This window comes from Cryobacterium sp. Y11 (assembly GCF_002929535.1).
Classification (GTDB): domain Bacteria; phylum Actinomycetota; class Actinomycetes; order Actinomycetales; family Microbacteriaceae; genus Cryobacterium.
In genome coordinates, this window is the sequence record NZ_PJJO01000043.1 from 1 (window position 1) to 45,299 (window position 45,299).

Genomic DNA, 45,299 nt, shown 5'->3' on the forward strand with positions numbered 1-45,299 from the left:
CGCACCTTTGGGGTACGTATAGATACATTACGGTCAGAACAACCACCCGTCAAAACGCCCCCCACCCGGGCGTGTCGCCAACCAGGGCTGAAGACGCGTGCCGATACTGGGCCCACCGTATGAACCGGGGCCAAGTTGAGAAACTGGGCCCATGGACGGGGCCCGGGCCCCGTCCATGGGCGATCGGTGGGATGGGCCCGGGCATCCGCTTGGAGGGGGTTAGAGGGTGGGGGCGAGGGCCACGAAGAGCTCGCTGACGGAGGTGTAGTACTGGTCGGTTCTACCCTTGTGCGTCATACCGATGCGCAGACAGACTCGTTGGGACGGGCGATTGCTCGGGGTCGTTACCGCCACGACTCGATCGAGTCCGGTCTTCCAACCCTCGGCCAGAACAGCGGATGCCGCTTCGGTCGCGTAGCCGTGGTTCCACGCGTTCGGGTGAAAGTGCCAGCCAATCTCGGTATCCCCCGATGGCACGAGCGGAGTGACCGGGCTCGACGCCGGAATCGACTTCAGCAGAAGATTGCCAAAGATTTCGCCGGTGTCGGCATCCGTTACCGCCCTGATGGCGTGAATGGGATGCTCCATGCCCTGCCAGCGCGTGATCACAGCGATCGCCTCGGCGCGGTCGGTCATCACCCGCGGATGCAGCCCGATGTGCTGTTGCACGGACCACAAGGAGTACAGCCCGAAGATAAAGTCGGTGTCATCAAGGGTCCAGGGGCGCAGCAGCAGGCGTTCGGTTCGAAGAGTTTCCACGAGGTCATCTTGCCACCCGCAGCTCACGACTCTCTGCACCGGAGCCGCAGTACCGAGTGAAGAGCGAACGACGCTTCCGCAGCAACACTGCGCAAAAACCGCTCCCGAACCACAAAGCTATTCGATGAAAATGCCGGCGAGCGTCTTCTTGCCGCGCCGCAGCACCGCTACTCCCCCGGGAAGCGCCGATCCTTCAATGGTCAAGTCAACACTGGTGACCTTCTCGTTGTTCAGATAGACCCCACCCTGCTGCACCGCCCGACGAGCCTCGCCAATGCTCTTCGACAGTTCGGTGTCGACGAGCAGCTGCAGCACGGTCGCGTGCGGCGCCGTCGTGGTGTGTGGAAGTTCGCGCAGCGCGGCCTCGAGGGTGTCCGGGTCGAGTTCGGCAAGGTCGCCCTGGCCGAACAATGCCTCGGCGGCCTGGATGGCAGCATCCGTCGCCGCTTGGCCGTGCACGAGCCTGGTCACCTCGAGCGCGAGTCGGCGCTGCGCTTCACGACGGAAGGGTTCGTTCTGCACGAGCTTGGCAAACCGCTCAATGTCGACGCGCGCGAGGAAGGTGAATACCTTGAGCCGAAAGATCACGTCGGCATCATCGGTGTTGAGCCAGAACTGGTAGAAGGCGTAGGGGCTCGTGAGATTCGGGTCGAGCCAGACCGCGTTTCCCTCGCTCTTGCCAAATTTGGTGCCGTCGCTGTTGGTGATCAACGGCGTACCGATGGCGTGCACCGTGCCACCTTCGGCACGACGGATGAGATCGGTTCCGCTCGTGAGATTGCCCCACTGATCGCTGCCGCCGGTTTGCAGCACACACCCGTAACTCCGGAACAGCTCGAGGTAATCCAGGCCCTGCAGAATTTGGTAGCTGAATTCGGTATAGCTGATACCGGCGTCGGAATTCAGGCGCGCACTGACGGCATCTTTTTTGAGCATGGTGCCCACGCGGTAGTACTTGCCGATTTCGCGCAAAAAGTCAATCGCGGTCAGCGGAGCGGTCCAGTCCAGGTTGTTCACCAGGGTGACGGCATTGTCTCCCTCAGAGCTGAGGAACCGCGAGACCTGCGCCTGCAGGTAACCCACCCACTCGGCGACAGTGTCGGTCGGGGTCAGGGTGCGCTCGGCGGTGGGGCGCGGGTCGCCGATAAGTCCGGTCGAACCGCCGACCAATCCCAGCGGATGATGCCCGGCCAGTTGCAAGCGCCGCATCAGCAGCAGCTGCACCAGGTTGCCGAGGTGCAGGCTCGGCGCGGTCGGATCGAAGCCGCAGTAGTAAGTGATCGGTCCGCCATCGAGCAGCGCCTTGAGGTCGGTCTCGTCGGTGGAGACGTGCACGAGGCCGCGCCAGTTGATCTCCTCCCAGACGGAGTCGAAGGCGGGATCATTGGTCTGCTGGGCGAGGATGGTGGGGTCTGACACGCGTTCAGATTACCAGCCGCGGGGTCTCGTCGAATTGCCGGCGGCATCCGCTTGTTTGCAATTCAGTCTTGAGACTATATTTGAATTGATTTAGCCTATGGGCTGAATTACAGTGAATGCAGGACGGAGCCTCAGACCATGTTTGTCATCACCGCTGACCAAATCGACAGCCGTAACGATCACGATCGAGCGCGCGACATGATCGCCCGGCTCCTGGCGCAGAGCCCGCACGCCTTCAGCCTGCCACCCGATCAGACCGCCGGCGATGAGATTCAGCTGCTCGTGCCTGCGGCTGAGCCCACCCTCGATGCCATTCTCACGCTGCATCGTTCGAGCCATTGGAGCGTTGGGCTCGGCGTGGGAACCGTGCGCACTCCCCTGCCGGAGTCGACCAGGCAAGCCACCGGCGGCGCGTTCATCGCGGCCCGCGACGCCGTGCTCCGGGCGAAAAAGACCGAGGCACACTTTGCGCTTGAGGCCGGTCAGACGGATGACACCGCCGGCATCGAGGCGCTCCTGACCATGCTGCTGCTGCTGCGTCAACGCCGCACCCCCCAGGGCTGGCAGGCCGGTGATCTGTTCGAAAGTGGACTGGCCCAGACCGACATCGCCGCCCGGCTCGGTATTACCACCGGGGCCGTGAGCCAACGCCTCAAGGCCGCGCAGTACCGCGTCGAACAGGCGGCGCGACCGGCGTTGGTTAGGCTGCTAGAGCAGCTCGATGTTGCCCCGAACGACGGCACGACCGAAAAGGCCAATACCGAAATGGACAGTGCATGACCTTCACAGTTCTCACGTTTTTGTACTGGGCTGCGTTGCTCCTGGTAACGCTCGCCACGCTCACCTGCGCCGCGATCGCCTTCAAACTTCACCGGCAGCTCTACGCCATGGCCGCAGCGACCGGTCTCATCGTGGCGCTCGTGCTCGCCGCTATACCCGTCGGCCCTGGCCCGAGCGCCTTCGGTATCGTGCTCGGCATGCTCGCGCTGGCCCTCGCCGTGATCGGCGGCGGACCGATCGCGGTACTCGCCCTCGACCTCGCCACCAACAACTCAGTGCCGCCCGGCCAGCATGGCGGAATCATGGTGCTGAACGCCGGAAAACCAGCCCCGACCATGGCCGGCGTCAATGACCCAGAAGCCCACGAAGTGCTGCGCGGTGGCGTGACCATCGGCGTCCTGGAACGTCTCGCCGTGGCCGGCGCGATCTTGGCCGGGTTTCCCGAGGCCATCGCCGTGGTCGTCGCCATCAAGGGTGTCGGCCGGTTCACCGAACTGGCAGCGGCCGAATCGCGCGAGCGGTTTATCATCGGCACGCTGACAAGCCTGATCTGGGCCTGTGCCTGCGCCGCCCTGGTGCCGATGGCCCTGGCCTAGGGCCTGTCTAACCGCGTGCCGGCTTCGCTGCGTGCCGCCGATGCGGTGAAACGGATGCTTCCCCCGACACCGACAATCGCTACGGGTACTCGGTTCCCCCGCCAACCTTGCTCACTCCAGTTCGTGGTCCGGCCCCGAAGTCGGCCCGATGCGCTGGCAGCTCAAGGTCGAACGAGAAGCGGCGCAAAATGACAGGCTCTACCGGCTGAGTGCGGCCGTCAGGTCGCGCACGCGGGCCACGAGCTGCGCGCGCTGTTCGGCGACGCGCACGGGGGCGGTTCCCCCGGCCCCGTCGCGACTGTCGACCGATCCGCGGATTGTGAGTACCTCGCGAACCTCGGGAACGAGGTGCGGAGAGAGGGTCTGCAAATCTTCGTCGCCGACCTCGTGCAGGTCCAGCCCGTTGGTCTCGGCGAACTTCACCAGCGAACCGGTAATTTCGTGCGCATCGCGGAATGAGACGTGGCGTTTGACCAGCCACTCCGCAACATCCGTGGCGAGGGAGAAGCCCTGCGGCGCCAACTCGGCCATGCGTTCGGTGTGAAAGGTGAGGGTCGCGACCATGCCAGTGAAGGCGGGCAGCAGCACTTCGAGGGTTTGGATCGAGTCGAAGACCGGCTCCTTGTCTTCCTGCAGGTCGCGGTTGTAGGCCAGCGGCAGCCCCTTGAGCGTGCTGAGCAGCCCGGTGAGGTTGCCGATCATGCGGCCGGACTTGCCGCGGGCGAGCTCGGCGATGTCGGGGTTTTTCTTCTGCGGCATGATCGATGAACCGGTGGAGTAGGCGTCGTCGAGGGTGACGAAACCAAATTCCCGGGTGTTCCAGAGAATGATTTCCTCGGCCAGCCGGGACATGTCGATGCCGATTTGCGCGGTGATGTAGGCGAATTCGGCGACCAGGTCGCGGCTCGCGGTGCCGTCGATGGAGTTCTCCACCACGGCGGCGAAGCCGAGATCTGCTGCCACGAGGTGTGCGTCGAGACCGAGGGTGTTGCCGGCGAGGGCGCCGGAACCATAAGGGGACGCATCCGCTCGCCGACCCCAGTCTGCGAAGCGGTCGAGGTCGCGCACGAGCGGCCAGCAGTGTGCCAGCAGGTGGTGCGCGAGCAGCACTGGCTGGGCGTGCTGCAGGTGGGTGCGGCCGGGCATGATGGCGTCTTCGTGTGCTTCGGCCTGGGCGGCGAGGGCGTCGATGAGTTCGATGACGAGTGAGGCGAGAACGGCGGCGTGGTCGCGCAGCCACAGGCGCACGAGCGTGGCGACCTGGTCGTTGCGGCTGCGACCAGCGCGGAGTTTGCCGCCCACTTCGACGCCGATGATGTCGATCAAGCCGCGCTCGAGGGCGGAGTGCACGTCTTCGTCGGCTTCGGCCGGCAAAAATTCGCCGGCCACGACGGCGCGCTCGAGTTGTTCGAGCGCGCCGACCATCTGCGTCAGTTCGGTGTCGGTGAGATATCCGGCGGCGGCGAGGGCCCGAGCATGCGCGCGGCTACCCTGCAGGTCGTATTCGGCCAGCATCCAGTCGAACTGGGTCGACTTGCTCAGCCGTGCCAGTTCCGGCGACGGTCCCCCGGCAAACCGGCCACCCCAGAGGGCGCCCGCCTTGCCGGCACGATTCGCGTTCTTCTCACTCGACACGCTCGCGCCCTACTTGCTGGTGGCGTCGCGGCGAGCCGCGATCTTGCTCGGCAGCGACCACAGCTCGATGAAGCCCTTGGCCATGGACTGGTCGAAGGAGTCGCCGGTGTCGTAGGTGGCGAGGTTGAAGTCGTAGAGGCTTGTCGTGCTGGAGCGACCGGTCACGACGGCGGTGCCGGCGTGCATTTTCAAGCGGATGTCGCCCGTCACGTGCTTCTGGGTGTCCTCGATGAACACGTCAAGGCTCTTCTTCAGGCCCGAGAACCACAGACCGTCATAGACGAGCTCGGCCCATTTGCTCTCAACGCCGCGCTTGTAACGGGCAACGTCACGCTCGACGGTCATGTTTTCGAGCTCTTCGTGCGCGGCAATCAGGGCGATGCCGGCCGGCGCTTCGTAGATCTCTCGGCTCTTGATGCCGATGAGACGGTCTTCGACGATGTCGATACGGCCGACACCCTGATCGCCAGCGAGACGGTTCATCAGCTGAACCATCTGCAGCGGCGTGACCTTCTTGCCGTCGATGGCGACGGGCACACCCTGCTCGAAGGAGATGACAACCTCGGTCGGGGCGCGGGTGACCGACGGGTCCTGCGTGTAGGTGTAGAGGTCTTCAATCGGCGCGTTCCACGGGTCTTCAAGGAATCCGGTCTCGACGGCGCGACCCCAGACGTTCTGGTCGACCGAGTACGGGCTCTTCTTGGATTGCGTGATGGGCAGGTCGTGCTTGGCGGCATACTCGATCGCCTTGTCGCGGGTGAGCGCGAAGTCGCGCACCGGGGCGAGCGAAGTCAGCTCGGGGGCGAGGGCCGCGACGGCAGCTTCGAACCGAACCTGGTCGTTGCCCTTACCGGTGCAGCCGTGGGCGACGCTGTCGGCGCCGAGTTCGCGGGCGGTGGAGGCGAGGTACTTGGCGATCAGCGGGCGGCTGATGGCTGAGACGAGCGGGTAGCGCTTCTGGTATAAAGCGTTTGCCTTGAGCGTTGGCACGATGTAGTCGTTGGCAAACTCGTCCTTGGCGTCGATGACGATGGATTCGACGGCGCCGCAGTCGAGGGCGCGCTGACGGATCACGTCCATGTCTTCACCCTCCTGTCCAACGTCGACGGCGAGGGCTACGACCTCTTTACCGGTGGCATCCTTGAGCCAGCCGATTCCGACCGAGGTATCCAGCCCGCCCGAGTATGCGAGTACAACGCGTTCCGCCATGGTTCTCCCTAAAATCTTGATCTGTCTAAAGTTTACGTGGTGGGGCCCGCGCCCCCGATCGCTCGCCCTCTACCGCGGACGGGGCCCGGGCCCCCTCCGCGGGCCCAGTTTATAAACTGAGCCCCGGGTCCGGGCCCAGGCCCCGTCCAGCCGGTGAGAGGCAGAGCGTCAGGCTGCGTTGTGGGCGAGCAGCCAGACCAGCAGAGCCTTCTGGGCGTGCAGGCGGTTCTCCGCCTCGTCCCAGATAATGCTTTGCAGGCCGTCGATGACCTCGGCGGTCACCTCGTAGCCGCGGTCGGCCGGCAGGCAGTGCATGAAGTGCGCGCCCGGCTTGGCCAGCGCCATCAGCTCAGCGTCGACCCGGTACTGGCCGAGGTCGCCGAGGCGGGTGGCCTTCTCCTCTTCCTTCCCCATCGATACCCAGGTGTCGGTGATGACCACGTCGACGCCGGCGACGGCTTCGCGCGGGTCGGTAAACAGCGCGACCGAGCCGCCGGTGCGGGCGGCGATGGCCGTCGCATCCGCTACGACCTGGTCGTTCGGCGTGTATCCGGCCGGGGAGGCGATGCGCACGTGCATGCCCGCGGTGGCGCCGGCGAGCAGGTAGGACTGGCCCATATTGCAGGCGCCATCCCCGAGAAAGGCGAGGGTCTGGCCGGCGAGGTCGCCGCGGTGTTCGCGGATGGTGAGCAGGTCGGCGAGCAGCTGGCAGGGGTGAAAGTCGTCGCTGAGCGCATTAATGACCGGAACCGTGGTTCCGAGCGCCATTTCTTCCAAGCCGGCCTGGCCGTAGGTGCGCCAGACGATCGCGGCGACCTGGCGTTCGAGTACGCGGGCGGTATCGGCGGCGGTTTCCTTGCCGCCGAGCTGGCTGTTCGCGGTGCTGATGATGAGCGGGCTGCCGCCGAGGTCGGCGATACCGACCGCGAATGAAACCCGGGTGCGGGTCGAGGACTTGTCGAAAATGACTGCGACGGTCTGCGGGCCAGCGAGCGGGCGCACCGCAAATCGGTCTCGCTTCAGCTCCAGGGCCAGATCGAGAATCTCGGCCTGTTCAGCCGGAGAGATGTCGTCGTCGCGCAGGAAATGGCGGGTCACGGTGTCACTTTCGTTGGTATTGCTACTGATTGGCAAACGGATGCCGCTCGCGCGGCCTCGCACAGTGGGATTCGTTCAGCCTAGAGGCTGGCCAGAGCTCGCCCGAACCGCTCTTGGAAGTCGGCAAGTTCGGCGTCGCCCACAAGGAGCGGCGGGGCGATGCGAATGCTCGTCTCATTGGCGGCGTTGATGATCAAGCCATTGGCGAGGGCGGCCGCGCCGAGCTTCAGGGCGACCGGCTCGGTCAGGCCGATACCGAGGAGCAGGCCGCGCCCACGTATCTCGTCGATTAACGGCGAATTGAAGGCGAGAATGATCTCGCGCAGTTGCTGGCCCCTGAACGTTGCGTTGGCGGCCAGGTCGTCGCGTTCGATCACCCCGAGCACCGCGTTCGCTGTCGCGGTGACGAGCGGGTTTCCGGCAAAGGTCGAGCCGTGCTGGCCACGGCGGAACAGCTCGGAGGCCCACCCGAAGGTGACCAGCGCGCCAATGGGAACGCCGCCGCCCATGCCTTTGGCGATGGTGACGGCATCCGGAAGAATGTCGGCGTGGTTGTAGGCGAACCACGCGCCGGTGCGGGCGATGCCGGTCTGGATTTCGTCGAGAATGAGCAGCACGCCGTGCTCGGTGCACAGCTCGCGGGCTCGCTTGAGATACCCGTCTGGCAGGTCGATCACGCCGGCCTCGCCCTTGACCGGTTCGAGAAACAGGGCGGCGACGGTGTTGTCGATGGTCGCTTCGAGCGCCGTGATTGTGCTGTCGATGTGTTCGACACCGCCGGGGACGGGTTCGAAGGGCTCGCGCATGCGGGGCTTGCCCGACAGTGCCAGCGCGCCCATCGTGCGGCCGTGGAAGGAGTCGTGCAGCGAAATGATGCGGGTGCGATGGCCCGTGTTGTTGAGTCTGGCCAGTTTGAACGCGGCCTCGTTGGCCTCCGCGCCGGAGTTGCAGAAGTACACGCGGCCCGCGTCTCCCGCGCCGGTGAGGCGCTTGAGGCGTTCGGCCAGTTCAATCTGCGGCGGCGTGGCGAAATAGTTGGAGACGTGGCTGATCGTGCCGATCTGCTTGGTCACGGCAGCAACGACCTCGGGATGCGCGTGCCCGAGCGAATTCACGGCGATGCCGGCGAGAAAGTCGAGATACTTCGTGCCCTTCTCGTCCCAGACGTAGCAGCCCTCGCCGCGCACGAGCATCGCCAGCGGTGGACTGAACGTGCGCATCATCGAATCGGCGAACCGATCCTGCCAGGGTTTTTCTTCGGGCGTGGTCATGCCGGTACTACCTCCGTGCCGATGCCGCTTCCAGTGAAAATTTCGAGCAGGATCGAGTGCGGCACTCGCCCGTCGATGATCGCGGCCTTCGCCACGCCGCCGTCGACGGCGTCGAGACAGGCCGTCATTTTGGGAATCATGCCGGACTCCAGCGCGGGCAGCAGGCCGCGCAGTTCGGTCACGTCGATGATCGACACGAGCGAATTCCGGTTCGGCCAGTCGCGGTAGAGCCCGGCGACGTCGGTGAGAATGACAAGTTTGGCTGCGCCCAGCGCGATTGCGAGTGCGGCAGCAGCAGCGTCGGCGTTGACATTCAGGGACTGGCCAGGGACATCCGTATCGGGTGCGATCGAGGAGACCACCGGAATACGGCCGGCCGCGAGCTGGGCGAGCACCGCTTCGGGGTCGACGCCGATGACGTCGCCAACGAGTCCGAGGTCAACCTCTTCGCCGTCGATGACCACGCCGCGGCGCCGCCCACGGAACAGGCCGGCGTCTTCACCGGAGAGCCCGGCGGCGAGCGGGCCGTGCTGGTTGATGTGGCTGACCAGGTCGCGGTTGATCTGGCCGGTGAGCACCATACGCACCACGTCCATTGCTTCGGGCGTTGTCACCCGGTAGCCGCCACGAAACTCGCTCTCGATGCCGAGGCGCGCCAGCATGGCGGAGATCTGCGGGCCGCCGCCGTGCACGACGACCGGGCGGATGCCGGCGTAGCGCAGGTAGACCATGTCTTCGGCGAATGAGCGTTGCAGCTCTTCGCTCACCATGGCGTTGCCGCCGAACTTGACGACGATGATCTGGTCGTGAAAGCGCTTGAGCCAGGGCAGTGCTTCGATCAGCGTCGCAGCCTTGACGGATGCTTCGGCCTGGCTGGTTTCGTCAGTTTCGGTGTTGGTATCGGTCATGATCAGCTCGAGTACGCGCTGTTCTCTTCGATGTAGTCGTGGGTGAGGTCGTTGGTCCACAGGGTTGCCGTTTCGCTGCCGGCGTGCAGGTCGATCAGCACAGTTACACCCCGGTGCGAGAGGTCGACGAGCTCGCGCGGCTGGTCGGGCTCCCCCGCCGTACACACCTGCACGCCGTTGATCGCGACATCAATGCCGTAGGGGTCGAACGCGGCGTCCTTGACCGGCACTGTTCCGACGGCGGCGAGCACGCGGCCCCAGTTCGGGTCGTTGCCGAAGATGGCCGACTTGAATAGGTTGCTGCGCGAGACGGCGCGCGCCACCGTGACGGCTTCGTCTTCGGAGACGGCGTTGGTGACCGTAATCGCCACGTCGTGGGCGGCGCCCTCGGCGTCGCCTTGCAACTGCAAGACGAGGTCGCGGCAGATCTCGACGAGCGCCTGCGTGAATTCGGCCAGGTCGGCCGCTACGCCGCTCGCACCGGAACCGAGCAGACTCACGGTGTCGTTGGTCGACATGCAGCCGTCGGAGTCGAGGCGGTCGAAGGTGACCCTGGTCGCCGCGCGGAGCGCCGTGTCGAGTTCGGCCGAGTCGAGCACGGCGTCGGTCGTGATGACGACGAGCATCGTGGCCAGGCCCGGCGCGAGCATACCGGCGCCCTTGGCCATGGCGCCAATGTTCCAGCCGGCGGCCGAGGTATGCGCGGCCTGCTTCGGGCGGGTGTCGGTGGTCATGATCGCCTGCGCAGCTAGGAGGCCGGCTGCTGGTGTGGTGGCGGCATCCGTTTCAATAGCGAGGGCGGCGTCCAAGACACCGGCCGTGACGCGGTCGAGGTCGAGCTGTTCACCGATCAGACCGGTAGAGCAAACCAGAACGTCGCCGGAGGAGATGTCGAGGCGGGTGGCGACGGCTTCGGCGGTGGCGTGGGTGGTCTGAAAGCCGATGCTGCCGGTGTAGCAGTTGGCGCCGCCAGAATTGAGCACGATCGCGCTGACCCGGCCGTCACTCATCACCTGGGTGCTCCAGATGACGGGGTTGGCCTGACAGCGGTTGCTGGTGAACACGGTGGCGGCGTTCTGCAGCGGGCCGAGGTTGTGCACGAGGGCAAGGTCCAGTCCGCCGGACTTTTTCAGGCCGGCGCTGACACCAGCAGCGGCGAAACCGGCGGGAAGGGTGACACTCACGGAGCTACTCCATTCAGGGTCAGACCGAGCGTTTCGGTCAGGCCCAGGGCAATGTTGGCGGATTGGATGGCGGCGCCGGCGGTGCCCTTGACAAGATTGTCGACGGCGGTGATCGTGACCACGCGGCCGGCTGCTTCGTCGACGGCCAGGCCGATCAGGGCGGTGTTGGCGCCGAGAACGTCGGCGGTGCGCGGAAAATGTCCCTCGGGGAGCAGGTGCACAAATGGTTCGTCGGCGTAGGCGCTCTGCCAGGCGGCCCGAACGGCGGCGGCGCTAGTTCCGGGCACGAGCCGGGCGGTCGCCGTCGAGAGAATGCCGCGCGACATGGGCACGATCACCGGGGTGAACGAGATGGTCGCATCGCTCGCCGGAGTGGCGGCTGCGCCGCTGGTGCCGGATCGACAGGTCGCGTCGACCGCGGCCGCGGCGGCCCAGCGCAGCGACTGTACGATCTCGGGAATGTGGCGGTGGGTGCCGCCAACGGCGTACGGATTGGCCGAACCGAGGATCTCAGCGGCGAGGTTCGGGAGTTTCAGGCTCTTACCCGCGCCACTCGGGCCGACGGCGAGCACAGCGACCAGGTCTTGCGCTTCGATCACGCCGGCGTGGATTCCAGGAGCCAGGGCGAGGGCAACCGTGCTGGCATTGCAACCGGGAGCTGCGATGCGGCGAGCGCCGACGATTCGCTCGCGCTGTTTGCCGTTGACGGTGGGGAGCTCGGGAACGCCGTAGGTCCACGCTCCGAAGTAGTCGCCGCCGTAAAACGCAGCCCAGTCATCTGGGTTCTCCAGGCGGTGGTCGGCGCCGCAGTCCACCACGAGGGTTTCGGCGGGCAGATGCGCGGTGAGCGCGCCGGATTTTCCGTGCGGCAGGGCCACGAAGACGACATCGTGGCCGCTGAGGTTCTCCGGCGTTGTGTCGACGAGAGTCAAGTCGGCGAGGGAACGCAGCGATGGTTGCACATCGATCAGGCGCTGCCCGGCGTTGCTGTGTGCGGTGACCGTGCGCACCTCAAATTCGGGATGACCGGCGAGCAGCCGCAGCAGTTCGCCGCCCGCATACCCGCTCGCGCCTGCCACTGCCACCGAAAACACCATGAGTTAAACCTAGCGCGGCCTCGGCGGCCTCGTTTCCGCGCCGGCGCGGGGCGTCACGCGCCGGGCATCCGCTGGCCGTCGCGGCGCCCGGCCACGCCCCCGCCGCCTCGCGGCACTCGTTTGGGAAGCCCGCACGTGTTCAAACCAGTGCCAACTTCCCAAACACGTGCCACGAGCAGCGGATGCCGCGCACACACGTGCCACGACAAGCGGATGCCCCTCCTCCACAGCGTCCGCCGGCGCCATTCCTCCACAGATCGCCTCCAGAGCGCCGCTCGAGGTTACTACCTGCAGCACACTGGCCACATGCGAGAGATCTTTGAGACATGTGAGGCCCGCTACGACGGCCTGATCCCGGCCGAGGCCCTGCGCGCCTCGGGCATGAACTCCCACGCCGTGGATTCACTCCTCAAGCGCGGTGAGCTCGCGCGGGTGCGACGTGGTTGGTACGCCCTCGGCCCACACTGGCAGAAGATCGGTGCCGATGGTCGATACCGCCTCTTCGTTCGGGCGACAGCGGCCCGAGCCGAGCGTGATGTGACCTATTCGCACCATTCCGCCGCGGTTCTCCACGGACTGCCGCTGATTGGCCCGTGGCCCCAGGCCGTGCATGCCGTTGATCCCGACACCGCCGGTGGCAGCAGCTCGAGGCTCCTCACAACTCATCGAGGCCCGGTAGACCCATCCGCCTCGGTCATCGACGGCGTTAGGGTGACGAGCCTGTCGCGCACCCTGATCGATATGGCTGCGACGACGAGCTTTCTAGTCGGGGTCACCATGGTCGACCACGTTCTGCATCGTGAAGCGGCCCGGATGGCCGCCGCCCGAAGGTCCGGGATCGACGGTGCACCCTGGATTACCACGGCGACTCTGCTAACCGAGTTGGACTCTGCTCGTCCGCGATATGGACATCGAGCGGCCGAGCGCGCCATCACGTTCGCGAATGGCCTGTCAGCTAACCCCGGCGAGTCACTCGGGCGAGTGCGGTTTGAGGAATTGGGCTTCGCAATTCCCGAATTGCAAGTGCGCTTCGACGTAGACGGGTGCACCTACTACGTGGACTATTTCTGGCGAGGGGTACGCAAGATCGGCGAGTTCGATGGCCACATAAAGTACACCCGGGCAGCAGTGATGGACGGTCGAGACATCGTGCAGGTGGTCGTCGATGAAAAGAACCGGGAGAGCCTTCTGCGGCCGCAGGTCAACAGTTTCAACCGCTGGGAATGGAAACTGGCGCTGTCCCCAATCGCGTTCTGCCGCTTCCTGACGGACACAGGTGTGCCGCGAGCGCCAACGAGACGCCACAGTTGACGGAGGCACACTCTGCTCACGCTCGCGGCACTCTGCTCACACTCGCGGCACTCGTTTGGGAAGCCCGCACGTGTTCAAACCAGTGCCGACTTCCCAAACACGTGCCACGACGAGCGGATGCCGCGGGCTGCCCGCCGGGCCGCGCCGCGGCATCCGGCTACCCCGCTCCAGCTCGCGTCACACGATTGAGAAGCCCGCGCGTGATGAGGCCTCGCCGCACGCGTTTAGGAAGCTCGCGCGTGTTCAAACCAGTGCCAAGCTCCCAAACACGTGCCACGACGAGCGGATGCCGCGGGCCGACCCGCCGGGGCGACTCACGACATCCGCTGCCCGAACCAGCGCGCCCCCGGGTCACACTCGCGGCACTCGTTTGGGAAGCCCGCACGTGTTCAAACCAGTGCCGACTTCCCAAACACGTGCCACGACGAGCGGATGCCGCGGGCCGACCCCGCAGAGTCAGGCCGCGGCATCCGCTTCAGGCCGGCGCTATTCGCGCAGGGTCGCTCCGAAGCGGGCTGCGGCGAGCGCTACGCCGGATAGGCGGGCAGCGCTCGCCTCGGCTGCGGTCAACGTGCGCTCCTCGCCGCGAAAACGCAGCGCGAAGGTGAGCGACTTATGCCCGGGGTCGACACCGGCACCGCGGTAGTCGTCGACCAGCTCGATGCTCTCGAGCAGGTCACCGGCGCCCTCGGCGATGGCCGCTCGCAGGGTGGCAGCTGGCACGGAGGCCGCGACAACCAGCGAGAGGTCCTGTGTGGCGGCCGGCATCGTGCGAATCGGCGTGACCGTTCGCGCGCCGTCGGCCAGCGCGAAGACGACCGCGAGGTTGATTTCGGCGACCGCAACGACGGCGGGCAGGTCGTAGTCGTCGGCGACCGCTGGCAGCAGCTCGCCCGCGAATCCGACCGACACCGTGAAGGCAGACACCGTAGACGCAGGCACCATCGAGGCAGACACCACAGAAGCCGGCACCGTGGACGCCGGCACCGTGGAGGCGGACACCGTGGACGCCGGCACCGTGGAGGCAGCATCCGACGTCGCGGCGCCCGGCACGGTAACGAACAACTCGGCGGTGCGCCCCGGGTGCATCGCCGGGTGCAGGCCCTGGCGAACGTCGATGCGCACGCCGGCGGCCAGCGCCACCTGCTGCACGGCGGCCAGCGCCGACTGCCAGCCGGCGGCGACCGCTGGCAGGCCCGGCTGATGCCGCACGTCGTTGCCGACGAGAACGACGCCGACCAGCAGCGGCTGGGGCACAATGCCCGCATTCAGTGCAGCCTCGGCCTCGACGCTTGGCCGCGCGGCTCCGGTGGGAAGCACGGACGTGCCGTAGGTTACGCCGGCCTCGGGCCGAAAGACCAGGCCCTGCTCGTAGATGGCGACGTCCACGAGTCCCCGTGAGCGGTTGCGGTGCGCGATGTGCAACAGGCCCGGCAGCATCGACGTGCGTAGGAACGGTGCCTCTCCGTCGAGCGGGTTCGCGACCTTCATCTGCGGCACCGAAACCGGCACGATGACAGGCACCGAAACCGGCCCGACGACAGGCCCAGAAACCGGCACAGCGGATGCCGCACCCTCCTCTGCAACGCTCGCGTCAGCATCCGTTTCGCCAGCCAAGACGACACCCGTAACGGCCACACCAAACAAGTTGTTCGCCCGCTCGGACACGAACGGGTAGGTCAGCACCTCGGTGTGTCCGGTGGAAGCGAGAGTCTGAGCGACCGTGCGGCGCAGCGTTTGGGTGCGGGTCAGGCCGCGGCCGGGCGGCGCGACGGGCAGCACCGAGGGAATGCGGTCATAGCCGAGGATGCGGGCGACCTCCTCGGCGAGGGTCCACTTGTCGGTCAGGTCGGGGCGCCAGGTTGGCGGGGTGACCTGCAGGTCGCCATCGGCTTCCTCCAGCGCGGCACCGATGTCGACGAGGGCTTTGCGCACCTCGTCGCCGGTGTAGGCCAAGCCAATGAGGCCAGACACGAACCCGGTCGGCAACAGGATCGGTTGGGGCTCCACAGCCTCGTCATACACCGACCCGAGATCGTCAGCGACTCCCCCAGCAAGATCTACCAGCAACTGCACCACGCGAGCGGCGGCAACAGCGGCAACGCGCGAGTCGACGCCACGTTCGAACCGCTTGCTCGCCTCGCTCGGCAGCTTGTGACGGCGGGCTGAGCGTGCAATGGATACCGGGTCGAAGTTTGCGGCTTCGACGAGCACGTTGACGGTCGTCGCACTGATCTCGGTACTTGCCCCGCCCATCACACCAGCCAGACCGATCGGTCCAGATTCGTCAGTGATCAGCAAATCTTCAACGTGAAGCGTGCGGGTGACGGCGTCAAGCGTTGTGAACTTCTCACCGTGGGTCGCACGCCGCACGATGATGCCGCCGGTCAGTTTGTCGAGGTCATAGCCGTGCAATGGCTGCCCCAGCTCGAACATCACATAGTTGGTCACGTCGACGACGAGGGAGATCGAGCGGATGCCGACCAGCCCCAGACGGGCGATCATCCACGCCGGGGTCGGCCGGGTCGGATCAACGCCGCGCACGACGCGGGTCACGAACACGGTCGCTCCAGTACGGTCCCGAATCGGAGCCTGATCGTCAATCGTCACAGGGAATCGGGTGACCGGCGCCACGACCGTTAGGGCGAGCGCGGGGTCCCGAAATGGCACACCGGTCGCGTGCGAGTATTCGCGGGCGACGCCGCGAATGGAGAAGGCGTAGCCGCGGTCGGGGGTGACGTTGATCTCGACGGCGCTGTCGTCGAGGCCGAGCAGGGCGATCGCATCCGTTCCCACCGGGGCGTCGATGCCGAGCGACGACAGCAGCAGAATGCCGTCGTGCTCGTCGCCGAGGCCGAGTTCACGGGCCGAAGCGATCATGCCGTCTGAGACGTGGCCGTAGGTCTTCCGGGCCGCGATTGGAAAGGGGCCGGGCAGCGACGCGCCGGGCAGGGTCACGACGACCTTGTCGCCGACGGCGAAGTTGTGCGCGCCACAGACGATGCCGTGGATGGCCGGGCCGCCGTCGGCGGCGAGTTCGTCGCCTGGTGCAACCCGCACCTGGCACCAGTTGATGGTTTTACCGTTGGTCTGCTCTTCGCTGACGAATTCGAGTACCTCGCCGACCACGATCGGGCCGGAGACCTCGAAGCGGTGAATATCTTCCTCTTCAAGGCCGACGCTCACGAGCGCGGCGTGCACGTCTTCCGGCGTTGTGCCGGGCGCAAGGTCGACGAATTCACCGAGCCAGGACAGTGGTACCCGCATTAGACCGTCATCCCATACTGCTGGCTGAACCGAATATCGCCTTCGACCATGTCGTGCATGTCCTTTACGTCATTTCGAAACATCACTGCTCGTTCAACGCCCACCCCGAACGCGAATCCGGAGTACACCTCGGGGTCGATGCCAGCGGCGCGCAGCACATTAGCGTGCACCATGCCGCAGCCGCCCCACTCGATCCAGCGTGCGCCGTCCTTAAAGGTCGGGTGCCAGATGTCAAGCTCGGCGCTCGGCTCGGTGAATGGAAAGTAGTTCGGGCGCAGGCGCACCTGGGCTTCCGGGCCGAACAGGGCCTTGACGAAGTGATCGAGCGTGCCGCGCAAGTTGGCCATGGTGAGGCCCTTGTCGATGGCGATGCCCTCAATCTGGTGAAACACCGGCGTGTGGGTCGCGTCGAGTTCGTCGGTGCGAAACACGCGTCCGGGCGCGACCACGTATACCGGTAGCTCGCGCGCAAGCAACGCGCGCAGCTGCACGGGTGAGGTCTGGGTGCGCAACACGAGGTGGGCATCCGTCGGTTCAACGAAGAAGGTGTCCTGCATGGCGCGGGCCGGGTGGTCCTCGTCGAAGTTGAGCCCGTCGAAGTTGAACCATTCACTTTCCAGCTCCGGTCCTTCGGCAACTTCCCAGCCCATCGCCACAAAGACGTCGGCGGCGCGTTCGATGAGCAGCGAAATCGGATGCCGCGCCCCGGCTGCCCACGCGGATGCCGCGGCGGTCACATCCACCGTTTCGGCGAGCAGTCGGGCGGCAGCTTCCGCCGAGCCGATCTCGTCTTCGCGGGCGGTCAACGCCGCCGTGACGGCGCCGCGGGCCTGGCCGATGAGCTTGCCCGCAGCAGCCTTCTGGTTGCCGGGCACGCTGCGCATGAGAGCGTTGAGCTTCGACAACGGCGACGACTCCCCCGCGTGCTCGCTGCGCACGAGCTTGAGCGCGGCGGTCGTCTCGGCGACGGCGATCGCGGCCAGTGCGGCGTCAACCGCGGCGTTGACGGCGGCTTCGGAGATCAGCGGCTCTGCTGGCTCGACTGACGTGGTGGGCTCTGGGGGAACGCTGGGAACAGACACAAGGCCCAAGTTTAGTGCGTGCAACCGGCCCGCCCGGGCCGGCCGCGCGGGCCGGAACGGGCTTCCGCTTGCCTAAGCGGCTTCGTTGACGAGTTGCTGCGCCCTGATGTTCTTGGCAGGACCACGCTTGGTGCGCACCTCGATGAACTTTGCAAGGCCCGCCAACAGCAGGCAGAGCGAGATGTAGATGGCTGCGACGACGATGGTAGACGGAATGATCGGCGACCCGAGTTGCACCTGTGTGCCATAGGACTTAGCCAGATACAGCAGTTCCTGGAAGGTGACGATGAAGCCGAGGGCAGTGTCCTTGAGCACGACGACGAGCTGCGACACGATCACCGGAGCCATGGCACGCAAGGCCTGAGGCAGCAGGATCATGCGCATGACCTGGGTCTTGGTCATTCCGATCGCGTAGGCGGCCTCGGCCTGGCCCTTCGGCAGCGATTCGATGCCGGCGCGAAACACTTCGGACAGCACGGAACCGTTGTACAGCGTGAGCCCGGTCACGACGGCGATGAAGGGGGTGACGAAGGTGTAACCGAGCGGCGGAAGGCCGTAGTACATGATCATGATCAGGATCAGCAGCGGAACAGCGCGGAACAACTCAACGAAGATATAGGTTGGAGCGCTGATCCATTTGTGCTTCGAGACCCGGCCGACCATGAGCAGCAGCCCGAGTGTCAGGCTGAGCACGGCGGCGAGGCCGAATGCTTTCAACGTGGCGAGAGTTGCTTCGACGATTTTGCCCTGCGCGTATGGAACGGTGAAGATGTTCCATTTTTGTGCGGTGAACTGGTCCGTCGCAATGAAGCGGTAGAGGATGAAACCAAAGATTGCGAGCACGACGAGCAGTGTGACCGCGCCGATGTAGCGGTGGCGTACGCGAGCTCGGGGGCCGGGAGCGTCAAACAACACGTTACTCATCGCAGCACCTTCAAACGGTTTTCCAGCATCCGCTGAACAAAAGACAGAACGGCCACGAGCAGGATGAAGAACAAGGCCACCCAGAGCAGCACGACTATAGCGGGTTCACCGCGTTCGGACAGGCTCGCGCGAATGTACCCGGCCTCGGCGACGGAGAAACCAGCGGCGACCGTGGTGTTCTTGAGCAGCGCGATGAACACGCTCATCATGGGTGGAATGACGGCGCGAAACGCCTGCGGCATCAAAATGTGCGACATGCTCTGGCCGAAGGTGAGCCCGATCGCACGGGCGGCTTCGGCCTGACCCAGCGGAACCGTGTTGATACCAGCACGGAGCGTCTCGGCGACATAGGTGGCGGTGTAGAGCCCCAACGCGAAGATCGCCAACGTGGTGTAGCTGACGTTGGGAAGATCAAGTTTGGGGTATCCGAAGGCGAAGAAAAACATGAGCAGGGTCAGCGGCGTGTTGCGCACGAGGTTGACGTAGCCGGTGCCGACCCAGCGCATGGGACCGACAGGGGAAACGCGCATGGCGCCGACGATGGTTCCAAGAAACAGGGCGAAGAGGGCGGACCAGAGGAACACCTGCAGCGTCAAAGTGAACCCGTCGACGAAGACGTCGAGGTTATTGAGCAGTGTGTCCATAGGCCAAACCCCTCCTTTCATTCTTGATGGTGGTGACTGTCAACGCGGGTCGGTGGCGGCGAGTGTGTCGCCACCGACCGTCACTCGGGGTGCTTAGTACGCGTCGACCGCGGGCTGCTCCACGACGGTGCCCGAGAGGCCCAGGGTTTCGTCGTAGATGGCCTGCCAGCTGTCGTTGCCGTTGGTGAACGTGTCGTTGATGAAGGCGCGGAGGGCGTCGTCACCCTTGGGTAGGCCGACGCCGTAGTTTTCGACCGAGAACGGTTCGCCGACGACCTTGAGGTTATCCGGATCCTGGGAGGCGTAGCCGATCAGGATGGCCTGGTCGGTCGTGACGGCGTCGGTCTGGCCATCCTTGAGCGCCTCAACACACTGCGAGTAGGTGTCGAAGGAATTGGTCTTCGTGTCGGGGAAGTTCGCCGTGATGTTCTGCAACGGCGTCGAGCCGGTCGCCGAACAGACGGTCTTGCCGGCGAGGTCGCTCTCGCTCTTGATCGCATCGTTGTCAGCGGCGACCAAAAGTCCCTGGCCCGTGATGAAGTACGGTCCGGCGAAGTCGATCTGCTCTTTGCGCTTGTCTGTGATCGAGTAGGTTCCGACGTAGTAGTCGATGTCGCCGTTGACGATGGCCGACTCGCGGTTAGCGCTTGGAATGGCCTTGTACTCGATCTTGTCCTGGGAGAAACCGAGCGAGGCGGCAACCCACTGGGCGATTTCGATGTCGAAACCGGTGCGCTCCCCGGTCGTCGCGACGAGAAAGCCGAGGCCGGGCTGGTCTTCCTTGACACCGATGACGACCTTGTCGGCCGACTTCATAGCGTCGTAGGTGGGGCTGCCGGTCAGGGAGACGTCGGTGGCGACCTCGAAAGCACCACCTGCAGCGGGGGCGCCGGACGATCCGGCGCCTGTAGTGTCGCCGCCGGAGCATCCGGCGAGAAGCAGTGCCGCCGTGGCTGCTGTGGCCAGGAGACTGAGTTTCTTGCGCATTGTGATTCCTTTTCTGGTTGGGAAGGGAGTTGTGGGGATAAGTTGTGGCGACCCTGTGGCTGGTGATTTTGCTCGAGTGGGTGTGCGCCGGGTTAGTGGTCGAGAATTTTGGACAGGAAGTCCTGCGCGCGCGCGCTCTGCGGGTTCGTAAAGAACTCCTCGGGTGAAGTCTCTTCCACGATTTCGCCCTCGGCCATAAAGATGACGCGGTCCGCAGCCTTGCGGGCGAAGCCCATCTCGTGGGTGACGACGATCATTGTCATTCCCTCATTGGCGAGGTCGACCATGACCTCGAGCACCTCGTTGATCATCTCGGGGTCGAGTGCACTGGTCGGCTCGTCGAGCAGGATGACCTTCGGATCCATGGCGAGGGCGCGCGCGATGGCGACTCGCTGTTGCTGCCCACCGGACAACTGGGCCGGCATCTTCTTGGCCTGGTTGGACACGCCGACACGCTCGAGCAGAGCCATGGCTTTCTTCTCGGCGTCAGCTCTCGACAGGCCACGCACTTTGATGGGACCGAGTGTGACGTTGTCCAGCACGCTCTTGTGCGCGAACAGATTGAACGCCTGAAAAACCATGCCGACATCAGCGCGAAGGTGCGCCAGGGCTTTACCCTCTTCCGGCAACTTCACACCGTCGATGGTGATCACACCGTCATCGATGGTTTCGAGGCGGTTGATGGCCCGGCAGAGGGTCGATTTGCCGGACCCGCTCGGTCCGATGACTACGACCACCTCGCCGCGGTTGACCACGGCGTTAATGTTCTTGAGAACGTGGAGTTCTCCATAATGCTTGTTGATGTTTTTAACGACGACTAGCGGTTCGCCCCGACGAACGGTGATATTCGAGGTGGCCGGGGACGAATCTGATGGCTCCATCCCCCCAACTTAGGTCAGAACCGCAGTTTAGGTGTGCAAAATGCCCGGACAGTAACGCATTTGTGACAGTCCGGGCATTGCGTATTTGTGCTAAGCAGCAGATCAGGCGCGCTGGGCGAACGCACTCTCATACAAACAAACGGATGCCGCTGTGGCGAGGTTCATCGACTCGGCTTCGCCGTAGATCGGCACGCTGATGCTGCGATCGACCCGGGCTAGGTCCTCGTCGGTCAGGCCGCGGGCTTCGTTGCCGAACAGCCACACGGTCGGAGCTGCAAGCAGGCCCGCGTTGCGGGCGGACAGCAGGTCGGAACCCTTAATGTCGGCCGCGAACAGCTGCAAGCCGGCGGAACGGGCGCGGTCGAGCACGTCGGAGAGGTCGGCCGCGATAGCTACGGGCAAGTGAAAAATAGAGCCGGTCGAGGAACGGATGACCTTGGGGTTGTATAGGTCGACGCTGCGACCGGTGAGGATAACGGCGTCCGCGCCAGCGGCATCCGCTGCCCGGATGATGGTGCCGGCGTTTCCGGGGTCGCGCACCTCTTCGAGAATGGCGACGAGCTTGGGTTCGGCGTTGAAGATCTTCTTCACCGAGGTAGGGAACTGGTGGCAGACAGCGACAAAGCCCTGCGGGGTGACCGTGTCGGCCATGGCCTCGAGCACCTCTTCGGAGACGAACTCCACCTCGACCTGGGCGTCTACGGCCTTCTGGGCCAGATCGGTGTAACGGTCGAGCGCGGTGGGCGTGGCAAAAAGCTCTACGACCAGTTCTGGACGGAAGGTCAGCGCTTCGGATACGGCCTGCGGGCCTTCGAGTAGAAACAGACCGGACTCAAGGCGCGCGTCGCGCTTAGAAAGTTTTGCGACGGCACGGACGCGCGGTGAACGTGGATTATCAAGCATGTTGATCAGCTTAGTTGCACAGAGTTTACTTGCAGAAAAGGAGCGGGCGACCAGGTCGCCCGCTCCGTACTGTTGCTACAGACTGCTCAGCACGTTCACGCCCAGGAGGCAGACGGTGCTGAACAATCGCAGATGATGCATTACGCCGTGACGGCGACCTTCGGTGCCGATGTGTCGGCGGGAAGGGCTGCCTTGGCGCTTTCAACGAGGGCGGCGAACGTCGCTGCTTCGTTGACGGCCAGATCGGCGAGGATACGACGGTCAACCTCGATGCCAGCCAGGCCGAGGCCCTGGATCAGACGGTTGTAGGTGAGGCCGTTCAGGCGCGACGCAGCGTTGATCCGCTGGATCCACAGGCGACGGAAGTCACCCTTGCGTGCACGACGGTCACGGTAGCTATAGGTGAAGGAGTGAGTGAGCTGCTCCTTCGCCTTGGTGACCAGGCGTGAACGCTGACCGCGGTAGCCCTTGGCGCGTTCGAGAATAACGCGGCGACTCTTGTGGGCGTTTACGGCCCTCTTTACTCTTGCCATTTTCTACAAATCCTTATTCGTTTGCGAGGTCTAATTACAGACCGAGAAGCTTCTTGATGGTCTTCTGATCCGACTTAGCCAGCACCTGGTCCTGGTTCAAACGGGACTTGCGCTGCGTGCTCTTGACCTCGAGGTTGTGACGAAGTCCGGCCTGCTGCTTCATGATCTTTCCGCTTCCGGTGACCTTGAAACGCTTCTTGGTTCCGGAGTGGGTCTTCATCTTAGGCATTCGGTTCCTCCTGTTTCGCTGCCTTATCGGCAACCTTGTCAGCCTTATCGGCGACCTTGTCTGCCTTCTCAGCAGCCTTATGGGCGTTGATCTCGGCCTTGGCTTCTGACTTGTTTTTCAACGGGCCAATCACCATGACCATGTTTCGACCGTCGATCATCGGAGTAGATTCCACGGAACCGTACTCGGCGACATCCTCGGCAAATTTTTGGAGCAGTCGTACGCCCTGATCGGGACGGGACTGTTCACGGCCACGAAAAAGGATCATGGCCTTGACCTTGTCACCGCTCTTCAGGAAGCCTTCGGCGCGTTTGCGCTTGGTCTCGTAGTCGTGCGTATCAATCTTGAGACGGAAACGAACCTCTTTGAGGATCGTGTTCGCCTGGTTGCGCCTGGCCTCCTTGGCCTTCTGCGCAGCCTCGTACTTGAACTTGCCGTAGTCCATGATCTTGGCCACGGGCGGCTTGGCTTCGGGTGCAACTTCGACGAGGTCGAGGTCGGCATCCTGTGCCAGGCGCAGGGCAACATCAATCGCCACGACCCCGACCTGTTCGCCGTTGGGACCAACGAGACGAACTTCGGGGACGCGTATACGGTCATTTGTACGGGGATCGCTGATGCGTCTCTCCTCTTTGTTAACTCCGTGATCACAACCAGACAGCGGATGCCGACTGGGGACGAAGAGAGGAAAATCACGCGATTTCCACACTAACTTTATCGTTATTGTGTTCCACACGGCACCCTGTCTACCCTCGCTCTGCCACCTTCCCGAGGGAGGCGGTAACGCGACGGCGGAGTGCAATCTACCCGGTAACCTTGATGTAGCGGTATGCGCGGGTGGGAGATTCTCCACTTTCGTACCGAGACTATTGTCTCGGAACCAAAGATTAGCCTAGCAGAGGAATGCAGTGAGCAATACTGATAAGCAGGATGCAGCTTTTGAGCAGGATGCGGCACAAGCGACACGCGACATTGCCGATGTGGCCGCAGTGGAGATCATCACCACGGCCGCTGTGCACCTGATGAGCGCGGCCGCCGTGAAGTGTGGACTCGCCGACGACCCCGACGCCCAGATCGACCTCGACGAGGCGCGCAAGCTCATCACGGCCCTCACCGGACTGGTCACCGCCGCAGCCCCGGACATCTCCAGCATTCATGCGGGAAGCTTGCGGGACGGCCTGCGTTCCCTGCAACTCGCCTTCCGCGAGGCCTCCGCCATTCCCGACGCGATCGGCGAAGGCCCGGGCGAGAAGCTCACCGGCCCGGTCAACTAACTTCCTTTTCTCCGGGCGGATGCCGCCGGTCACCCCGACCGGCGGCATCCGTTTTGCGCTTCCCGGCGATGGCGCGAGTCAGGTCTGGCAGCGCGGGCACCAGAAGGTGTTGCGCTGCTCGACATCACTGCGCCCGAGGGTGCTGCGTTGAATGGGGGTACCGCAGCGTCGGCACGCTTGGCCGCCTCGCCCAAAGACCCAGGTTTGGGCTCCGCGGCGCAGGTTGCCTGTGGTCGTGCGTTCATCGCGGTCTTTGTTGGCCAGGAGTAGGCGCCGGGCCAGTGCGACGAGTCCGGGCACGTCGGTGACCTCGGCCAGGGGCCGCGTTGGCAGTAGCCCACGCAGAAAGCAGAGCTCGTTGACATAAACGTTGCCGAGCCCGGCCAGGTTGCGCTGGTCGGCGAGGGCCAGAATGATTGGTTGTTCGGGGCGAGCAGCGAGGCGAGTGGCGGCCTCGGCGCGCTCACCTGCGCTCCATTCGGGGTCGAGCAGGTCGGGTCCGAGGTAGCCGACGACCTCAGACTCGGCCCGGGTGGGAACGAGCTCCAGCACACCGAGGTCGAACCCGACGGCGACCCAGCTTGGCGTCTGCAGCACGATGCGCGCCTGAAACGCCGGCCGTTGCCACCGGGTTCCCGGCCGGTACAGGTGCCAGGCACCCTCCATTTTCAGGTGCGAGTGGATGCTCGTCTCACCGACCCGGTGCAGCAGGTGTTTGCCCCGACTCACCACGCTCTGCACGGTCTGACCGGTGAGATCGACGGTCGCGAAGGCCGGCACGCGAATGTCGCAGCCGGTGAGGATGCTGCCGCGCAGGGCTTGGTCGAGGGTGCGGGCCGTGCGGTAGACGGTATCGCCCTCAGGCACGCAGCCTCAGCCCCTTCGGAGTCTCGGTGAACCCGGCGGCGCGAAGGGCCACCCCCACGTCGGTGCCGATGACGAACACGCCGTTGACCGTTTCGACCGCGATTTTCTGGATGCGGCCTGTCGTAACGAGGGTGGCCAGGTTCGCGGTGGCGGCCGTGAGTGCGGCCTCATCCGATTCCAAGGCAACCACCGTTTTGCCGCCGCGCTCGACGTACAGCACGAGGGCGCCGTCGACGAGCACGACGAGCGCGCCCGCCTTGCGGGCCGCACGGTGGGTGGTCTCGCCGGGAAGTGCCGGCCACGGCAGGGCAGCGCCGTAGGGGTTGGCCGGGTCGGTCGCGGCGAGAGTCACCACAGCCGGTTGCGCGGCCGACGAGTTGGAGACCCCGGCGGCGAAGGTGCGCAACCGGTCGATGGTGCCGCCGGTGGCGAACTGCGCGGCGCCGAGCCCTTCGATGAAATACCCACGCCGGCAGCGTGCCATCTCTTCGAATCCGGTCAGTGTGCGGTAGACCAGCGAGAATCCACCGATCACGCTCTCGGCCATCACCGCTCCGCGGGTCACCACTCCGTAGCGTTCCAGCAGGGTCTCCCCCAGTGCGTGCGCTCGGCGGGTCGGTGAATCGTCGGCCACCGGTAAAATCGACCAGCGACCGGACACCGTGGGTGGTCCGCTGCGGCTTGGTAGGCTCGGCCGGGGCATCGACCGCCCGCGATGCAGGCGGGCGCGTGGAACAGCTCGGCTCTGATGGTGGGCGGTGTGACCGCCGGCAAGGAGCGACCGTACCGGGGCGAAGGTGTCGTTGTTGACCAGCCCGGCCCAGACCAGGTCCCACAGCCCGTGCACCAATTCTGAATCATCCTGACTGCCGACGGCATCAGCGAGCTGTCTAAAGAAGTAACCACCACCACTGCCCAGGGTCGCCAGGATCTCCTGTTGCAGCGGCGTCACCTCGACAGCACTGGGCAGCGGAAGGGTGAGCTGCGCGGTTTCGGCGAGGTGCAGGCTGACCCAGCCGTCGTTGCCGGCCAGGGTTCCGGCGCCAGCCCAGAGCACCTCCCCCGCGTTGGTGAGCTCGTCGAGCATGCCAGGCTGATAATCGCTGACGCGCGCAGGCAGGATGAGAGTCTCCCACGCGGACGCCGGAATGCGCGCCCCCTCGAGCTGTTCCACAACGGATGCGACGCCGTCGATTCCGCGCAGTTTGCCTCCCACGTGTTGCCACACCGGCAAAAACCGGCCGATGGCCAGCTGGTCCACCGGCTCAACCTCGTGCCGAAGCGCCGCGAGGGAACGGCGGCGGAGACGGCGCAGCACTTCGGAGTCGCACCACTCGAGGCCGGTGCCGTTCGGTCGAAATTCGCCGGCCACGATGCGTCGGGCGTCGGCGAGCCGTCCGAGGGCGATCTGCACGACGGCGGTGCCGAGGCCGAACCGGTCGGCGACAGCATCCGTCGTGAACGGCCCGTGAGACCGTGCGTAGCGACTGACCAGATCACCGAGCGGGTCGCTCACCGATTCGGCGAAGGCAGCGGGAACGCCCAGTGGCAGGGGAACACCGAGGGCGTCGCGCAACCGGCTGGCGTCTTCGACCGCCGCCCAGCGATCTTCGCCGCCGATGCTAACGCGGATGGCTCGGCGGGCAGTGGCCAGCGCGAGCAATGCAGCCTCGGCGCCGGGCGCGTCTGACGGGGCGAGCGCGCCTGAAACGGCGGGCGCGCCGGGCGTGGGCGGCGATTCGGGCTGGGACGTCAGCATCCGGTCGGTGACCTCGCTGGCGCTGAGCGGGCCGAGGGTGCGCAGCAGATCGGCGACACCTTCGACGCCCTTGGCCCGGTAGTCGGCGGCGAGCCGTTGCAGTTCGCGGTCGGTCTGATCGATGACGGTCGGGTCGAGAAGTTCACGCAGTTCAACCCGGCCGAGCAGTTCGGCGAGCAGGCTCGAGTCAATCGCGAGGGCGGTGGCGCGCCGCTCCGCCAGCGGGGTGTCGCCCTCATACATGAAGGCGGCCACGTAGCTGAACAGCAGGGTGCTCGCGAATGGACTCGCGGTTTCGGTCGTGGTCTCCACCAGCCTTAGTTCGCGGGAGGCGATGTGCCGGGCCAGCCCCGTGAGGGCCGGCAGGTCGTAGACGTCTTGCAGGCATTCCCGCAGGGTCTCGAGAATGATCGGAAAAGTGGGGAATGTGCGGGCCACGTCGAGAAGTTGGGCGGCCTTTTGGCGTTGTTGCCAGAGTGGCGAGCGGGCGCCGGGCTTATAGCGCGGCAGGAGCAGCGCCCGGGCGGCGCACTCGCGAAATCGAGAGGCGAACAGGGCGGAGCCGCCGACCTCGTCGGTGACCAGTTGTTCGAGCTCATCGGGGTCGAACACGAACAGTTCGCTTCCGGGCGGTTCTGATTCGGTGTCGGGAATGCGCACGACGATTCCGTCGTCGCTCGCGACGCAGGAGCCGTCAATTCCGTAGCGTTCGCGAACGCGGGCGCTGACTGCGAGCGCCCACGGTGCGTGTACCGGCGTACCGAACGGGGAGTGCAGCACGACGCGCCAGTCCCCCAGTTCGTCCCGGAAGCGTTCGACCACGAGGGTGCGATCGGTCGGTAGCTGGCCGGTGGCCGCGCGTTGTTCGTCGAGAAAGGCCAGCAGGTTACTGATAGCGCGTGGGTCGAGGCCGCCCGCTGCACAGCGGTCTCTGGCTTGGTCGGCTGGCAGGCCGCCGACCTCGCGCACGAAGGCACCGATGGCCTGGCCGAGTTCGGCCGGGCGGCCGAGCCCGTCACCCTTCCAGAACGGCAGCCGCCCGGGCTGACCGAAGGCGGGCACGACCAGCACCCGATCGTGCGTGATCTCCTGAATGCGCCAGCTCGTGGTGCCGAGCGCGAAGACATCGTTCACGCGCGACTCGTAGACCATCTCCTCGTCGAGTTCGCCCACCCGTTTGCCGGTGACCTGCTCGCCACCAACCATGAATACCCCGAACAGACCGCGATCGGGGATGGTGCCGCCGCTGGTGACGGCCAGCCGTTGCGCGCCGGGGCGGCCGGTCAGGGTGCCGGCGTCGCGATCCCAGATGATGCGCGGGCGCAGTTCGGCGAACTGGTCTGACGGGTATCGGCCGGCCAGCAGATCGAGGGTGGCCTCATAGGCGGAGCGGGGCAGAGTCGAGAAAGGTGCACTGCGTCGAACGGTGTCAAACCACATTTCCACGTCAATCGGCTCAAGCGCACAGGCCGCGACGGTTTGCTGGGCGAGAATGTCCAGCGGGTTGGTGGGCACCCGCAGCGATTCGATGGCACCGGCCACCATGCGTTCGGCCGCGACCGCGGCGTGAATTAAATCGGCCCGATGCTTGGGGTAGATCACACCGCGCGAAATCTCACCCACCTGATGCCCGGCCCGGCCGAGCCGTTGTAGCCCGCTCGACACCGACGGTGGGGATTCAACCTGTACGACGAGGTCGACGGCGCCCATGTCGATGCCGAGTTCGAGACTTGACGTGGCGACGACACAGCGCAGCCGCCCCGATTTCAAATCGTCTTCAATGAACGCTCGCTGTTCCTTGCTGACCGAACCGTGATGCGCGCGCGCGAGCAGCGGTTCGGCTCCCGCACTCTGTCCGCTCGCGCCCATGAGCTCGGCGGGCGGCCTCAGCGCGGCAGGGGTTCCCATCGCGCCGACGTTTCCCTGCGCAACCGTCACGAGAGCGGATGCCTCAGTTTCGGCCAGGCGTTCGGCATAGATTTCGTTGAACCGGGCCGTCAGCCGTTCGGTGAGGCGGCGGGAGTTCGCGAACACGATGCTCGAGGAATGCGCGAGCACCTCGTCGACGATGGCCTCCTCGACGTGAGGCCAGATCGACCCGGTTTGAGGCGCAGAAGCTGACGTGACTCCCTCGCGCTGCGGAGCCGGCCCGAGGTCACTCATATCGTCGACGGGTACCACCACGCGCAGGTCGAATCGCTTCAGCGCTGGCGGGGCCACGATCTGCACCGGGGCGGCTCCACCGAGAAACCGCGCCACCTCGCTCTGGGGGCGCACGGTGGCGGAGAGCCCGATGCGCTGGGCCGGATGACTGAGCAGGGCGTCAAGTCGTTCGAGGGACACGGCCAGGTGGGCACCGCGCTTGCTCGCCGCGACCGCGTGTACCTCGTCGATGATGACCGTCTCCACGCCGCGCAGGGAGTCACGGGCCGCCGAGGTCAACATCAGAAACAGCGATTCCGGGGTCGTGATGAGAATGTCGGGTGGCGCCGTGACCAGCCGGCGCCGGTCGGCGGCCGGCGTATCTCCGGAGCGCACGCCGACTCTCACCCGTGGCGGCTCGAGGCCGAGTCGCTCGGCCGCGCGGGTGATTCCCACGAGGGGCGCTGTGAGGTTGCGTTCCACGTCGACACCGAGTGCCTTGAGCGGCGAGATATACAGCACGCGAGTGATGGGCATGGGGGCGCCGGGCACGCGAGTGATGGGCATGGGGGCGCCGGGCACGGCCGGGACAATCGATTCGCTGGCCAGCCGATCGATTGCCCACAGAAACGCGGCCAGGGTCTTGCCCGACCCGGTCGGAGCCACCACGAGGGCATGCGAACCATGTGAGATGGCATCCCACGCGCCCAGCTGCGCTGCCGTCGGCGCCGCGAATGCCTCGGTGAACCAGGCCCGAGCCGCCGGGGAAAATCGGTCGAGAACGTCGGTCATACGATTATTGTCACCCATCCTTCCGACATTCGTCTGGAGCGTAAATGCTAGGCCGAGGCGATGAGCTTGACGCGCAGCGAATCAACGCTGGTGGTGATGATCTCGCTCTCCGACCAGCGCGTGCCGAGCCGGCTGAGAATAGCGTCGAGGTCGAGTTGGGTGAGGCCGTCGACCAACTCGAGTTGAACGATCAGTTCGGGACCGGCGAGTTGTGCCAGAGGGTCGCCCGCCAAGAGCTGAACCGAGAGCACCGAGAGTTCCGTGGCGATTGATGCGGTGAAGGCGTCGGCGACGAAGTGGCTTGCATAGCTCGGGGTCCACGGCAGGGACTGCGCGATCGCCCAGAGCGCCGGTCGCCGAATAACAAATTCGCCCGGGGACGTCGGGTCGAGCACCACGAGATCGGTGTTCTCCTGCGCGGCGGCCAGGGCGACGCGCACGGCATCCGCTGGTACGGGTCTGGCGAGGGGATTCCACGCCGTCATGGCGGCGGTCGACGAGAAGGCCGGGAGCACGGTGCGGCCATCCGGGCCGGCTACGGTGATGATCGATAATTCCTGGGTCTTATCGATCGTCTGGCCGCGGGCGTTCACGGCCGCTTCGCCGAGCTTAGTCACCAGCGGAATGAGCAGCCTCGACGTACGGATGGCGTCGATGACGGTTTCCTCGCCGGCCTCCCTGGCCTGAAAGCGGGCGATGGCCGCGGTGAGGGCAGCTGGTGCTTCGCCGTCATCCCCGGCGTCGAGGTTGGCCTCGAATTCTCGGCCGGCCCACGGTTGGCCGGCGGAATCGGCCGTATTGGCTGGCTCAGTCGCGTCGCCCGGTCGCCCGGAGCCGGGCCGACCCGAGGGGTCTCCCGTTGAGCCGAGGTTTCGTGCCCCTGCCATTACGACCCCGAGACGTCCAGTGCTTCGGCCAGCGTGAAGGCGCCGGCGTAGAGCGCCTTGCCCACGATGGCGCCCTCGAGGCCCAGCGGCACGAGCTTGCGGAGCGCGTCGATGTCGTCGAGGCTCGAAATGCCGCCGGAGGCGATGACGGGCTTGCGGGTGCGGTCAAGCACCTGACGCAGCAGGTCGATGTTTGGACCCTGCAGGGTGCCGTCTTTGGTCACGTCGGTGACGACGTAGCGGGCGCAACCGGCCGCTTCAAGCCGTTCGAGTACCTGCCACAGGTCCCCGCCGTCCTGGGTCCAGCCGCGCGCCGCCAGCGTCGTACCGCGCACGTCGAGGCCAACGGCGACGGCCTCACCGTACTGAGCGATCACGCTCGCCGCCCATTCGGGGTTTTCCAGCGCCGCGGTGCCGAGGTTGATGCGTTTTACGCCGGTGGTCAGTGCCGCTTCGAGCGATTCGTCGTCGCGGATACCGCCGGAGAGCTCAATGTTCACGCCCTTGACTTGACGAATGACCTTCTTGATGACGCCGGTGTTGGTGCCGCGCCCGAACGCCGCGTCGAGGTCGACGAGGTGAATCCACTCGGCGCCCTGTCTGGCCCAGTCGGCCGCGGCATCGACCGGGTCCCCATAGTTGGTTTCCGTGCCGGCCTCACCCTGGGTCAGGCGAACCGCCTTACCGCCGGCAACATCGACGGCGGGCAGGAGGACAAGCCTCGGGGTCTTATTGAACTCGCTCATTGGTGTCCTTGATCGGTGCGGTCGCATGCTGCGGCCAATTTCCTGAGATGTAGCGGTGATGGTGACGTGACGGCAGGGCGAATTGTGAAGTGTAGGCGCGCCGATGATAACCCGCGCAGTGCGGTGTTACCGGTGCAGTGTGCCGATCCAGTTCTTCAACAAGCGGATGCCTGCCTCCCCAGATTTCTCCGGGTGGAACTGCGTGGCGCTCAGCGGGCCGTTTTCAACGGCCGCCAGGAAAGGAGCCCCGTGTTCTGCCCAGGTGAGCAGCGGTGCGGGAAACGGCGGCATGACGTCGAGGGTCCAGGACTGGGCGGCGTAGGAGTGCACGAAATAGAATCGCTCCTCCTCGATGCCCTGAAAGAGGGCGGAACCGGCATCGCTCGTCACGGTGTTCCAGCCCATGTGCGGCAGAATCGCAGCTGGCAGCTCGGTGACCGTTCCCGGCCATTCGCCAAGACCCTCCGTGTCGACCCCGCGTTCAACGCCGTGCTCGAACAGCACCTGCATCCCCACGCAAATGCCGAGCACCGGGCGCCCGCCAGCGAGACGCCGATCAACGATATCGTCCCCGCGCACCGCCTTGAGAGCTTTCATCACGGCGCTGAACGCTCCGACTCCCGGTACGACGAGGCCGTCGGCTTCAAGGGCAGTCTTGCGGTCGCTCGTGAGACTGACCTCAGCGCCGGCCAATTCGAGGGCCTTGACGGCGGAGTGCACATTGCCGGTTCCGTAGTCGAAGACGACGACTTTCGTCACAGGGCTCCCTTGGTCGACGGAATGCCATCCACGAGCGGGTCAAGGGCCTTAGCGAGTCGAAATGCGCGGGCGAAGGCCTTGAATTCGGCTTCGGCAATATGGTGCGGATCGCGCCCGCCGAGCACGGTAACGTGCACGGTCAAGCCGGCGTGAAAGGTGATCGCTTCAAAGACATGACGCACCATGGACCCGGTGAAGTGTCCACCGATGAGGTGAAATTCGAATCCGGCCGGTTCGCCGGTGTGCACTAGATACGGTCGGCCGGAGATATCGACGACGGCCTGGGCGAGCGCCTCATCGAGCGGAACCAGTGCGTCACCGTAGCGGGAGATGCCCGACTTGTCGCCGAGGGCTTGACGAATGGCCTGGCCGAGCACGATTCCCACGTCTTCGACGGTGTGGTGCACGTCGATTTCGATGTCGCCGGAAGCGCGCACCGTGAGGTCGGTTAGGGAGTGTTTGGCGAACGCTGTGAGTAGGTGGTCGTAGAACGGCACCGACGTACGGATGTCGCTGACGCCGGTGCCGTCGAGGTTCAGCGACAAATCGATGTTGGATTCACTCGTCTCCCGTTGCAGGTGTGCGACGCGGGGTGCGAAAGTGCCAGCAGATGAACTCATTGCGCTAGCTTATTCGGCTCGAGCCGACTCGGTTTGACCGGGCCGGTCCGTTCGGCCCAGACGAGCCAGAGCGTCAAGAAACAGAGACGTCTCATTTTCGGTGCCGGCGGTCACCCGCAAGTGTCCGGGGATGCCGACATCCCGAATGAGAATTCCCTCGCCCAGTAGCGCCTCGAAGGTCTCGTGCGGGTTGGCTACTCCCCCAAACAGTACGAAGTTGCTCCAGCTTCGGTGCGGAGCATAACCCAGTCGTTCCAGCTCGACCATGAGTCGGTCGCGCTGCCTCCGAATGTCATCAACCATCGCGAGCATCTCGGCGCTGTGGGCGAGGGCCGCGTTCGCTGCCGCCTGGGTCAGGGCGGAGAGGTGGTACGGCAGTCGAACCAAGCGCAGGGCATCCGCTATAGCAGGATCGGCGGCCAGGTACCCCACCCGCGCACCGGCGAAGGCGAAGGCCTTGCTCATTGTGCGAGAAACTAGCAGGCGCTCTCGACCGGGTAGCAGAGTGAGAGCGCTCGGGGTACCGGCGGGCGCGAATTCTGCGTATGCCTCATCGACGACGACGATGCCATCAGTTGCGTCGTAGACCGCTGCGATGGTCTCCAGTGAGAGCGGCGTGCCCGTTGGATTGTTCGGCGAGCAGAGAAAGACGATGTCGGGGTTGGTGCGCGTAACTTCGCTCACCGCTGTGGCCGGTGACAGCTCATAGTCGGCGTCACGGGTACCGGCGATCCAGGTAGTGTCGGTTCCCGCTGCGAGGATCGAGTACATCGAATAGGTCGGAGCAAAGCCGAGTAGGCTGCGGCCCGGGCCACCAAAGGCTTGCAGCACCTGCTGGAGCACCTCATTGGAGCCGTTGGCCGCCCACATGTTCTCGGCACTGAGCCTGTTATCGGCACCGAGGCCCTCACCAAGGTACCGGGCCAGCGCCTGACGCAGCGCGGTGAATTCACGGTCGGGATAGCGATTAACCGAACGGATGGCCTCGGCCAGGCCGGCGAGAATGTCTCGGGCCACCGCTTCGGGGATGGGATGCGTGTTCTCGTTCACATTCAGCGCCACGGGAACCTGCAATTGCGGAGCACCATACGGCGTCAGGCCTTGCAGGTTGGTACGGAGGGGAAGATCTTCAAGACTGGTCACTTGTTCTATGCTACGGCCCCTTCGCTGCGCAGAAGATCTCGCAACACTGCGCGTTTAGGACGCGAACTCCCACCTCTGTCGTAGTGCGCCCACAAATACGCCGCTCGGGCGCAGTACTAGTTGGTGGGAATTTCGAGCCGCTGACCGGGCTGTAATGTTTCGACCGACAGCGCGTTGATGCGCTTGATATCGGCGACGACGTCGCGCGGATCGGCTGACGGGTTGATCGTTTCGGCGAGGTCCCAGAGTGTTTGACCGGGCTCTACCGTAACGAATCGCGCTGAGCCGACGTCAGTCGGTGAGTACGCCAGGGTCGCGACCAAGCCGGATTCGGTCGTGTACGACATAAGATCGATGCCGGTCGCGGAACCAGACGCTCCGGCGGCTCCCCCATTGGTGGCGAACGCAACGGCACCGAGTACGAGCGGCACGGCCGCCAGTGTCGTAAGGACAAGACGGCCACGTTGGGTGAGACGAAGACGGGTGACGGGTGTAGCGGGTACTGCGCTTGCTGATGAACGCAGTGTTGCTGTTGAACTGAACGATGCTGAACTAAGCGCTGCTGTGGTCATGTCAAACCTCCAAGGTTGGCGGGCTGCAAGTCTCGTATCCGGCCATCGGCCGGGACGACCGGATACGAAACTATGTTCCGAATATAACTTCGAACAATCGAACATGCAAGCTTTTTAATGCCTCAGCCCCAAAAAAAGCGCAACACACTCGAATAAGTGTTTGTTTCAGGGAATCGGAATGGATAAACTTTCGATAGAACAATTGCTTGATTCACACTCAACCAGACACCACCGACATTCCCGCAAAACGTGCTCTGCGACCGCGCGGGACCGACTCAAGGAGCGCTCCTCGTGACCCAAAACACCAGCGGTACCCGCGACAAGGGCGGCACTCGGCGCCGCAAAAGCTTGAGCCAGCGCCAACTCGCCATTCTCGACGTTATTCAGCGTTCCGTGAGCTCACGCGGGTACCCGCCAAGCATGCGCGAGATCGGTGACGCCGTCGGTCTCGCCTCACTGTCGAGCGTGACCCACCAGCTCAACCAGCTCGAGCTCAGCGGCTATCTGCGCCGCGACCCGAATCGGCCGCGTGCACTTGAAGTGCTCATCGAAATTCAACGTGCACCCGAAGACGTCGGCACCGGCGATCAAGACAGTTTCCACCCGGGCGTGCAGGTCGGCGATGCCGCAATGGTGCCCCTGGTTGGTCGCATCGCGGCCGGAATCCCCATCACGGCCGACCAACAAATCGACGAGATCTTTCCGCTCCCCCGCCAGTTGGTGGGCCAGGGCGACCTGTTCATGCTCAAGGTCGTCGGCGAATCGATGATTGATGCCGCAATCTGCGACGGCGACTGGGTGGTTGTGCGTCAGCAAAAGACCGCGGAGAACGGCGAAATTGTCGCGGCGATGCTCGACAATGAGGCCACGGTGAAGGTGCTGCGCAAGCGTGACGGCCACACCTGGCTGCTACCGCGCAACAGCAACTTCGAGCCGATCGTTGGCGACTTCGCCGATATCCTCGGCAAGGTCGTCGCGGTACTGCGTTCGGTCTAGTTCCCTGCAGGCGCGGCAGGTCCCCGGTCATGCCGGATCCACCCCGACGGGGACTTGTTACGCAGTTCTAACGGTTCAAACATGTCATGCGACAGCGCGCGCGCTGGGTACGAGGCATGCTCGAAGGGATCCGGGCGGTGCCTCCGTGGCGTCAGAAGCGTCCACTGGTGGGACACCTTGCGGGTATCAACCTGTTAATCCCTGTGCTCGACATTGGAAACGCCCATATCTGGTTACCCGGCCTGGTGCTCTTCGTCGTGTTTTGAAACCCCACTGTCGTCTCCCTGTGGGCCCTCACCGTGAGCCCCGCGACACTGATCATCTATGGCGGGCTGCGTCGGTACCAACGTCTGCGGGTCTTCGGCCCGCTCGACCTGTTCGTGCGCAAGAACCGACACGGCTACCTGTCGTTCCTGCTCTTTTGTCAGGTCTTCTGCTCCACAGCCGCCCTTCTGGGCTATGCGCGGTTCATCGGGGGAACCGCCCGTCGATGGAAATAGCGGCGCCCCCGATGCATCTGATCACGCGGTAACGGATGCTCCAATGCGCTCGCGCACGACCCGGGTTGCGGCAAGCATGTTCTGCAGCGACTGCACGGTCTCGTCGTAGCCGCGCGTCTTCAGTCCGCAGTCGGGGTTCACCCAGACCTGGCGTTCTGGAATGGATTGCAGTGCCGTGTCGAGCAGGGTCGTCAACTCCTCAACGCCGGGAACCCGTGGAGAGTGGATGTCGTAAATTCCGGCACCAATACCGTGGTCGAACCCACCAGCCTCGATCTCACGAACAACTTCCATGCGCGACCTGGCCGCTTCGATACTCGTGACGTCGGCATCCAGGTTGCGGATGGCCTCGATGACGACTCCAAATTCCGAGTAGCAGAGGTGGGTGTGAATCTGGGTCGCATCCGCTACCCCAGCCGTGGCAAGCCGAAAGGAGCCGACCGACCAATCCAGGTAGTCAACGTGGTCCTTCTTCTTCAGCGGGAGCAATTCGCGCAGGGCCGGTTCGTCGACCTGCACGATTTTGATGCCCGCAGCCTCGAGGTCGTGGATTTCATCGCGAAGGGCAAGGGCGACCTGGCGTGCGGTGTCGCCGAGGGGCTGGTCATCGCGTACGAACGACCACGCCAGAATCGTCACCGGTCCAGTCAGCATGCCCTTGACCGGCTTCGACGTGAGACTCTGCGTGTACACCGACCAGTCCACCGTGATCGGCGCCGGACGCGACACGTCACCCCACAAAATGGATGGCCGTGTGCAGCGGCTGCCGTAGGACTGCACCCAACCGTTCTCGGTCACGGCAAAGCCATCGAGATTTTCGGCAAAGTACTGCACCATGTCGTTGCGTTCGGGTTCGCCGTGCACGAGCACGTCGAGTCCGATCTCCTCTTGCAGGGCCACAACTCGGGCAATCTCGGCGCGCATCAGGTCGCGGTAGCCGTCAGCCGCCAGAGTTCCCTGCAGAAACTGGGCGCGGGCGCGTCGAATGTCCGCGGTCTGCGGGAAGGATCCGATCGTAGTCGTTGGCAGCGGCGGAAGCTGGAGCGCCGCGTCCTGGGCGCTTAGCCGATCGGCGTAGTCGCCACGGGTGAAATCGGCGTCGGTCAGCGTGGCGGCGCGGGCTCGCACAGCGCCATCTTGCACCCCGGGAGCATTTAGCCGTGATTCCAAGGCGGTAGCGGCCTCGGCCAACGATTCCGTAATCGCGGCCCGTCCCGCGGTGAGGCCGAGCGCGAGGGTGGCAACCTGGCCAACCTTCTGATCGGCGAAGGCCAACCAGTTGGTCAGCCCGCCCGGCAACGAGGTCTCATCGAGCACATTGTGGGGCACGTGCAGCAGTGAGGTCGACGTGGAAACCGTGACGGATTCGGACAGTGCGCGCACGCCCTCGGCGCTCGCGAATGCGCCGGCCAGGTCGCCGCGCCAGATGTTGTGTCCGTCGATCACGCCGGCAACGAGGGTCTTGCCGGCCAGCCCGGGTACCGCCTGGGGCAGGGTGCCCCGCACCAGGTCGAGGCCGATGGCCTCAACGGCGGTGGCGGCGAGTACCGGCAGAGCGTCATCGAGGCTGCCATAGGGCGCCGCGACGAACAATGCCGGACGGTCGGTGAGCCGCCCGAGCACCCCATAAGCGGATGCGACGGCCGTCAGCGTGTCGCCGCGCGGCACATCGATCGATTCGCTGACCAGTCCCGGCTCGTCGAGCTGTACCCACTCGGCACCGGCATCCGCTAATCGAGTGAGCAGCGCGGCATAGACGGGAATGAGGTCATCCAGCCGCGATAGCGGGGAGAAACCGGCCGGCGCCTCATCGCTGGCCTTGCTGAGTAGCAAAAACGTGACCGGGCCGACGAGAACCGGGCGGGTAAGGAACCCGGCCGCTTTGGCTTCGAGGAACTCCCGCACGATGCGGTCGCCAGCGAGTGAGAAAGCGGTCTCCGGGCCGATCTCGGGCACCAAGTAGTGGTAATTGGAGTCAAACCACTTGGTCATTTCTAGCGGAAGGTTCTCCCCCTCTCCGCGAGCCAGGGTGAAGTATCCGGCCAGGTCGAGGGTTCCGTCGGTGCCAACGAGCGAGGCGAACCGGGCGGGAATCGCGCCGACGGCGACGATGGTGTCGAGCACCTGGTCGTAGAACGAGAACGATTCCGGGATTGACGAGTCGCTGCGACCCAGTCCGAGGTCGCTGAGCCGATCCCGCGTGGCGCTGCGGAGGTCGGCGGCTGCGGCTTCGAGGGCTGCGGTGTCGATCGCTCCAGACCAGAATGCTTCGATGGCTTTCTTTAACTCGCGCCGTCGCCCGATGCGCGGGTAGCCGAGGATGGTGCCGGTCGGAAAGGAAGTCGTTGATGAGGCGCGTGATGCGGGCGAACTGGGCATGGAAATTCCTTCACTGGAGCATTGAGAGCGGTTCGGATCAAACGTGGTGGGGGCCTCGCGCTCGATCGAGCGCGAGGCCTAGGGCATGGAAGCGGGCACCGGCAATGCCCCGCATCCTTCGAGCACTGACAGCACGGTGTCGTGCTGATTGAAGGCGTAGAGGTGGAGTCCGGGGGCACCGCCAGCGAGCACGTCCCGGCCGAGGCGCACGGCATGGTCGACGCCGATCTGACGCTGTCCTTCCTCGGTCGGCTCGATCTCGAGGGCGATGGAGAGTTCAGCGGGCAGCTTCTCGCCGGAAAGCTGCAGAATGCGGCGCAACCGGTTCGGGCTGGTCACGGGCATGATTCCGGGAAGAATGGGAAAGAGCACCCCGGCGGAGCGAGCCCGCTGGATGAAGCTGAGGTAGTCGTCGGCGTGGAAGAACAGTTGGGTGATGCCGAGGTTTGCCCCGGCTGCTTGCTTAGCCAACAGGGTGTCGATGTCCTGGCTGGTCGACCGGGAGTTGGGATGGCCGTTTGGGAAGGCCGCGACCCCGATGCGCACCTTGCTTCGTTCGGTTTTCACCCCGCGGGCGCCGGGCAGGCCCGGAATCACCGTCTCGGTGTATGGCACCCGTTCGGCCTGTACCCGGTGGATGAGCTGCACCAGCTCGCCGGCGCTGGACAAGTCCCCCAAAAAGGTGTTGTCGCCTTCGACTGCACCCCGCGGGGCATCGCCGCGCACGGCCAGAAAGCTGCGAATTCCGGCGTCGAGGAACTCCCGAATGAGTCGGCTGGCCTCCGCGTGCGACGAGCCGACGCAGGTGAGGTGAGCCATCGCATCCACTTGTGTGTGGTCCTTGATGTAGCGAAGAACGTCGAGCGAGGAGTTGCGCGACGAACCGTTGGCACCGTAGGTGACCGAGATGAATTCGGGACCGGCCGCGGCCAGATGGTCGATGGTGCGCGTGAGAGCGGATGCTGCGGCCGCCGATTTCGGCGGATATACCTCGAACGAGAACGCCGGGCGGGCGTTACACGCGGAAATTCCTATCGCGGTCATTGTTCCTCATTTGGCAGAAGCGGTACAGCGGTGGTGGCCGGGCGGCCGCGGACACGCCACACGTGGCGGTTCTTCGCGGGCGGATGCCGGGCTCGGCGCTCGCTCCATGCCGGGGAATGGATTCCGTCGGCAACGATTGATTAGACACTAACAACCCGGGCGTCGAGCCGGGCGAATGTGACAGTTCATGTCATCCCTGTGGCCAGATTGCGGCTATCGAGAGAGGGCGAAGAAGTTCGGGGCCGACTCCTCCGTCGTAACACGGTCGGCGAAAATGCGACCGGCGCCGCAACGTTTCGCCTGCAACGCGGTCAGTGCCGCGTCGGCGTTCAGCCGTCCGGCCTCCGGTACGCAGCACTCGCCCATCAAAACGGATGCCCAGCCAGCGCTTGGCGGCCACCTCCGAGGTGAGGAATTCAAAGTCACAACCGACCCGCGCGCGAGCAGCGGCGACCGAGATTAGGAGCGACAGCATCCGCCGCTCTTCGTTACCCATGCGCTGACAGCAAGAGCACGCACAGGATCGGATCGGCCTCGAATAGAACGACCATCGCCATGACACGGAGCAGCCTCCCGACCGGATCGGTTGGGTCGTTCATGAAACTTCCGATATTGAGCTTTACTTCACGGCAGGTGAGGTCATCGACAATGTCTTTCACATCGGGGCCAGCACTTCCCGAAGATCTGGCTGGGCCCGGTTCGTTCCGGTGAGGCCCTGATGGGTGATCGCCGCCTGAAGTCAGACACCAAGGGCGGCGAGGGTGTTCTGTCAGTTCATCAGGTCTCGGCCGTTGGTCGCCCTCGACGCATCGCCTGGAGCAGTATTCCGGTCATGTTTCTGGGGTGTAGCGTTTGTCCCTCGGCGGGTATTTTCTCGCGCGGGTTCTATGCAATGCGGACGCCGGCGAAACCATGCGGAGTGTCCTAGCTGTTGCGTCCGCGTTCGAGTGTCCCGGTGAACGTCCAACTTACGGGCGGCCAGGTGTCGTTTTGTGTTCACGTCTGCAGCACTGTCCGTTCACGCCTGCACAACTGGTTCGAGGATTAACTGACGAGATCCTTTCGGCTCGCTTGGCCTCTCAGGCGGTCAGGCTTGTTACAACGACCTCGCCACCTCTTTCGTGCAGGGTGACCAGACAGCCAGGGCAGGTTGCGGATCTTGGTGACGTTAAGCCCGCTGAGCTACTGGCCTCACCAACCCTGACACGAAGGGCACCGACGCTGTCGGTGTGTGGGCACGGTCACTTTTGTCGTCGTGCCTGCACCCGTACGATCGCCTTGCCGAGTTCGACGAACAGGAATATCGCAGCAGATAGGCCGAGGGTGTCCCCCACTCGCGTACCCCGATTGGTGCGGAGCGGAACCAGAGGTTCATGAAGGGGGTATACACGAACACGAGTTGCAGTAGCAAAAGCGCGCCCGTTGAGATCCAGATCGCCGGGTTACCGCCGAACACGGCAACCTTCAGGCTTGATGCCTGCAAAAACCGTGAGTTGAAAAGAAAAGCGACTTGGCTCAGAGTGAGTATGGTTACCGCGGTGGTTTGCGCTTTCGCCAGAGGGGACCCGACAGATAGCTCCAGGAAGAAAACTGAGATGGTGGCACCGCTGATGAGCACAGCGCCCCAGAGGATGCGGCCTAGGTAGGCGTGGCCGATGAGGGATCCGCCGGGTTTGCGGGGTTGGCGCAGCATTATGCCGGGTTCGGCGGGTTCATAGGCGACGGCGCTTTGCACCGTCATCTCGTTGCGGGTGAGCGTGCCGGTCGTGTCGGTGCAGACGGTGGTGACCGAGCCGAGCGTTTCAACCGCGGTGAGTTTACGCACGATGGCTCGACGTTTAGCCATCAGTTGTACGCCAAGGGCCAAGGGCCAAGGTGATAATGACCAGAGCTGGCAGGCCCTCGGGAATAGCCGCGACTGCGAACCCGATAGCTGCCGACAGCAGGTCATCGGCATTTTGATCATGCAGCAGACGCCCGATCACGAGCATGATGGCGGCTACGCCCAGAATGAGCAACGTTATCTTTTTGCCGAACGAGTCCAACTGCCGAGTGAGTGGCGTAGCGAGGCTCTGCACCCCGGTGAGCATGGACTGGATACGGCCGATCTCCGTGTCGACACCGGTGCCGGTGACGACGCCGACGTCGCGACCGGTGGTAACGATCGTGCCCGAGAAGAGCATGCTATGCCGGTCACCAAGTCCAGAATCAGCCGAGACCGGACTGGTGTTCTTTTCCGTAGGAACCGACTCGCCCGTAAGCGCAGACTCCTCAACGCGTAGAGTGATTGCCTCGATCAATCGCACATCGGCCGGCACCTTGTCCCCGGATTTAACCCGCACAATAGCGCCGGGCACGACCACTTCCGCATCAACGTCAGCCCACACACCATCGCGGCGAACAAACGCGTGCAAGGACAGCAGCCGGCGGATACCGTCTGACGCTTTTTCGGCCCGGCCATCCTGCAAGAAACCAATCACCGCATTGATCACAGCCACGGCAAAAATGACCACCGCTTCAATCCAATCACCAAAGATCGACTTCAGCACGGCAAGGGCCAGCAACACGTAAATGAGCACGTCGTTAAAGTGAGCCAGAAACCGCACCACCGGGTTCTTCGGAAGCGGGACCGCCAGCCGGTTCGGACCATAGACGGCCAGCCGCTTCTCTGCAGCGCTAACGCCCAAGCCCTGCGGATTCGATTCGAGATCCGCGAGCACGTTCTCTGCCTGGCGCGCATAAAAATCATGCGCCCGTACGAGCGCCTCCCTCTGGGGTGGACCGCTCATGAAAGCCCCGTCTCGTCAGGGCCTTGCGTCGAAACCCGGGTGGTGGATGTAGAAATTCGCTATGTCAACCCGGCCGCTCTTGCAGAGTCACTATTTATCCTGCTCGTCGTTCGATATGAGCAGAGGCATGCCGGCCAGGGGCGGCACGACCACGACCGGGCACGGCATACTGATCAGCAAGTCGTGAGCTACCGAGCCGAGTAAGAGCCCCGTCATCATCCCGCGTCCGTGGGTGCCCACCACGACCATTTCAGCGTGCTCAGCCGCGTTGGTGAGGATCAAAGCAGCAGATCCGTGTTCGAGGGTGTCTCGAACCATCACGGTCGGATGCTCTGTGCCGACCCGTTCAACCGCTCCTGCCAAAACCTCAGCGTGTGCCATTCTTATCTCGTCATAAGGACTAGCACCAGCGCTCAACCATCCGAGAGCGAGCAAGGCGGGGATGCGCCACGCATGCACGACCGACAGCTCACGCCCGAGCCGCTCGGCTTCCCCAGCGGCGAAGGCTACCGCAGAGTGGGAGGTTTCGTCGTCATCCACACCAACGACGACGGAACCATTACGAGGCGCCCAGTCTGTGGGAACGATAACGAGGGGGCAGCTCACCCCCGCTGCGATCTGATGGCGCAATGTTCCATACAGGGGGCCCGCGGCCTCACGCGTACCGATAACCAGCAGATCGGCATCAACGGCGGAAATCAATAACTCCTGGAGCGGCGCGCCCCGTCGTACCGACGTCATCACTCGCACAGTGGGCGCGTCGCGTCTCACCCGATTCGCGGCATCCATGAGCATCTGCTCGTACGCAGGAAGGACCCAGTCCTTCGTGATCGTCGTCGGCAGCCTTGCCAAATCGATGACAGTGGTCAGTTCCAGGGATACCTGAATAGTGCGGGCACGCTCGATCACCCAGTCGAGCGCAGCGCGGCTCCCCGTGCCGCCGTTTAGCGCGAGAACAATTGTCTCGGCCATACTGTTTCCTCTCCTCGACCTTATGGAGAATTAGTGCGCGAACAGGCCCCAGTGTAACGGACACTGCTCGCCAGAACCGTGGCTGGCCCGGTCGCGCACCACCGAAATGGTGCAACAAACGTCGCTCCTTTTCCCGCGACCATGCAACGAAACGCGCAGAAGCTCACAGCGTTCGCACCGAAGCGCATGTTGAGTGCGGCGATGCCACCAAGGTTCTTGTCGAACATTCCGAAACCACCAAACTGGCCGTAGTCGGCAAGCGCGGCGGAGAAGGCTTTGTCGGACGACTCTTGGGTAGCGTTCCATCGGGTCTGGCGGCCCACTCCCACTGTCCCACTGTCGTGGTTCAGCTTCGAGTCTCGCAATCCATGGGGTTTGACACCCGTAGGCTACGAGCGATTGTGCTTCCGCGGCGTTGTGTGGATCGAAAACAGGACTGTTTTCTGAGTAGACACGTCAGGATTGGGTTCAGCGTTCTCGGTAAATATCGGCTGACCTTGTGAAAGGGAACGGCGTTCGCTTGTTAAATTTAGCCTCTCTTCAATATGATTGCCCTGATCGGCCTCATGCGAAAATGAACAGCACCTGCGTCTCAGCCCGGTCGCCCTTACCGATGTTGCCGCCTTCGTTGACATCGGCGACGTGGGCCTCATGGCTATCAGCCAGTCCTTTTCGTGCCGGCCGACCTATCAATGTTCTTACTGTCGCCCGGTGTGTGGGGCAATCGCGTCACCATCCAGGACTGGCAGATCAACTTGGCGTGGTGTTCGCACTGGCTTCCTGAGAGGGAGGTGACGGCGTCTCTCCGCGCGGGACGATGAGCAATTCCGAAATGCGCCGGCGATCCATCGCCATGACCCGCAGACTGATGTCGTCGAGTTGGACGACATCACCGATCCGCGCGAGACGTCCAAGCCGTTCGATCACAAAACCGGCAACGGTATCGGATGCGCTCACGGGCAACCGCACGCCGGTCGCCTCTTCAAAGTCTTGAAAATTGAGGCGACCGTCAAGTGCCCCTCCCTCTGACTGGAGGTCGCCTACGGGAGAGTCGGTGTCGTACTCGTCGAAGATTTCGCCTACGACTTCCTCTACGAGGTCCTCGAGGGTAACGATGCCGTCGGTTCCACCGTACTCATCGACGATAACGGCGATCTGATGCTTTTCTGCTCGCATCATCGTGAGAGTCGGGAGCACTCGCGCGGTCGCTGGGAGGTACAAAATGGGACGCATGATTTCGCGAACCTGCTGGTCGGGATTCCTTGCACTCATCTCGTAAAGGTCGCGCACGTGCACAAAGCCGATGATGTCGTCGATGCTGCGATCGACGACCGGGTATCGCGAATACGGCAGGTCATGCACCTCGGTAAAGACCTCGCGAATGGATACCGTGCCGTCTAAGGCCGCGACTTCGGGACGGGGCCGCATAATCTCGCTGAGCTGGCGGTGCCGTAACGAGAGTACGTCGTCGAGGATCCGCCGTTCGTCTTCGGGTAGCCCCTCATGGCTCGAAACGATGTCTCGCAGTTCCTCCTCGGTCATTTCCTCACTGGTTTTGTGTGGGTCTCCGCCGAATAGACGTACGATCACGTTCGTCGACCTCGATAGCAACCAGATAACCGGGCGCATCGCGATCGCAAACCCATTAAGTGCAGGCGCGACTGCGTAGGCGAATGCTGAGTTGCGCTGGATCGCGAGACGTTTGGGGGCGAGCTCACCGAGAACTAGGGACAGATACGCGATCACTAGGGTAAGTGCGACGGTGGCGACCGTCGCCGCGAGCGCTCCGTTGAGGCCCAGAGCGACGAATAACGGGGCTACCGATGGGGCGATTGAGGCGGCTCCGTAAGCGGCGGATGCAAACCCAGCTACAGTAACGCCGATCTGCACGGCTGCGAGAAATCGATTAGGGTTACGCGCCAGAGCCGCGACCTTCTCGCCGCGCCGCCCGCGGGCCGCGATTGCGTTGAGTTGGCTGTCACGGAGCGTGACGAGCGCCATTTCCGTGCCTGCGAAAACCCCGCCGATCAGGACGAACATGAGGACGAGGGCGATGTTTAGTACGAGATCGCCGTTCATAATGTCTCGACCGTCGACAGGAGAGGCGGGATCGCAACGCAGGGTCTAGGACCGTTGGGAGATGACTCGTGAGGAGCCTGATGCATGTTTAGAAGATACCAAAGGCCCCCGACAGAAAGCTGCATGTAGGATCGCCCGATTGCGTGTTCTTTACTCAACGACCAGTAGCGTTGCGGGCCGTGCTTCATACCGCCGAGGAGGAGGGACACACCCATGACGCCGTTGATGATGATCATCATGACGGCGAACACCGAGTCGCGTG

General features: G+C 64.2%; 40 protein-coding genes. 7 read left to right on the top strand and 33 right to left on the bottom strand.

The genetic code is table 11. The features are described 5' to 3' along the window. Nucleotides 1–219: 219 nt before the first annotated feature. Both CXY75_RS02105 and tyrS read right to left on the bottom strand, forming a co-directional pair. Complete coding sequence (locus tag CXY75_RS02105; RefSeq protein ID WP_104081214.1) at nucleotides 220–759, bottom strand: GNAT family N-acetyltransferase; 540 nt, start codon at nucleotides 757–759, stop codon at nucleotides 220–222. A 117-nt stretch (nucleotides 760–876) separates the two neighbouring features. Further along, the gene (gene tyrS / locus CXY75_RS02110; RefSeq protein WP_104081215.1) at nucleotides 877–2,178 is read right to left on the bottom strand and encodes a tyrosine--tRNA ligase; all 1,302 of its coding nucleotides are present in this window, start codon (nucleotides 2,176–2,178) and stop codon (nucleotides 877–879) included. Between the two features lie 138 nt (nucleotides 2,179–2,316). Here tyrS and CXY75_RS02115 point away from each other — a divergent pair, with 138 nt between their 5' ends. Together CXY75_RS02115 and CXY75_RS02120 are read left to right on the top strand one after the other, a co-directional pair. After that, on the top strand, nucleotides 2,317–2,958 hold the full coding sequence (locus tag CXY75_RS02115; RefSeq protein ID WP_104081216.1) for a DNA-binding protein: 642 nt from the start codon (nucleotides 2,317–2,319) through the stop codon (nucleotides 2,956–2,958). Then, the gene (locus tag CXY75_RS02120; RefSeq protein ID WP_104081217.1) at nucleotides 2,955–3,554 is read left to right on the top strand and encodes a hypothetical protein; all 600 of its coding nucleotides are present in this window, start codon (nucleotides 2,955–2,957) and stop codon (nucleotides 3,552–3,554) included. The genes CXY75_RS02115 and CXY75_RS02120 overlap by 4 nt, the downstream gene beginning before the upstream one ends. A 198-nt stretch (nucleotides 3,555–3,752) precedes the next feature. Here CXY75_RS02120 and argH read toward each other — a convergent pair whose 3' ends face one another. The 7 genes from argH to argC all read right to left on the bottom strand — a co-directional run bounded on the left by argH (nucleotide 3,753) and on the right by argC (nucleotide 11,956). Continuing rightward, entirely contained in the window at nucleotides 3,753–5,189 is a 1,437-nt protein-coding gene (gene argH / locus CXY75_RS02125; protein WP_104081218.1) for an argininosuccinate lyase, read from the bottom strand. Nucleotides 5,190–5,198: 9 nt separating this feature from the next. After that, nucleotides 5,199–6,398: an argininosuccinate synthase gene (locus CXY75_RS02130; RefSeq protein ID WP_104081219.1), complete on the bottom strand. Its 1,200-nt coding sequence runs from the start codon at nucleotides 6,396–6,398 to the stop codon at nucleotides 5,199–5,201. Between the two features lie 168 nt (nucleotides 6,399–6,566). Further along, entirely contained in the window at nucleotides 6,567–7,496 is a 930-nt protein-coding gene (argF, locus tag CXY75_RS02135; protein ID WP_104081251.1) for an ornithine carbamoyltransferase, read from the bottom strand. An 80-nt stretch (nucleotides 7,497–7,576) separates the two neighbouring features. After that, nucleotides 7,577–8,767 carry an acetylornithine transaminase gene (locus tag CXY75_RS02140; protein ID WP_104081220.1) on the bottom strand — a complete coding sequence of 397 codons (1,191 nt, stop codon included), beginning with the start codon at nucleotides 8,765–8,767 and terminating at the stop codon, nucleotides 7,577–7,579. Further along, a complete protein-coding gene (gene argB / locus CXY75_RS02145) occupies nucleotides 8,764–9,675 on the bottom strand; it encodes an acetylglutamate kinase (RefSeq protein WP_104081221.1) in 912 nt (303 codons plus the stop codon). The genes CXY75_RS02140 and argB overlap by 4 nt, the downstream gene beginning before the upstream one ends. A 2-nt stretch (nucleotides 9,676–9,677) precedes the next feature. After that, on the bottom strand, nucleotides 9,678–10,859 hold the full coding sequence (gene argJ, locus CXY75_RS02150) for a bifunctional glutamate N-acetyltransferase/amino-acid acetyltransferase ArgJ (protein WP_104081222.1): 1,182 nt from the start codon (nucleotides 10,857–10,859) through the stop codon (nucleotides 9,678–9,680). Further along, on the bottom strand, nucleotides 10,856–11,956 hold the full coding sequence (gene argC, locus CXY75_RS02155) for an N-acetyl-gamma-glutamyl-phosphate reductase (protein ID WP_104081223.1): 1,101 nt from the start codon (nucleotides 11,954–11,956) through the stop codon (nucleotides 10,856–10,858). Before argC ends, argJ begins: the two co-directional genes overlap by 4 nt. 306 nt (nucleotides 11,957–12,262) lie before the next feature. Between argC and CXY75_RS02160 the strand changes: the two genes are divergently transcribed. Next, nucleotides 12,263–13,267, top strand: coding sequence for a type IV toxin-antitoxin system AbiEi family antitoxin domain-containing protein (locus CXY75_RS02160; protein WP_104081224.1), 1,005 nt, complete (start codon nucleotides 12,263–12,265; stop codon nucleotides 13,265–13,267). A gap of 486 nt (nucleotides 13,268–13,753) precedes the next feature. Here CXY75_RS02160 and pheT read toward each other — a convergent pair whose 3' ends face one another. The 10 genes from pheT to infC all read right to left on the bottom strand — a co-directional run bounded on the left by pheT (nucleotide 13,754) and on the right by infC (nucleotide 23,336). Continuing rightward, nucleotides 13,754–16,534, bottom strand: a complete 2,781-nt coding sequence (pheT, locus tag CXY75_RS02165) for a phenylalanine--tRNA ligase subunit beta (RefSeq protein WP_104081225.1) — start codon at nucleotides 16,532–16,534, stop codon at nucleotides 13,754–13,756. Continuing rightward, complete coding sequence (gene pheS / locus CXY75_RS02170; protein ID WP_104081226.1) at nucleotides 16,534–17,616, bottom strand: phenylalanine--tRNA ligase subunit alpha; 1,083 nt, start codon at nucleotides 17,614–17,616, stop codon at nucleotides 16,534–16,536. Before pheS ends, pheT begins: the two co-directional genes overlap by 1 nt. Before the next feature lie 72 nt (nucleotides 17,617–17,688). Then, nucleotides 17,689–18,540 carry an amino acid ABC transporter permease gene (locus CXY75_RS02175; RefSeq protein WP_104081227.1) on the bottom strand — a complete coding sequence of 284 codons (852 nt, stop codon included), beginning with the start codon at nucleotides 18,538–18,540 and terminating at the stop codon, nucleotides 17,689–17,691. After that, nucleotides 18,537–19,184, bottom strand: a complete 648-nt coding sequence (locus CXY75_RS02180) for an amino acid ABC transporter permease (RefSeq protein ID WP_104081228.1) — start codon at nucleotides 19,182–19,184, stop codon at nucleotides 18,537–18,539. Before CXY75_RS02180 ends, CXY75_RS02175 begins: the two co-directional genes overlap by 4 nt. 93 nt (nucleotides 19,185–19,277) lie before the next feature. Continuing rightward, nucleotides 19,278–20,171 carry a glutamate ABC transporter substrate-binding protein gene (locus CXY75_RS02185; protein ID WP_104081229.1) on the bottom strand — a complete coding sequence of 298 codons (894 nt, stop codon included), beginning with the start codon at nucleotides 20,169–20,171 and terminating at the stop codon, nucleotides 19,278–19,280. Nucleotides 20,172–20,263: 92 nt separating this feature from the next. After that, nucleotides 20,264–21,052 carry an amino acid ABC transporter ATP-binding protein gene (locus tag CXY75_RS02190; protein ID WP_104081230.1) on the bottom strand — a complete coding sequence of 263 codons (789 nt, stop codon included), beginning with the start codon at nucleotides 21,050–21,052 and terminating at the stop codon, nucleotides 20,264–20,266. A gap of 102 nt (nucleotides 21,053–21,154) precedes the next feature. Beyond that, complete coding sequence (locus tag CXY75_RS02195; RefSeq protein WP_104081231.1) at nucleotides 21,155–21,955, bottom strand: RNA methyltransferase; 801 nt, start codon at nucleotides 21,953–21,955, stop codon at nucleotides 21,155–21,157. 140 nt (nucleotides 21,956–22,095) lie between these two features. Then, the gene (gene rplT / locus CXY75_RS02200; protein WP_104081232.1) at nucleotides 22,096–22,488 is read right to left on the bottom strand and encodes a 50S ribosomal protein L20; all 393 of its coding nucleotides are present in this window, start codon (nucleotides 22,486–22,488) and stop codon (nucleotides 22,096–22,098) included. Nucleotides 22,489–22,522: 34 nt separating this feature from the next. Beyond that, on the bottom strand, nucleotides 22,523–22,717 hold the full coding sequence (gene rpmI / locus CXY75_RS02205; protein WP_092111710.1) for a 50S ribosomal protein L35: 195 nt from the start codon (nucleotides 22,715–22,717) through the stop codon (nucleotides 22,523–22,525). Beyond that, a complete protein-coding gene (infC, locus tag CXY75_RS02210; protein ID WP_104081252.1) occupies nucleotides 22,710–23,336 on the bottom strand; it encodes a translation initiation factor IF-3 in 627 nt (208 codons plus the stop codon). Before infC ends, rpmI begins: the two co-directional genes overlap by 8 nt. A 289-nt stretch (nucleotides 23,337–23,625) precedes the next feature. Between infC and CXY75_RS02215 the strand changes: the two genes are divergently transcribed. Further along, a complete protein-coding gene (locus CXY75_RS02215; RefSeq protein ID WP_104081233.1) occupies nucleotides 23,626–23,991 on the top strand; it encodes a DUF1844 domain-containing protein in 366 nt (121 codons plus the stop codon). Nucleotides 23,992–24,069: 78 nt separating this feature from the next. Here CXY75_RS02215 and CXY75_RS02220 read toward each other — a convergent pair whose 3' ends face one another. The 8 genes from CXY75_RS02220 to CXY75_RS02255 form a co-directional block, all read right to left on the bottom strand. Then, nucleotides 24,070–24,858 carry a DNA-formamidopyrimidine glycosylase family protein gene (locus CXY75_RS02220; protein WP_104081234.1) on the bottom strand — a complete coding sequence of 263 codons (789 nt, stop codon included), beginning with the start codon at nucleotides 24,856–24,858 and terminating at the stop codon, nucleotides 24,070–24,072. After that, nucleotides 24,851–29,551, bottom strand: a complete 4,701-nt coding sequence (locus tag CXY75_RS02225) for an ATP-dependent helicase (protein WP_104081235.1) — start codon at nucleotides 29,549–29,551, stop codon at nucleotides 24,851–24,853. Before CXY75_RS02225 ends, CXY75_RS02220 begins: the two co-directional genes overlap by 8 nt. A gap of 47 nt (nucleotides 29,552–29,598) precedes the next feature. After that, complete coding sequence (locus CXY75_RS02230; RefSeq protein ID WP_104081236.1) at nucleotides 29,599–30,438, bottom strand: SseB family protein; 840 nt, start codon at nucleotides 30,436–30,438, stop codon at nucleotides 29,599–29,601. Further along, on the bottom strand, nucleotides 30,438–31,184 hold the full coding sequence (gene priA, locus CXY75_RS02235; protein ID WP_104081237.1) for a bifunctional 1-(5-phosphoribosyl)-5-((5-phosphoribosylamino)methylideneamino)imidazole-4-carboxamide isomerase/phosphoribosylanthranilate isomerase PriA: 747 nt from the start codon (nucleotides 31,182–31,184) through the stop codon (nucleotides 30,438–30,440). The genes CXY75_RS02230 and priA overlap by 1 nt, the downstream gene beginning before the upstream one ends. Nucleotides 31,185–31,310: 126 nt before the next feature. Then, a complete protein-coding gene (hisH, locus tag CXY75_RS02240) occupies nucleotides 31,311–31,943 on the bottom strand; it encodes an imidazole glycerol phosphate synthase subunit HisH (RefSeq protein ID WP_104081238.1) in 633 nt (210 codons plus the stop codon). Further along, on the bottom strand, nucleotides 31,940–32,563 hold the full coding sequence (gene hisB / locus CXY75_RS02245) for an imidazoleglycerol-phosphate dehydratase HisB (protein ID WP_104081239.1): 624 nt from the start codon (nucleotides 32,561–32,563) through the stop codon (nucleotides 31,940–31,942). Before hisB ends, hisH begins: the two co-directional genes overlap by 4 nt. A 9-nt stretch (nucleotides 32,564–32,572) precedes the next feature. Next, entirely contained in the window at nucleotides 32,573–33,706 is a 1,134-nt protein-coding gene (locus CXY75_RS02250) for a histidinol-phosphate transaminase (protein ID WP_104081240.1), read from the bottom strand. Between the two features lie 116 nt (nucleotides 33,707–33,822). After that, a complete protein-coding gene (locus CXY75_RS02255) occupies nucleotides 33,823–34,137 on the bottom strand; it encodes a LysM peptidoglycan-binding domain-containing protein (protein WP_369826641.1) in 315 nt (104 codons plus the stop codon). Nucleotides 34,138–34,569: 432 nt separating this feature from the next. Between CXY75_RS02255 and lexA the strand changes: the two genes are divergently transcribed. Next, a complete protein-coding gene (lexA, locus tag CXY75_RS02260) occupies nucleotides 34,570–35,274 on the top strand; it encodes a transcriptional repressor LexA (protein WP_104081241.1) in 705 nt (234 codons plus the stop codon). A 299-nt stretch (nucleotides 35,275–35,573) separates the two neighbouring features. Beyond that, a complete protein-coding gene (locus CXY75_RS02270) occupies nucleotides 35,574–35,774 on the top strand; it encodes a hypothetical protein (protein WP_104081243.1) in 201 nt (66 codons plus the stop codon). A gap of 21 nt (nucleotides 35,775–35,795) precedes the next feature. On the opposite strand, the gene metE is transcribed toward CXY75_RS02270, so the two are convergent. From metE to CXY75_RS02295, 5 genes are all read right to left on the bottom strand, one after another. Further along, a complete protein-coding gene (gene metE / locus CXY75_RS02275; protein WP_104081244.1) occupies nucleotides 35,796–38,153 on the bottom strand; it encodes a 5-methyltetrahydropteroyltriglutamate--homocysteine S-methyltransferase in 2,358 nt (785 codons plus the stop codon). A gap of 78 nt (nucleotides 38,154–38,231) precedes the next feature. After that, the gene (locus tag CXY75_RS02280; protein WP_199182335.1) at nucleotides 38,232–39,197 is read right to left on the bottom strand and encodes a methylenetetrahydrofolate reductase; all 966 of its coding nucleotides are present in this window, start codon (nucleotides 39,195–39,197) and stop codon (nucleotides 38,232–38,234) included. 1,168 nt (nucleotides 39,198–40,365) lie between these two features. Next, complete coding sequence (locus CXY75_RS20275; RefSeq protein ID WP_158251089.1) at nucleotides 40,366–41,043, bottom strand: cation transporting ATPase C-terminal domain-containing protein; 678 nt, start codon at nucleotides 41,041–41,043, stop codon at nucleotides 40,366–40,368. Next, nucleotides 41,036–41,986, bottom strand: a complete 951-nt coding sequence (locus tag CXY75_RS20280) for an HAD-IC family P-type ATPase (RefSeq protein WP_104081246.1) — start codon at nucleotides 41,984–41,986, stop codon at nucleotides 41,036–41,038. Before CXY75_RS20280 ends, CXY75_RS20275 begins: the two co-directional genes overlap by 8 nt. A gap of 90 nt (nucleotides 41,987–42,076) precedes the next feature. Then, nucleotides 42,077–42,958 (bottom strand): universal stress protein, encoded by an 882-nt coding sequence (locus CXY75_RS02295; RefSeq protein ID WP_104081247.1) that lies wholly within the window; start codon nucleotides 42,956–42,958, stop codon nucleotides 42,077–42,079. On the opposite strand from CXY75_RS02295, the gene CXY75_RS20700 reads away from it, so the two are divergent. Next, complete coding sequence (locus tag CXY75_RS20700) at nucleotides 42,946–43,461, top strand: universal stress protein (RefSeq protein WP_104081248.1); 516 nt, start codon at nucleotides 42,946–42,948, stop codon at nucleotides 43,459–43,461. The two genes, CXY75_RS02295 and CXY75_RS20700, sit on opposite strands and share 13 nt — an antisense overlap. A gap of 247 nt (nucleotides 43,462–43,708) precedes the next feature. On the opposite strand, the gene CXY75_RS02305 is transcribed toward CXY75_RS20700, so the two are convergent. Then, the gene (locus CXY75_RS02305) at nucleotides 43,709–45,037 is read right to left on the bottom strand and encodes a hemolysin family protein (protein ID WP_104081249.1); all 1,329 of its coding nucleotides are present in this window, start codon (nucleotides 45,035–45,037) and stop codon (nucleotides 43,709–43,711) included. Nucleotides 45,038–45,299: the final 262 nt, after the last annotated feature.

Excerpts from the sequence above, each read along its gene's own strand:
- CXY75_RS02115 (WP_104081216.1), top strand. The coding sequence starts at position 2,317 with ATGTTTGTCATCACCGCTGACCAAATCGACAGCCGTAACGATCACGAT.
- CXY75_RS02120 (WP_104081217.1), top strand. The coding sequence starts at position 2,955 with ATGACCTTCACAGTTCTCACGTTTTTGTACTGGGCTGCGTTGCTCCTG.
- CXY75_RS02130 (WP_104081219.1), bottom strand. The coding sequence starts at position 6,398 with ATGGCGGAACGCGTTGTACTCGCATACTCGGGCGGGCTGGATACCTCG.
- CXY75_RS02140 (WP_104081220.1), bottom strand. The coding sequence starts at position 8,767 with ATGACCACGCCCGAAGAAAAACCCTGGCAGGATCGGTTCGCCGATTCG.
- argB (WP_104081221.1), bottom strand. The coding sequence starts at position 9,675 with ATGACCGATACCAACACCGAAACTGACGAAACCAGCCAGGCCGAAGCA.
- argC (WP_104081223.1), bottom strand. The coding sequence starts at position 11,956 with ATGGTGTTTTCGGTGGCAGTGGCAGGCGCGAGCGGGTATGCGGGCGGC.
- CXY75_RS02160 (WP_104081224.1), top strand. The coding sequence starts at position 12,263 with ATGCGAGAGATCTTTGAGACATGTGAGGCCCGCTACGACGGCCTGATC.
- pheT (WP_104081225.1), bottom strand. The coding sequence starts at position 16,534 with ATGCGGGTACCACTGTCCTGGCTCGGTGAATTCGTCGACCTTGCGCCC.
- CXY75_RS02175 (WP_104081227.1), bottom strand. The coding sequence starts at position 18,540 with ATGAGTAACGTGTTGTTTGACGCTCCCGGCCCCCGAGCTCGCGTACGC.
- CXY75_RS02180 (WP_104081228.1), bottom strand. The coding sequence starts at position 19,184 with ATGGACACACTGCTCAATAACCTCGACGTCTTCGTCGACGGGTTCACT.
- CXY75_RS02185 (WP_104081229.1), bottom strand. The coding sequence starts at position 20,171 with ATGCGCAAGAAACTCAGTCTCCTGGCCACAGCAGCCACGGCGGCACTG.
- CXY75_RS02190 (WP_104081230.1), bottom strand. The coding sequence starts at position 21,052 with ATGGAGCCATCAGATTCGTCCCCGGCCACCTCGAATATCACCGTTCGT.
- CXY75_RS02195 (WP_104081231.1), bottom strand. The coding sequence starts at position 21,955 with ATGCTTGATAATCCACGTTCACCGCGCGTCCGTGCCGTCGCAAAACTT.
- rplT (WP_104081232.1), bottom strand. The coding sequence starts at position 22,488 with ATGGCAAGAGTAAAGAGGGCCGTAAACGCCCACAAGAGTCGCCGCGTT.
- rpmI (WP_092111710.1), bottom strand. The coding sequence starts at position 22,717 with ATGCCTAAGATGAAGACCCACTCCGGAACCAAGAAGCGTTTCAAGGTC.
- CXY75_RS02225 (WP_104081235.1), bottom strand. The coding sequence starts at position 29,551 with ATGACCGACGTTCTCGACCGATTTTCCCCGGCGGCTCGGGCCTGGTTC.
- CXY75_RS02230 (WP_104081236.1), bottom strand. The coding sequence starts at position 30,438 with ATGGCAGGGGCACGAAACCTCGGCTCAACGGGAGACCCCTCGGGTCGG.
- priA (WP_104081237.1), bottom strand. The coding sequence starts at position 31,184 with ATGAGCGAGTTCAATAAGACCCCGAGGCTTGTCCTCCTGCCCGCCGTC.
- hisB (WP_104081239.1), bottom strand. The coding sequence starts at position 32,563 with ATGAGTTCATCTGCTGGCACTTTCGCACCCCGCGTCGCACACCTGCAA.
- metE (WP_104081244.1), bottom strand. The coding sequence starts at position 38,153 with ATGCCCAGTTCGCCCGCATCACGCGCCTCATCAACGACTTCCTTTCCG.
- CXY75_RS02280 (WP_199182335.1), bottom strand. The coding sequence starts at position 39,197 with ATGACCGCGATAGGAATTTCCGCGTGTAACGCCCGCCCGGCGTTCTCG.
- CXY75_RS20275 (WP_158251089.1), bottom strand. The coding sequence starts at position 41,043 with ATGGCTAAACGTCGAGCCATCGTGCGTAAACTCACCGCGGTTGAAACG.
- CXY75_RS20280 (WP_104081246.1), bottom strand. The coding sequence starts at position 41,986 with ATGAGCGGTCCACCCCAGAGGGAGGCGCTCGTACGGGCGCATGATTTT.
- CXY75_RS02295 (WP_104081247.1), bottom strand. The coding sequence starts at position 42,958 with ATGGCCGAGACAATTGTTCTCGCGCTAAACGGCGGCACGGGGAGCCGC.
- CXY75_RS02305 (WP_104081249.1), bottom strand. The coding sequence starts at position 45,037 with ATGAACGGCGATCTCGTACTAAACATCGCCCTCGTCCTCATGTTCGTC.